The organism is Klebsiella sp. H-Nf2 (assembly GCF_002806645.1).
In the GTDB taxonomy this organism is placed as follows: Bacteria; Pseudomonadota; Gammaproteobacteria; order Enterobacterales; family Enterobacteriaceae; genus Klebsiella; species Klebsiella variicola.
On the sequence record NZ_PIBL01000009.1, the window covers coordinates 1 to 57,671 of the forward strand.

Genomic DNA, 57,671 nt, shown 5'->3' on the forward strand with positions numbered 1-57,671 from the left:
TAAACTTCGTAATGAATTACGCATGTTCACTCAGAGACTTGGTATTCATTTTTCGTCCGAGGACGTTAAGAATCCATGTCACTTTGAGTGCCCACACAGATTGTCTGATAAATTGTTAAAGAGCAGTTGCGACGCGCTTTAGCGCTCTGTCGCGAGGTGGCGTATATTACACTTTCCTCTTTCAGAGTCAACCCTGAATTTCAGGATTTTTCTCTTCAACCGAACCGGCTGTTTGCGTGAAGTGATTCACATCTGCCGTGTCGATGGAGGCGCATTATAGGGAGCTCTCCGTGAATGACAAGCGGAAAAATACAATTTTATTTCAACCGCTCATCTTTTAAACGCAACGCTTATTTTTGCTGCTTTTTAATCGCCGCGGGCAGCTCTGCCAGGCTATTTAGCACCCAGTCAGCCGCTTTTTCCGCCTCTTCAGTAAGGGGCTTACCGGTACGCACCAGCACTTTAGTACCGATATCTGCGGCGGCAGCGGCCTGCATATCTTCCAGTTTGTCCCCTACCATATAGGAAGCGGCCATATCGATATGCAGAAAATCACGTGCAGAGATCAGCATCCCCGGATGTGGTTTACGGCAATCACAGGTCTGGCGGTACTCCTCCACCGTACCCTGCGGATGATGCGGGCAATAGTAGATACCATCCAGGTCGACACCACGGTCCGCCAGAGACCAGTCCATCCATTCGGTCAGCGTTTCAAACTGAGCTTCGGTAAATTTTCCGCGAGCAATACCGGACTGGTTAGTGACCAGCACCAGCGCGTAGCCCATCTCTTTTAGTTCGCGCATCGCGTCAATGACGCCATCGATAAATTCAAAATTGTCGATTTCGTGGACGTAACCATGATCGATATTAATCGTGCCGTCACGGTCGAGAAAAATTGCGGGTACTGACTTTGCCACCGGTTTGCTCCTGAAAAAGGCTAATGCCGTTAGTATCGCATGTTTCGGCATGCAAGAAAGTGCTCATTATAAAGAGTCAGATTGATTTAGACGTCTGGATGCCTTAACATCCATTTCATTGACAGGCATCGCCTGGATACGGCAGAAGAAAATGCCACGGCAAACGGCTAAACGATAATAAATAACTGATGATTAAACTTTCCAATATCACCAAAGTGTTCCAGCAAGGGAATCGCAGCATTCAGGCGCTGAATGACGTCAGCTTGCATGTCCCTGCCGGACAAATTTATGGCGTTATCGGTGCCTCCGGCGCCGGTAAAAGTACGCTGATTCGCTGCGTCAACCTGCTGGAGCGCCCGACCGAGGGCAGCGTACAAGTTGACGGTCAGGAATTGACTGCTCTGTCGGAAAAAGAGCTAACCCGCGCGCGCCGTCAGATTGGCATGATTTTCCAGCATTTTAACCTGCTGGCTTCCCGGACCGTTTTCGGCAACGTGGCGTTGCCCCTGGAACTGGATAACACCCCGCAGGCTGAAATCAAACGTCGTGTCACCGAGCTGCTGGATCTCGTCGGCCTGGGTGATAAGCACGACAGCTACCCGGCTAATCTCTCTGGTGGCCAGAAACAGCGCGTCGCCATTGCCCGCGCACTGGCCAGCAACCCGAAGGTATTGCTGTGCGATGAAGCCACCAGCGCCCTCGACCCGGCCACCACCCGTTCCATTCTCGAACTGCTGAAAGATATTAACCGTCGTCTGGGGCTGACCATTCTGCTGATCACCCATGAAATGGATGTGGTGAAGCGCATCTGCGACTGCGTGGCGGTGATTAGCAACGGCCAGCTTATTGAGCAGGACACGGTGAGCGAAGTCTTCTCCCATCCGAAGACGCCGCTGGCCCAGCAGTTCATTCAGTCGACTCTGCACCTGGATATTCCGGATGACTACCAGGCACGCCTGAAACCTACCGCCGCAGCGGACAGTGTACCGATGCTGCGCATGGAATTTACCGGCCACTCCGTCGATGCGCCGCTGCTCTCTGAAACCGCGCGTCGCTTCAATGTGAATAACAACATTATTAGTGCGCAGATGGATTACGCCGGTGGCGTGAAGTTCGGCATCATGCTGACCGAAATGCACGGTACACAGGAAGACACTCAGGCGGCCATCGCCTGGCTGCAGGAACACCATGTAAAAGTAGAGGTATTGGGATATGTCTGAGCCAATGATGTGGCTGCTGTTGCGCGGCGTATGGGAAACGCTGGCAATGACCTTTGTCTCCGGCTTCTTCGGTTTTGTCCTTGGTCTGCCGGTGGGCGTGCTGCTGTATGTCACGCGCCCTGGGCAAATTGCCGCTAATGCCAAACTGTATCGTACCTTGTCGGCGGTGGTGAATATTTTCCGTTCCATCCCGTTCATTATCCTGCTGGTCTGGATGATCCCGTTTACCCGCGTAATCGTCGGCACCTCGATCGGCCTGCAAGCGGCGATCGTGCCGTTAACAGTCGGCGCCGCGCCGTTTATCGCCCGCATGGTGGAGAACGCCCTACTGGAGATCCCGACCGGGCTTATCGAAGCTTCCCGCGCGATGGGCGCCACACCGCTGCAGATTGTCCGCAAGGTCCTGCTGCCTGAGGCGCTGCCGGGTCTGGTCAACGCCGCCACCATCACCCTCATTACTCTCGTGGGCTATTCCGCCATGGGCGGTGCGGTGGGCGCCGGTGGTCTGGGGCAGATTGGTTATCAGTACGGTTATATCGGCTACAACGCCACCGTGATGAATACCGTACTGGTATTACTGGTTATTCTGGTTTATCTAATTCAATTCTCTGGCGATCGTATCGTCCGGGCTGTGACTCATAAATAACGTTATTGGCAGACAACACTCATTCTTACAGGAAGGAAATAACATGGCCTTTAATTTCAAAACCTTTGCGGCAGTTGGCGCGTTAATCGGTTCTCTGGCGCTGGTGGGTTGTGGTCAGGATGAAAAAGATCCGAATCATATTAAAGTCGGCGTTATCGTCGGGGCGGAACAGCAGGTCGCTGAAGTTGCGCAGAAAGTGGCAAAAGAGAAGTATGGCCTCGACGTTGAGCTGGTCACCTTTAACGATTATGTGCTGCCAAACGAAGCGCTGAGCAAAGGCGATATCGACGTGAACGCCTTCCAGCATAAACCGTATCTCGACCAGCAGATTAAAGACCGTGGCTATAAGCTGGTCTCCGTTGGCAACACCTTCGTCTATCCGATCGCGGGTTACTCGAAGAAAATCAAATCGCTGGACGAACTGCAGCCGGGCTCGCAGATCGCCGTCCCTAACGATCCGACCAACCTCGGCCGTTCCCTGCTGCTGCTGCAGCAAGTGGGTCTGATTAAACTGAAAGAAGGTGTAGGCCTGCTGCCAACCTCTCTGGATGTGGTAGAGAACCCGAAAAACCTGAAGATTGTTGAGCTGGAAGCGCCGCAGCTGCCGCGTTCTCTGGACGATGCACAGATTGCGCTGGCCGTCATCAACACCACTTACGCCAGCCAGATTGGCCTGACCCCGGCGAAAGACGGTATCTTTGTTGAAGGCAAAGAGTCTCCTTACGTGAACCTGATTGTGGCGCGCGAAGACAATAAAGATGCTGAGAATGTGAAGAAATTCGTTCAGGCTTACCAGAGCGATGAAGTTTACGAAGCGGCGAACAAGATCTTTAACGGTGGCGCAGTGAAAGGCTGGTAATCTTTTCTCACCGTAATATCATTCAGGACGGGCTTCACGCCCGTCTTGTCATTTATGCAAGCACCTGATTCAATAACGCCCTGTTTTTTATTCATTGAGGAAATACTATGCGTGCTTTACCGGTCTGTTTGTTAGCACTCATGTTAAGCGGTTGTTCCATGCTAAGCAGATCCCCTGTTGAACCTGTTCAAAGCACTGCAACCCCCCCGGTTAAATCTGAGCCGAGCAAACCACGCGTAACCCGTCCGGCGCCGGTACGTATTTATACCGATGCGTCAGAGCTGGTGGGAAAACCGTTCCGTGATCTGGGTGAAGTGACCGGTGAGTCATGCCAGGCCTCAAATCAGGATTCCCCACCGAACATCCCAACCGCCCGCAAGCGTCTGCAGGTGAATGCGGCACGCATGAAAGCCAATGCCGTCCTGCTTCACCGCTGCGAAGTGACCAGCGGCACGCCAGGCTGCTACCGTCAGGCGGTTTGTCTGGGCTCGGCGCTTAACGTTTCGGCACAATGAGTGCATTCCAGTTTGCGCAGATAGGCGTTATCCGCTCGCCGTATAAAGAGAAATTTGCCGTTCCTCGCCAGCCTGGGCTGGTTAAGCACGGCGGCGGAGAACTGCATCTGGTCGCGCCCTACAACCAGGCCGACGCCGTGCGGGGCCTGGAAAACTTCAGCCATCTGTGGGTCCTGTTTGTGTTTCATCAGACCATGGAAGGCGGCTGGCGTCCGACGGTGCGCCCTCCCCGACTGGGAGGCAATGCACGGATGGGCGTCTTTGCCACCCGTTCGACGTTTCGCCCTAACCCCATCGGCATGTCGCTGGTTGAGCTGAAAGGCATTCGTTGTCAGAAGGACCAGGTGATCCTGGAACTCGGTAGCCTCGATCTCGTTGACGGGACGCCGGTGGTTGATATCAAACCGTATCTTCCTTTCGCCGAAGCCCTGCCGGATGCCAGCGCCAGCTATGCGCAACAGGCGCCGCTGGCGGGTATGAACGTCAGTTTTACACCGGAAACAGAAGCACAGTTACTGACCCTGGAAAAACGCTACCCGCATATCAAAGCGTTTATCCGCGAAGTATTGGCGCAGGATCCGCGCCCGGCCTACCGTAAAGAGGAAGAAGCAGGAAAAAATTATGCCGTCTGGTTGCTGGATTTCAACGTCCGCTGGCGGGTGATTGCCTCTGGTTTTGAAGTCTTTGCCCTCGAAGCGCGCTAATTTTATTTTTCCTCTCTTTTGGCATCTTTGCCACACTGGTAAACTAAACCACTTTTTTGTTTCAGGCTGGGCAACCAGCCTGTTCCGCTCGTTTAACTGGAACCGTTACAACATGCGTACTAGCCAATATCTGCTCTCCACTCTGAAGGAGACACCTGCCGACGCCGAGGTAATCAGCCACCAGCTGATGCTGCGCGCCGGGATGATCCGCAAGCTGGCCTCCGGGTTATACACCTGGCTGCCGACCGGCGTGCGCGTCCTGAAAAAAGTCGAAAACATCGTGCGTGAAGAGATGAACAACGCCGGTGCGATCGAGGTGTTAATGCCGGTCGTTCAGCCTTCTGAACTGTGGCAGGAGAGCGGTCGCTGGGAGCAGTACGGCCCGGAACTACTGCGCATTGCCGATCGCGGCGATCGCCCGTTCGTCCTCGGGCCAACCCACGAAGAGGTCATTACCGATCTGATTCGCAACGAGCTGAATTCTTATAAGCAGCTGCCACTGAACTTCTATCAGATTCAGACCAAGTTCCGCGACGAAGTGCGCCCGCGTTTCGGCGTGATGCGCTCCCGTGAATTCCTGATGAAAGATGCTTACTCTTTCCATACCTCTCAGGAATCGCTGCAGGAAACCTACGACGCGATGTATACCGCTTACAGCAAAATCTTCAGTCGTATGGGGCTGGATTTCCGTGCGGTACAGGCTGACACCGGTTCTATCGGCGGCAGCGCCTCTCATGAATTCCAGGTGCTGGCGCAGAGCGGCGAAGACGACGTGATCTTCTCCGACAGCTCCGACTACGCGGCAAACATCGAGTTTGCGGAAGCCGTTGCGCCAAAAGAGCCGCGCGCAGCCGCCACCCAGGAGATGACCCTGGTTGATACGCCGAACGCCAAAACCATCGCCGAACTCGTTGAGCAGTTCAACCTGCCGATCGAAAAAACCGTGAAGACCCTGCTGGTGAAAGCGGTTGAAGGTAGCGCCTTCCCGCTGGTTGCCCTGCTGGTGCGCGGCGATCACGAGCTGAACGAAGTGAAAGCAGAAAAACTGCCGCAGGTCGCCAGCCCGCTGACCTTCGCCACCGAAGAGGAGATCCGCGCTCTGGTGAAAGCCGGTCCGGGCTCCCTGGGTCCGGTGAACCTGCCGATCCCGGTGGTTATCGACCGTACTGTTGCGGTGATGAGCGATTTCGCCGCTGGCGCCAACATCGATGGCAAACACTACTTCGGCATCAACTGGGATCGCGACGTTGCCACTCCGGAAGTCGCCGATATTCGTAACGTCGTCGCTGGCGATCCGAGCCCGGACGGCAAAGGTACCCTGCTTATCAAGCGCGGTATCGAAGTGGGTCACATCTTCCAGCTGGGTACTAAGTACTCTCAGGCGATGAATGCCGCAGTTCAGGGCGAAGATGGCCGTAACCAGATCCTGACCATGGGCTGCTACGGTATTGGGGTGACCCGCGTGGTGGCCGCCGCTATCGAGCAGAACTTCGACGATCGCGGGATTATCTGGCCAGACGCCATCGCGCCGTTCCAGGTGGCGATTCTGCCGATGAATATGCACAAGTCCTATCGCGTGCAGGAGCTGGCCGAGAAGCTGTACGCCGAGTTGCGTGCGCATGGCATCGATGTGTTGATGGACGACCGTAAAGAGCGTCCTGGCGTGATGTTCGCTGATATGGAGCTGATCGGTATCCCGCACACTATCGTGCTGGGCGATCGGAACCTCGATAACGATGATATTGAATACAAGTATCGTCGCAACGGTGAGAAGCAGCTGATTAAAACCGGTGATATCGTGGAATATCTGGTTAAAGCGATAAAAGGCTAAGCACCACCTCAGGGCCCTGAACGGATGTCAGGGCCTTTTTTTTACAAGGAAAGTACCCATGACTGCACCTATCCTCAGCAGCGGACTGCTTACTTCCGCCCTGCTGCTGCTTACCGCCTGCACCGTAGACGTCGGCCGCAGCGCCCCTTCCGCATCCGCTACCGAGGGCCGCTCCCCGCCATGGGCTGTCACCCTCCAGCGTCAAAGCTCGATTGCCGGCAGCGGGCTCCACGAAATTGACGAAAGCGACCTCCGTTCCGGCGACCTGCTCTTCTCGTCCAGCCTGGGTATCACTTCGCTTGGGATCCGCGCCTTCAGCGCCTCTTCCGTTAGCCACGTCGCACTGTATCTTGGCGAGGGTCAGATCGCGGAAGCCACCGGCGCTGGCGTACAGGTGATTTCTGTTCAGCAGGCGCTGGCGCACAGCGATAAACTCTTTGCCCTCAGGGTGCCCGACCTGACGCCGGACCAGGCAACGGCGATGAAAAATTTTGCCTGGCAGGTCAAAGACAGCGGGTATAACTATCGCGGCATTATTCAGTTTATCCCTTATATGGTCACCAAACCGCTCTGCTCGCTCAACCCTTTCTCGCGTAACTTTCGTCAGCAGTGCGTGAGCGGCCTGGCCAAAGCGCAACTGGGCGATGCGGCAAGCGCCGACAAGAAAGCGTGGTTTTGCTCGGAGTTTGTCAGCGAGGCCTTCGTCAGAGCCGGGCATCCGCTGACCCTGGCGCAGGCGGCGTGGATAAGTCCTTCCGATCTGCTGCACATGCGGGAAGGAGACGTCGCCACGTTTAAACCCGAAACGCAGCTACAGTATGTCGGGCATCTGAAACTGGGCGTTTATCTTCAGGCCGGGAAGCTGGTGGGGCTGAATAAACCGAAGGACGATGCGGAGTAAAGAAAAGATTTGCGCTTTTCCGCCAGCCAGACCCACGCTCACTCTGTATATGACAGGGCGAATAGCAGGAGCAAGTAGGGGGACTGTGTGGGATCATCCCCTGCCCGTTTCCCGGGCAGGGGCCTGACAATCAATGGCTACAGTCTTTACCGGGAATAAATTTGCCGGCCTGGTCCGTCATCAGCGTCTTCATCATTTCGCCGGTGTCCGGGTTCGCCTCGAGGGTAAAGTGCCCCTCCACCACCAGCAGCACCGGTCGTGAATCATTGCCGCGGGCAGCGGCATAATCCCGCTCAAGCTGGGCATTGTTCGCCACCGCGACGCGTTTACCGGTCGCGCAATCGGTAAAGGTTGCCGCATCGGCCATATAGAAATACATGCCGCGCATCGCCATCGGGGTGGTCGGCAGGCTGGCCTTCACCGGCTCCAGGGTATAATTGAGAGGAGACTGAACGGGGCTCCCGTTGCGGTCAAGCATCTCCAGCTTGTCGCCCTTCGCGCGAAAATATGATTTCTCGCCTTTGCTGTCGGTCAGCACCAGTTTATCCGCTGTGCGAGCCCAGGTGCCATAAGAGGCAAAAGATGACGGTTCACGACGAGCGCCCTGGTAGTGCTCGTTCATCACCCAGGTACCGTCTTTTTCCAGGAACAGCGAGGTGTCGATACCTTCACAATCCGCACAAGGCAGCACCCCACGCCAGCTTTGCTGCATCGGCTTGAGCTCTTCCATCGCCGCTGGCTGTACGGTGTCAGTCTCGGCGCGATGGTTACAACCAAACAGCGCGAACAGCGAACAGGCCGCTATCACGGAGAATACGATTTTTTTCACTTTGCTTTCCTTATCATCCATTCCACCCGTTCACCATCGCCTTCACTGGCGAACTTTCCCACGCAGCGCTTTAACTGAGGACTTTTGTGCCTTGGAAGCAAGGCGTCGCTCTTTGGATGCCCGAGTCGGTCGCGTCTCCCGGCGACTTTTTTGCACTGCGGTTAATTCTTTTATGAGGGCCACCAGCCGGGCAATCGCCGCTTCGCGGTTCATCTCCTGGCTGCGATATTCCTGAGCCTTAATGATAACCACACCGTCAGCAGAAATTAAGTGGTGGCTGGCGGCGAGCAGGCGCTCCTTGTCATGCTCTGGCAAGCTCGAGGCTTTGATATCGAAGCGCAGATGGATCGCCGTCGACGCTTTATTCACATGCTGGCCCCCGGCCCCCTGGGCACGAATACCTTCCAGCGTGACTTCATCATCGGCAATGGTCACGCTGCGGCTAATGGTAATCATGCTGATGCTTGCCAGGCCGTTAAATGAATTTCCAGATTATTCCGAGCATCGGATAACCAGATACCGCCGTCCTGCAGAGTGGCCTGCAGCGTCATGGTGCGATCGGCAAAGGCGCTAAGCTGCGTCAGTTGCGCATCATCAAGATACCAGATGGTCAGCTTCGGGTACGCCGCAAGCTTGTTCTGATTCTGCTGCCACCAGATTTCAGCGGCCCGGCTATTATAGGCAAACAGCGCCACCGCCTGCGCCCGGGAGCAGGCTTTCTTGAGACGTTTCTCGTCCGGCAGCCCCAGTTCAATCCACAGATCGATGCCCAAATGGTCGTTTAGCTGCCACAGTTCCGGTTCATCATCCGAGGATAACCCCCGGGTAAACTGTAGCCGCTCATCGGCATATTTGATCCACGCCAGCAGGCGCAACATCATGCGCTCCTGGGTTTCCGAGGGGTGCTGCGCCAGCGTCAGGTTAGCATCCAGAAACTGGTTGCGATCCAGATCGGCTACATTTACCGCGGCTTTATATATCGTCGCTTTCAGCGCCATGAATAAACTCCTGAAAAGAATGGCGGACATTGTAGCGAAACTGGCAGCAAAAGGCTGTCGTCAATCGCAGCAACCTGTTTCATCCTGCTGAAATTGCTTAAATGACTATGATATAGTTCCCTTGCTAAACAGAGTTTATCTTCGTAGGCTTAAACTTGCATCCCACGGTTGAGTCAGAACGCTGACAGGAGGGCATGTGGACCACTATTGTGAGTTAATACGCAAGCGGTATGCGGAAATAGCCAGCGGAGACTTAGGGTATATCCCGGATGCGCTGGGTTGCGTGTTGAAAGTATTGAATGAGATTGCGGCGGATGAGGCCCTTTCGGAGTCAGTCAGGGAAAAGGCCGCTTATGCGGCAGCAAACTTACTGGTGAGCGATTATGTCAATGAATGATACTTATCAACCCATTAACTGCGACGATTACGACAACCTGGAACTGGCTTGCCAGCATCACCTGGTGCTGACGCTGGCGCTGAAGGATGGTGAACAGCTGCAGGCGAAGGCCAGCGATCTAATCTCGCGTAAAAATATCGAGTATCTGGTGGTCGAACTCGCCGGCAACGTCCGCGAGCTACGCCTGGATAAAATCGCCAGCTTCAGTCACCCGGAAATCGGCACCGTGGTGGTGAGCGAATCCTGAATCAAAACGGGCTTAACCGCCCGTTTTCCTCCATGCCAGCCTGACCCCTTCCCCTTCCATGACGGTACCTTCTTTGGCCACAAACAGATCGTCCGCTGCGGCAATCAGCATTTCGCCGTAAAACAGCAGCGGCGTGGTGTCTCGTCGCCACGGAGCAACGCCCAGCTCCTGCCAGATCTTCTTCAGCTTACGTCCGCCGTGGCGCCCGACGATATGCAGGTGGCCGCTGGCGCGAAAGCGGATAGTGACCGGCTCATCCGCAGACGGCGGGCGCAACGTCCCGCCGGGCTGTAGCATCAGCTCGCCGAGACCGTCAGCCAGCCGCAGCGGCTGGCGCCAGTTGGGCCAGTGCTGGACACTTTCCGTCTGGCCGGGAAGATACTTCACCCAGTACAAACGCTGTTGAAAACGACGGACGGTAAATTCCCCCAGCCGCAGACAAGGGCTGGCATCTTCCCGCGCCAGCGCCACCTCATGCCAGAGGCGCTCTGGCACCTCGCGGGCCGGCATCGGCGCCTGATGCCCGGCGAGCCAGCGACGTAACAACGCCGCGCGACGGGGTGGGCTCATCGACGTCAGCGGCGTGATAGCCAGCGAGCCATCTTCAGCCACCAGCGACGCCAGCTCCGCCGCCAGCATCTCGTCCAGCAGTTGTTCCTGCTCGGCGCACAGGCTGGCGCTGCGGGCGACGGCCTCGCTAAAGTGCGGCCAGCGCTCGCGCAGGACCGGGATCACCCGCAGGCGCAGAAAGTTGCGGTCATAGGTATCGTCCTGATTACTCTCATCTTCAATCCACGAGAGCTGATGGGCGAGCGCCCACTGGCGTAGCGATTCGCGGGTTTCATTGAGGAGAGGACGCAGTAGTCGGCTGCCGGCAAAGGCAGAGGATGCCGCCATCGCCGACAGACCGGTAGGACCGCTGCCGCGTTTTAACGCCAGCAGCAGCGTTTCGCACTGGTCATCCTGGTGCTGGGCGGTCACTAACACCTCGCCGGCGTTGAGCGTATCCTGAAAGGCCTGATAGCGCGCCGCACGGGCATGAGCCTCCACGCCCAGACCGCCCCGGGCTAACGTCACGTGATGCACCACCAGCGGTACCTGCCACTGCTGGCAAATCTGCCGACAATGCGCCACCCAGTCGTCTGCGTGGGCGCTCAGGCCGTGGTGAACATGCACTGCCCGCAGCGTCAGCGAGGGATCCTGTTCCCGCAGCAGCACCAGCTGGTGCAGGAGAACCGTCGAATCCAGACCGCCGCTGAAGGCCACCAGCAGCTGGCTATGGGGATGAAGCGTATGCGCAATATCAGCCGTCATATCCACGAACATACCGAGAAGTGATGGCCCGGCACGTTACCGGGCCAGGGTCGCGCTGGCAAGGTTTACTGCTGATATATTTCCAGCGGCAGGTCGTCCGGATCGCTAAAGAAGGTAAAGCGTTTGCCGGTAAAGGGATCGACGCGAATCGCTTCACACTCGACGCCATGGGCTGTCAGATGCGCCACCGCAGCGTCGATATCATCCACGCTAAAGGCCAGATGACGCAACCCACAGGCTTCGGGGCGACTGGGTCGGGCCGGCGGAAACGGGAACGAGAACAGCTCAATCACGTACTCGCCATTGAGCGCCAGATCGCCCTTCCAGGAGTCGCGCTCGGCGCGATAAAACTCACTTTGCAGCGTAAACCCCAGAATATCGCAATAGAACGCTTTACTGCGGGCGTAGTCCGTCGCGATGATGGCAATATGGTGAACCCGTTTCAAACCCAGCATGGTCAAACTCCTTCTGTTAAGCCAGCCACGTTACTCGTGCGCGCCGTTAACGCGCAAGCCTTTCGTCATTTTTTAAGACTCGTACCCGATACACGCCGTCCTCATCGCGCTTCGCACCGTGAATATCAGTCTCAAAGCCCGGGTAATGACGGCCGATGGAGCAGAGCATCAGCAGGAAATCGAGCACTGCCCGGCTTTCCTCCGTGATCATCTCTCCCGGCATCAGCAGCGGTACGCCGGGTGGATAAGGGAGGATCATGTTGGCCGAAATCCGGCCCACCAGGTTCTCCAGTTCAATGGTTTCCACCTCACCCTTGATCTGGCGCTGCCAGGCGTGATGCGGCGTCATTTTCATTTCCGGCAGGACGTCAAAGGCGCTGAGCATCAGCTGCGGCAACTGGTGCTGACGGATCAAGCGGTGGATCCCCTGCGCCAGGTCCTGGATCCGCATGTTGCGGTAGAAGTCGGGATCTTCCGCGTACAGATCCGGCAACATATTTTTCACCCGCAGATTGAGATCGTAGGCGCGTTTGAACTCTGTCAGACCGCGCAGCAGCCCCATCGCCCGGGTTTTATCAATACCGATGCTGAACAGAAACAGCAGGTTATAGGGGCCCGTTTTTTCCACCACCACGCCCCGCTCGTCGAGGAACTTCGCCACCAGCGCCGCCGGGATCCCCTCTTCATCCATATTCCCCTGCTCGTCCATGCCCGGCGTCAGAATGGTGACCTTCACCGGATCGAGATACATATGATCCGCATCGGCATCTTTGAAACCGTGCCAGTCTTCGCCAGGCGCCACCGGCCAGCACTCGGCTTTATCCACGGCTTCCGGCTGCCAGATATCAAAGAACCAGCCGTCCGACTCCTCGCGCAGTCGCTGCACCTCTTTGCGGAAGTCCAGCGCTCGCTCAATGGAGCGCTGGATCAGACGCTTACCGGAGTTACCTCGCAGCATCGCCGCTGCGGTCTCAATTGACGCGACGATGGGATAGCTCGGCGACGTAGAGGTATGCATCATAAAGGCTTCATTAAAGGTCTCTTCATCATAGTTGCCCTTAATGTGGATCAGCGAGGCCTGCGACAGCGCGGCCAGCATCTTATGCGTGGACTGCGTCTCGAAGATGACTTTCCCGGGGATCCGCTCACCGCTCATGCCGCTTTTCCCCTGATATATCGGATGGAAATGGGTATACGGCACCCAGGCGGAATCGAAATGGATCGACGGGACGTCGAGCGTCTCCTTAAGCCAGGTGGTGTTATAGAGCAGGCCATCGTAGGTGGAGTTAGTGATCACCGCATGCACGGGCCACTGCGCCCCGCCCGTGTCGCGCACTTTCTGGTGAATGCTGTCGCGGGTAAATTCGCGCCGGGGGATACCGCCGAGGATCCCCAGCGCGTTGCGGGTCGGCTTCAGCCACAGGGGAACCACATCGCTCATCATCAGCAGATGGGCCAGTGATTTGTGACAGTTACGGTCAATCAGCAGCGTGCTGCCGGCGGGCGCCGAGTACATACCGACAATTTTATTGGATGTCGAGGTGCCGTTGGTCACCATGTAGCTCTGTTCAGCGCCAAAGGCGCGGGCAATATACTCCTCCGCCTCCAGATGCGGGCCGGTATGATCCAGCAGCGACCCCAGCTCGGTTACCGAAATCGAAACATCCGCCTTTAACGTATTCCCGCCAAAGAAATCATAGAACAGGCAGCCCACCGGGCTTTTCTGATAGGCGCTACCGCCCATATGGCCCGGTGTACAAAAGGTATACTTCCCCTCCTGCACATAGTTGAACAGGGCGCGGGTAAACGGCGGGGTGATATTGTCCAGGTACTCGCGCGTGTACTGCCCGATGCGGGTGGCGATCTCTTCGGAGAGTCCCAGCGCATATTCGAAGAACCACAGCGTCATGCGCAGATCCTGACTGCTGACGTCCATCGTCGAGTGGGCGTTAATAAAGGCGTACAGGGGCAGATATTCATTGAGCTGATTAATGTCGCTGCACAGATCGACACTGTATTCATCCCAGTCGAAAATCACCCCACAGATGCGCGGGTTGTGCTCAATAAACTGCAGCAGGTCGGCGCTGTTTTGCGGCCAGATGGTCTGAAAGCCCTGGCGTTGCAGCGCCGCTTCCAGTTCTTTGATCGGTTCGTCTTTGTGATAGACGCCGTGAGGCCCCATGATGGCGATGATATTCACGCTTTCCTCCTGGTATTCACCTAAGTCAAGCATCATAGCAATCCCCTCGGCGCATCGCACATAAAAAAAGGGCCGGAAAATCCGGCCCTTAGTGTTTTGCGCTCGCGAAAAACTTAGGCGTAACCGTAGCTCATCAGGCGCTGATAGCGGCGGTTCAGCAGCTCTTCTTCGCTGAGCAGATCGAGATCGGCCAGGTCTGCCAGCAGCTGCGCTTTCAGGCTCGCTGCCATCACTTCCGGATTGCGGTGCGCGCCACCCAGCGGTTCCGGAACGATAGAGTCAATCAGCTTCAGCTCTTTCAGACGCGGCGCGACAATACCCATCGCTTCCGCGGCCAGCGGTGCTTTATCCGCGCTTTTCCACAGAATGGACGCGCAGCCTTCCGGCGAAATGACCGAATAGGTGCTGTACTGCAGCATGTTAACCTTGTCGCCCACGCCAATCGCCAGCGCGCCGCCGGAGCCGCCTTCACCGATCACGGTGCAGATAACCGGCACGCTCAGACGCGACATTTCACGCAGGTTGCGAGCAATCGCTTCAGACTGGCCACGCTCTTCCGCACCAACACCCGGGTAGGCGCCAGGGGTGTCGATGAAGGTGATGATCGGCATTTTAAACCGCTCAGCCATCTCCATCAGGCGCAGCGCTTTGCGGTAGCCTTCCGGGGCCGGCATACCAAAGTTGCGACGGATCTTCTCTTTGGTTTCGCGACCTTTCTGGTGGCCGATGATCATCACCGGACGACCATCAAGACGCGCAATACCGCCGACAATCGCTTTATCGTCAGCGTAGGCGCGGTCACCGGCCAGTTCGTCAAACTCGTCGAACGCCAGGCGGACATAATCCAGGGTATAGGGACGACGTGGATGGCGCGCCAGCTGGGCTACCTGCCATGCACCAAGATCGGCGAAGATTTTGCGCGTCAGCTCTACGCTTTTCTCGCGCAGACGATGCACTTCTTCGTCGATGTTAATATCCAGTTTCTCATCCTGACGGCTTACCGCAGTCAGGGAATCGATTTTCGCTTCCAGCTCTGCAATCGGCTGTTCAAAATCTAGGAAATTCAGACTCATAGTATTCCTGTATTAGTCAAACTCCAGTTCCACCTGCTCCGAGCCGATAAGGCCACGCAGATCGTTAAGCAAACGATCGCTCGGAGAGACGCGCCATGTTGCGCCGAAACGCAACCGCGCGCGTGCATCCGCCCTCTGATAGTAGAGGTGCACTGGAATGGTTCCCGAACGGTGGGGTTCCAGAGACTGACGGAGTCGGTTTAAAAGCTGGTCATCAATTTGCCTGTCCGTCAGCGAGATAGCAAGCCCGCGAGCATATTTTTCCCGGGCTTCGTCAATGTCCATGACTTCGCGGGCGGTCATTTTAAGCCCCCCGCTAAAGTCATCAAAGCTGACCTGTCCGCTGACGATAAGTATGCGGTCTTTTTCCAGCAACTGCTGATATTTATCCAGCGCGTCGGTGAACAACATCACCTCCAGACGCCCGGAACGGTCATCCAGCGTACAGATGCCGATACGATTGCCGCGCTTGGTGACCATTACCCGCGCCGCAATCACCAGCCCCGCCGCCGTAGTCACTTTACCACGATCGGTCGGATGCATGTCTTTGAGCCGCACGCCACCGACGTAGCGCTCGATCTCTTTCAGGTACTGGTTAATCGGGTGCCCGGTCAGATACAGCCCCAGGGTTTCCCTTTCACCATCCAGCACCACCTGCTCAGGCCACGGCTGGCAGCTGGCGTAGGACTGTTCAATTTGCTCAGGCTCTTCCGCCAGCACGCCGAACATATCGGCCTGGCCAATGGCCTCCGCTTTCGCGTGCTGGTCGGCGGCTTTCAACGCATCGCCCAGCGAGTTCATCAGCGCCGCGCGATGCGGACCGAGACGATCGAACGCCCCGGACATAATCAGTTTTTCCAGCACCCGGCGGTTGAGCTTTTTAATATCGGTCCGCGCGCAGAGGTCAAACAGCTCGCGGAAATAACCGCCATTGTTGCGCGCCTCAATGATCGCTTCGATCGGCCCTTCGCCAACGCCTTTGATGGCGCCGATGCCGTAGACGATCTCACCGTCATCATTGACGTGGAAATGGTACAGGCCGGAGTTAATATCCGGGGGCAAAATTTTCAGCCCCATGCGCCAGCACTCATCCACCAGGCCAACCACCTTCTCAGTGTTGTCCATATCGGCGGTCATTACCGCCGCCATAAACTCAGCCGGATAGTGCGCCTTAAGCCATAGCGTCTGGTAAGAGACCAGCGCGTAGGCAGCGGAGTGCGATTTGTTAAACCCGTAACCGGCGAATTTCTCCACCAGGTCGAAGATTTTTATCGCCAGTTCACCATCAACACCGTTTTTCCTCGCCCCTTCTTCGAAAGTGCCACGCTGCTTGGCCATCTCCTCCGGTTTTTTCTTACCCATCGCACGGCGCAGCATATCCGCGCCGCCGAGGGTATAACCGGAAAGCACCTGGGCAATCTGCATGACCTGTTCCTGATACAGGATAATGCCGTAGGTCGGCTCCAGCACCGGTTTCAGGCTCTCATGCTGCCACTGTACGTCCGGGTAGGAAATCTCTTCGCGGCCGTGCTTACGGTCGATAAAGTTATCTACCATCCCCGACTGCAGCGGGCCCGGACGGAACAGAGCCACCAGCGCGATCATATCTTCGAAGCAGTCAGGCTGCAGACGCTTAATCAGATCTTTCATGCCGCGTGATTCAAGCTGGAAGACCGCGGTGGTTTCCGAGCGCTGCAGCATGTCGAAGCTTTTCTTGTCATCCAGCGGGATAGCGGCAATATCCAACGGCCCTTCGCCGTTCTTCGCCCGCCGCTTGTTGATCATCTCCAGCGCCCAGTTAATGATAGTGAGCGTACGCAGACCGAGGAAGTCGAATTTTACCAGCCCGGCGTATTCGACGTCGTTCTTGTCAAACTGGGTAACCGGATGCAGCCCCTGCTCATCGCAATACAGCGGCGCAAAGTCGGTGATTTTAGTGGGAGCGATAACCACCCCACCGGCGTGTTTACCGGCGTTTCGCGTCACCCCTTCCAGCTTACGCGCCATGTCGATCAGCGCTTTAACTTCTTCGTCCGCCTCGTAGATTTCCGGCAGCTGCGGTTCGGCTTCAAACGCTTTCGCCAGCGTCATGCCCGGATCGGGCGGCACCAGCTTGGAGATACGGTCGACAAAGCCGTACGGGTGACCCAGCACACGGCCCACGTCGCGGATAACCGCTTTCGCCGCCATGGTACCGAAGGTGATGATCTGCGATACCGCATCGCGGCCATACATGTCCGCCACGTGCTCAATAACCTGGTCGCGTTTCTCCATGCAGAAATCGACGTCGAAGTCGGGCATCGAGACACGCTCCGGGTTAAGGAAACGTTCGAACAGCAGATCAAATTCCAGCGGATCAAGATCGGTGATTTTCAGCGCGTAGGCCACCAGTGAACCGGCGCCGGAACCACGGCCCGGGCCAACCGGTACGCCGTTATCCTTCGACCACTGGATAAACTCCATGACGATCAGGAAGTAGCCCGGGAACCCCATCTGGTTGATGACCTGGAGTTCAATATCCAGACGCTCGTCATACGCCGGGCGCTTTTCAGCACGTACGGCAGGATCCGGGAAGAGGAATTCCAGACGCTCCTCCAGACCCTCTTTCGATTTCATGACCAGGAAATCTTCGGTGGTCATATCGCCCGTCGGGAACTGCGGCAGGAAATATTCACCAAGCCGCACGGTGACATTGCAGCGTTTGGCGATCTCAACGCTGTTTTCCAGCGCTTCCGGGATATCGGCGAACAGCTCGCACATCTCCTCCTCACTGCGCATATATTGCTGCGGCGAGTAGTTGCGCGGCCGTTTCGGGTCGTCGAGCGTGAAGCCGTCGTGGATCGCGACGCGGATTTCATGGGCGTCGAAATCGCTGGTGTCGAGGAAGCGGACATCGTTGGTCGCCACCACCGGCAGGCCACGCGCTTCCGCCAGCGCCACCGCGGCGTGGAGATAGGACTCTTCATCCTGACGACCGGTGCGGATCAGCTCAAGAAAATAACGGTCCGGGAAATGCTCTTCATAGAACGCGACGCACTGTTCCACTAACGGCATATTGCCGCGGATCAGGCTAACACCAACGTCGCCTTTACGGCCGCCGGAGAGCAGAATCAACCCTTCCTGATGTTCTACCAGCCAGTCGCGGTCAATCCACGGCCCCAGCGCGCCGTAGCCGCGCTGGTAGGCACGGGAAATGAGCAGCGTCAGATTCTGATAACCCGCATTATTCGCCGCCAGTACAGTCAGCTCGGTAAACTCGTCGCCGAGCAGGTCGCACTGCACGTGAAAGTCGGCGCCGACAATCGGCTTAATGCCCGCGCCGTGTCCCGTCCCGTAGAACTTCACCAGCCCACACAGGTTGGTGAAATCGGTGATCGCCAGCGCAGGCATGCCAAGCGAGGCCGCCTTTTTCACCAGCGGCCCGGTCTTTGCCAGCCCATCGATCATGGAATAGTCGCTGTGCACCCGCAGGTGTACGAAACGTGGTTCAGCCATCTTTAGATCCCGGTGACTTAGTTGGACGCCAGGCCCAGGGCACGCTTCACCGGGCCAAAACTGCGCCGGTGATGCTCTGTTGCGCCGTGTTCCTGCAGCTTCTGCAGGTGAACAGCGGTGGGATAGCCTTTGTGCTGGGCAAAACCGTAGTGGGGAAATGCGAGATCCAGCGTGGCCATTTCGGCGTCACGAGTGACTTTTGCCAGAATAGACGCTGCGCTGATTTCTGCCACCCGGCTGTCGCCTTTCACCACCGCCAGGGAGGGCATCGGCAGCGACGGACAGCGGTTGCCATCGATCAGGACAAACTCAGGAACAATGCTCAGGCCGGCGACGGCGCGCTGCATCGCCAGCATAGTGGCATGCAGAATATTCAGCTCGTCGATTTCGTGCGGCTCGGCGCGCCCCAGGCTCCAGCACAGCGCTTTCTCTTTAATCTCATCGCACAGCGCCAGACGACGCTTCTCGCTGAGTTTTTTGGAATCATTCAGACCCACAATCGGCTTCGCCGGATCGAGGATCACCGCCGCGGTCACTACCGCGCCAACCAGTGGCCCGCGGCCAACTTCATCAACGCCGGCAACCAGATGGGTATGCGGATAGACGAACTCCATCATTGTTTTGCTAACTCCAGTACGGCGTCCGCGGCCTGCTCATCGGCGTTGCAGCGGATCTGCTGATGCAGCGCGCGGAACGTCTCATGCATCTCGTGGCTGGTTTTGCCATCGGCCAGCAGCGGCTTCAGGGCGGCGGCCAGCGCCTGCGGCTCGCACTCATCCTGCAGCAGCTCTTTGACCAGCTCGCGCCCGGCCAGCAGATTCGGCAAGGAGACGTAGTCGGTTTTCACCAGACGCTTTGCCAGCCAGAAGGTGAACGGCTTCATGCGGTAGCCAACCACCATCGGGCACTTCGCCAGCATGCACTCCAGCGCCGCCGTCCCGGAAGCCAGCAGCGCGGCGTCGCTGGCGATCATCGCATCGCGCGCCTGACCATCCAGCATATGCACGATCATATCCGGCGCCGTCTCCGCTTTGATTCGCTCAAACTGCTCCCGCCGTTTGGCATTGACCAGCGGCACCACCACCTGCAGATCGGGATAGGTGACGCGTAACAACTGTGCGGTTTTCAGAAAGTCCGCGCTGAGCATTTCGACTTCCGCGCCGCGGCTGCCGGGCAGCAGCGCCAGACAGCGCACATTGTGCGGGATCCCTAACCGGTCACGCGCAGCGTTCTTGTCGGGATCCAGCGGCATCGCATCCGCCATGGTATGGCCGATAAAGCGGCAAGGGACGTTAAATTTGTCATAAAACGCTTTTTCGAAAGGCAGAAATGCCAGCACCAGATCGGTCGATCTGCCGATTTTGAAAACGCGTTTTTGTCGCCAGGCCCAGACCGACGGGCTGACGTAGTGAATCGTTTTGATGCCCTGCTTTTTCAGATTCCCTTCAAGGGTAATATTGAAGTCAGGGGCGTCGATGCCGACGAAGACATCGGGGCGCAGCTCGCCAAAACGGCGGGTTAAATCGGCGCGAATATGCAGTAAGCGGCGTAAGCGACCTAGCACTTCAACAATGCCCATCACCGCCAGCTCTTCCATTTCGTACCAGGCTTCGCACCCTTCCGCCTGCATCAGCGGCCCCGCCACGCCGACAAAGCGTGCATCAGGGATGCGCGCTTTGAGAGCCCGGATGAGGCCTGCACCAAGAATATCGCCGGAGGTTTCTCCGGCGACCAGGGCAATCGTCAGGGGACGCGGTTCAGCCATTAACGAATCAAGCCGCGAGTGGAACGGGCAAAGAAATCGACAAACGGCTGAACTTCAGGATACTGAGTCGCCAGTTCGGCGATTTCCGGTTTGGCTTCGTCCAGCGTTTTGCCGCTGCGGTACAGCAGTTTATACGCGTTACGAATCGCGGTAATCGCCTCACGGCTAAAGCCGCGGCGTTTCAGCCCTTCGATGTTCACGCCAAACGGGGTGGCGTGGTTACCCTGGGCAATCACGAACGGCGGAACGTCCTGCGCCACGCCGGAGCAACCGCCAACCATGACGTGTGCGCCGATGATGCAGAACTGGTGTACTGCAGTCATGCCGCCGATGATGACGAAATCATCCAGAGATACGTGACCAGCCAAGGTTGCGTTATTGGCCAGAATGCAGCGATCGCCAAGCGTACAATCGTGCGCCACGTGGGCGTTGATCATCAGCAGGTTATCGTTGCCCACCTTTGTTAATCCACCGCCCTGTACTGTACCGCGATGAATGGTGACGCTTTCGCGGATGCGGTTGCGATCGCCAATTTCCACTCGGGTCGGTTCGCCAGCATATTTCAGATCCTGGTTAACTTCGCCGATGGAAGCGAACTGATAGATCTCATTGTCACGGCCGATTTTGGTATGGCCGTTAACGACGACATGAGACTTCAGTACGGTGCCTTCGCCAATTTCGACGTTAGCGCCAACAATACAAAACGGACCAATGTGAACGTTAGCACCAATGACGGCGCCTTCTTCTACAATGGCGGTAGGATGAACAAAAGCGGTTTTATCAATCACGTATCAGGCCTCCCGGCTACGCGCACACATCATCGTCGCTTCGCAAACCACTTTACCGTCAACCATCGCGACGCCCTTAAAGCGGGTCAGGCCACGACGGGTTTTCTCGAAAGTGACTTCCATAATCATCTGATCGCCTGGTACTACCGGACGTTTGAAGCGCGCTTCGTCGATGCCCGCGAAATAGTACAGCTCGCCTGGCTCCAGTTTCCCGACGCTTTTAAATGCCAGAATCCCGGTGGCCTGCGCCATCGCTTCCAGAATCAGCACGCCCGGCAAAATCGGCTTACCAGGGAAGTGCCCCTGGAAAAAAGGCTCGTTTACAGAAACATTTTTTACTGCGCGCAGAAAACGACCTTCTTCAAAATCCAGCACGCGGTCTACCAGCAGGAACGGGTAACGGTGAGGCAGAAGTTCCAGAATCTCTTCAATGTGCAGAGTATGAGTGTCAGTAGTCAAAATACTCTTCCTGTCTAAATGTACTAAAAGGCAATAATAACACGGCCTGCGGCAATCTTTTAGCGAATGCAACAGGCCGGAAATGTCATGTGACCAAATGATGAATTAGTCTTGTTGATTAACCTTGCGCTCAATCGCTTTCAGGCGCTTGCTCATCTCGTCAATATTCATCACCAGCGCCGCAGTTTTACGCCACGCCTTGTTCGGCTGCAGCGGAATACCGGAGGAGTATACGCCAGGTTCAGAAATAGGACGCATAACCATCCCCATCCCCGTGACGGTGACTTTATCGCAGATTTCCATATGGCCATTAATCACGCTGGCGCCGCCAATCATGCAGTAGCGGCCAATTTTCAGGCTTCCGGCCATGATCACACCGCCGGCAACCGCGGTATTGTCGCCAATCACCACGTTATGCGCAATCTGACACTGATTATCGATAATGACGCCATTACCGATAAGGGTGTCATCCAGCGCGCCGCGATCGATAGTGGTACAGGCGCCGATCTCCACGCGATCGCCAATAATAACGCGACCAAGCTGCGGGATCTTTACCCAGTTGCCACGATCGTTAGCGTAGCCGAAGCCATCAGCGCCGATCACCGTGCTGGACTGGATCAGGCAATTCTCGCCGATCTCAATCTCATGGTAAATGGTCACATTGGCCCACAAACGCGAGCCGGCACCAATTTTCGTATTTTTCCCAACGAAGCAGCCTGCGCCGATCACCACGTTATCGCCCAGCACAACACCGGATTCGATAACGGCGTTAGCACCGATCGCCACGTTGTTACCCAGCTTCGCCGACGGATCGATAACCGCGCTCGGCGCGATATCCTGTGCCGGCTGCGGCGTGGTATCAAGAATTTGAGCCATGCGCGCGTAGGTCAGGTAGGGATTACGCACAACCAGCGCGGCGCTATGGGCAAAAGGCAAATCATCCTGCGTCATGACAACGGCAGAAGCCTGACAAGCGGCCAGGTGTTCACGGTACTTAGGGTTGACCATGAAAGTGATTTGGCCCGTTTTCGCGCTCTGCATGGACGCAACGCCGGTGATGACGATATCGCCATCACCGTGTAATTCTGCATCCAACTGCTGCGCGAGATCAGCCAGTCGAATTGAAGGCATTACTTATTTAACCTGTTTCAGCACATCAGCGGTGATGTCTTTTACATCGCTGCTGTTGTATGCAACGGCATTTGCGTCAACCACCAGATCGATGCTCTGATCTTTCGCTACGCTCTGTACAGCAGTCTGGATGCGGGTAACCAGTTTGCCACGCTCTTCGTTAGAACGACGTGCGCGATCTTGCTCAAATGCCTGCGCTTTCTGGGAGAAGCTCTGGCGCTGAGCCATCACGTCTTTTTCCAGTTTGGTACGATCGGCGCCCGGCTTCATGGACTGCAGACGCTGCATTTTAGACTGCAGGTCGCCTTCCATACGCTGCAGTTCGCTAGCGCGGCCTTTGAACTCGTTTTCCAGCGTGTTGGAAACGCCAGTTTTCTGGGCAACCTGTTGGAACAGGCTGTTCATGTTCACCAGGGCAATTTTATCTGCCGCCTGAGCGGAAGTAACCATTGCCAAACCCAGACCTGCAGCTAATAACCACTTTTTCACAATAAACTCCTTACCATCCCATGAGTACCCAGGGGTACCGTTATTTGCGTGGCGAGGCGATAAACGCGTTATCGCCTACAGTCAGCGCTATACTGCACTTGCATTCCGTTGCCACCTACAATTACCAGGTTTTACCAATGTTAAACTGGAACTGTTCGGCTTTGTCTCCATCGTACTTTTTGAACGGTTGGGCGTAGGAGAAGACCAACGGCCCCAACGGCGACATCCACTGCACGGCAATACCCGCAGACATACGGATGTTGCTCGGATCACTGTAATCCGGATAGCCGCCATAGGCGTTCGAATCCCAGTGAGTATCCCATACGGTACCCATATCCCAGAAGAAGGAAGTACGGACCGAGTTCGCATATTTGTCACTAATAAACGGTGTCGGGGTAATCAGCTCCAGGCTGGCCACCGCCATCGCGTTACCGCCCACCGCATCATCAGATTTACACGGTGCGGATTCGGTGCTCTTACAGTCATTGGTATAACCGCTATCGCCATCATGACGGCTGCTCGACGGGAAGTATACCGCCTTCGGACCAATGGTGTTCGACTGGAAACCACGCACGGTGCTGGAACCACCGGCATAGAAGTTCTCATAGAACGGCATCTCTTTGCCGCCGATACCATCGCCATAGCCAAAGCGGGTACGCCCCAGCACTACCCACTGGTGATCGTTGTCGATCGGCACGTAGGTCGCCGTATCCAGCGTCGCTTTGTAGTATTCGTTGTCTGAGCCCGGAATGGTCACCTTACCGTTCAGGTTGACGCGCGAACCTTCCGTTGGGAAGAAGCCGCGGTCAAGCTTGTTATAGGTCCAACCGTAGTTGAAGGTGAAGTCATTCGCACTGAACGAGTTCCGGTCGTTGGTGTTGTCCGGATACTGGCCCATCGAGTTCAGGTAACGCCACATCGCCACCTGCGGCTGCATATTGGACAGGGAGTTATGGACATAACCGACACCGGCGCGCAGCGTATTGTATTCGTTGACCGGGAAGCCCAGCGTGACGTCTGTACCATAGCTTTTGTTGGTATAGTCAGACAGATCCGCATCGTTCGCATCAAAGTCATTATAGAAGATACGACCGCCGAGGCTCACACCGTCTACGGTGAAGTACGGGTTGGTCACCGACAGTTCGGTATAGGTCTGGTAGTCGTTTTTGGTGCCGTTGATCCCGACAGCATAACCCGTACCTAACCAGTTATCCTGCTGGACGCCCGCCTGGAAGCTGACGCCGCTTTCGGTACCGTAGCCGATACCGAAGTTGAAGCTACCGGTATTACGCTCTTTCACCTTGTAGACAACGTCGACCTGGTCCGGGCTGCCCGGCACGCGTTGGGTATCGGTATCCACCGTTTCGAAGAAGCCTAAACGGTTGAGACGGTCTTTACCCTGATCGACGAGATCGCTCCCCAGCCATGCGCCTTCCATCTGGCGCATTTCGCGGCGCAGTACGGCATCTTTGGAGGTGTCGTTGCCTTCGAAGCGAATTTTACGCACGTAATAGCGGTTACCCGCATCGACGTTGACGTGCAGTTTGACGGTCTTATCGCTGTCGTTGATTTCCGGCTGCGACTGAACGCGCGGGTAGGCGTAACCATAACGACCCAACAGTTTCTTGATGTCGTTTTCCATCTTGGTTACTTTCGCGCCGTTGTACAGTTCGCCCGGCTCGACTTTGGTCAGCGCTTCGATTTCGGCCGAATGGCCCGCGAGATCGCCCGTTACCTGCACCCCGGAAAGCTTGTACTGATCGCCTTCGGTGATGTTGACGGTAATGTAGATCCCTTTCTTGTCCGGCGTCAGGCTAACCTGAGTAGAATCGATGTTGAAACGGGCATAGCCGCGATCCAGATAGTAGCTGCGCAGGGTTTCAAGGTCGCCCGCAAGCTTCTGCTTCTGGTATTTACGGTCGCCGACCACGTTCCACCACGGTACCTCATCGCGCAGCTGGAAGTGGGAGATCAGTTCATCGGTCGAAAACGCATGGTTGCCGACGATATTGATCTGCTGAATTTTTGCGGAGACGCCTTCCTGGAAGACCAGCTTCAGATCGACACGGTTACGCGGCAGCGGCGTAACGACCGCTTTGACGCTGGCGCTGTATTTACCGACGCTGTAGTAGAAATCCTCAAGACCCTTCTCGATATCCGCGATGGTCGTGCGGTCAAGCGACTCGCCCACCCGAACACCAGAAGCCTCAAGGTTCTGCTTGAGCATGTCATCTTTCACCGACTTGTTGCCGGAGAAGGTGATGCTGGCGATCGTCGGACGCTCTTTCACCTGCACCAGCAGGGTATCACCGTCGCGCAGGACGCGAACGTCCTCGAAGTTGCCAGTGGCAAACAGCGCGCGAATAGTGTTACTGATATCATCGTCGGTCACCGTATCGCCAGGACGCACTGGCATACTGAGGAGGGCCGCACCAACAGCGACACGCTGCAAGCCTTCGAAATGAATGTCCTTCACCACGAACCCTTCAGCACCGTATACAGTCGCGCTGCTAAACAGCAGCGACGCTATGAGCAACTTTTTCATCGCCATCGTTATTATGCGTTCTTCCTAACAAACTCTCTTATAACCGAGAGAAATCATTGAAAAGTGCAAGCCCCATTAACAGCACCAGCAATATTGAGCCAATGCGATAACTAAAGTCTTGAACTCGCTCGGATACCGGCCCGCCCTTCAGCTTTTCAATCGCCAAAAACAGCAGATGTCCCCCATCCAGTACGGGCAGTGGGAACAGGTTGATGATTCCGAGGTTCACGCTAATCAGCGCAAGGAACATCAGATAATAAATCAACCCAAACTCCGCTGACATTCCAGCCCCCTGAGCGATAGAGATCGGCCCACTGAGGTTGTTCAGTTTGACATCACCGGTTATCAATTTACCCAGCATCCTGACCGTCAGTGACATCAGCTGCCAGGTTTTATCCGTGGCTTCAGCGATGGCGGCAAACGGTCCGTACTGACGTACTGTCTTGTATTCCTCAGGTAGCGGGATGACCTTTGGCACCACCCCTGCGAACCCTTCTGCCTTACCTTTTACCGTTTTCGCATCCGGCGTCAGGGTTAACGGCAGCGCACTCCCCTGCCGTTCAATCTCCAGCGCCAGCGCTTTGCCCGGATTATCTCGCACCAGATTAACAAACGTCATCCACTGCGTTAACGGTTGACCATCGACTTTAACGATCCGGTCGCCCGCTTGCAAACCCGCTTTCTGGGCCGCCGAGCCCGCCTGGACTTCCGCCAGCACCGTATCTATCTGCGCGCTGCGCGGCTGGATCCCCAGCGAGGTCACGGGATCTTGCTTATCTGGCTCAAACGCCCAGTGCCGCAGATCGACGATTTTATCCTGGCGCTGATTGGTCCCGAAAGGGGCGACGGTAAGTATTGTTTGCGAGTTGCCGATTTTGGCCACCAGCTGCATACGCACCGCATCCCAATCAGGCGTTTCGATACCATCTATCGCTTTAAGTTCCGTTCCTTTTGCAATTTGTGCTTGCGCGGCAACCGAATTGGGCGTTATTTCACCCACCACCGGCCGCACGCCGGGAACGCCGATGATAAAGACCAGCCAGTAGGCAAAGATTGCGAAAAGGAAGTTAGCGATGGGGCCTGCGGCAATCACCGCCGCACGCTGGCCGACGGTTTTATTGTTGAAAGCGTAGTGGCGCATCTCCGGCGCTACCGCCTCGACGCGCTCGTCCAGCATCTTGACGTAGCCGCCCAGCGGGATCAAAGCAATGACGAACTCCGTGCCCTGCTTATCCATCCGCCGCCACAGCGCTTTGCCAAAGCCAATAGAAAAACGCTCAACCCGGATGCCGCAGCGGCGCGCCACCCAAAAATGGCCAAACTCATGCACCGTAATCAGTACGCCAAGCGCAATGATAAAAGCTGCCAGATTCCAGAGCACGCTCAGCATATAACCTTCCGTCAAATCGTCCTGAAGACCAACAGTAGCAGACAGGCGAAGACCGGTACCGCCGCCGTCAGGCTGTCGATACGATCGAGAATACCGCCGTGTCCGGGAATCAAGTGCCCGCTATCCTTAATGCCGGCCTCGCGCTTAAACATACTTTCCGTCAGGTCGCCCAGCACGGAAGCCAGGGCCGCCACCACGGAACAGACCAGTAGCACCGTCGGCGTGACGTCAAGATGCGCCCACACCCCGTAAGCCCAGGAGATCACGGCCGCCGTCAGCAAACCGCCAAAAAAACCCTGCCAGGTTTTTCCCGGTGAAACCTTCGGCGCCAGCTTATGCTTACCGAACATTTTACCAAACATGTAGGCGCCCGAGTCGGCACCCCAGACCAGGATCATGACGTACAGCAGCCACACCGCACCGCTGTAGTGGTTATCGGTATAGTGCCAGGCGCGCAGCGCCAGCATGCCCCAGAAAAACGGGACGATGGTCAATATGCCGAAGATAAGGCGCAGCACTTTGGAATGGCGCCAGAATGCCGCCGACGCTGGGTACGATAACACCAGCAACAGGGCGACGATCCACCAGGCGAACGAGGCCCATAGTGAACCTTCAACCATCGGTTGATGAACGTCATAATGGTATTCAGGCAGCAGAAAAAGCATGGCAGCCAACAGAAGGCCGCACAGCACCGCCAGCCAGACCCGCTGCGACGTTGAGTTGAAACCGCTCAGTTGCCCCCACTCCCACGCGGCGAGCATACAGACCACGAGGGTCACGATAGCAAACCCCATCGGCGGCAATAAGAACAGCGCCGCAATGACGACGGGAATTAAGACGAAAGCAGATATCAGGCGATACTTCAGCAAAAGTGACCCCCATCAGGCATGACTGCCACCCGGCTCAGTGCCGCCGAAACGACGCTCTCGATTAACAAAGGCATGGAGTGCACCTTCAAAGTCCTGTTCAGCAAAATCGGGCCAAAGAACATCCGTAAAGTAAAGTTCGGCATAGGCAATTTGCCAAATCAAAAAGTTACTTATTCGGTGCTCTCCCCCGGTCCTAATAACTAAATCAACGGGAGCCAGTTCATGCATGCAGACCTGCTGACTCAGCATCTCTTCCGTGATCTCTTCAGGCAGCAGCGTCCCGTCCTGCACTTGTTTGGCCAGCAGACGAACGCCCTGGGTAATATCCCAGCGACCACCGTAATTTGCCGCAATGTTCAGCGTTAAGCCGGTATTGTTTGCGGTCAACGCTTCCGCTTTGCGGATGCGTTCCTGCAGGCGTGCATTGAAGCGCGTGGTGTCGCCAATCACCCGCAAACGCACATTGTGTCGGTGCAGACTTTTGACTTCGCTATCCAGCGCCCAGACGAACAGTTCCATCAGCGCGCTGACTTCCTGAGCCGGACGGTTCCAGTTTTCGCTGCTGAACGCGTATAACGTTAACGCCTCAATTCCATTATTCGCCGCAAAGGAGACCGCACGACGCACGGATTTCGCACCGGCCTTGTGCCCGAAAGCGCGAATTTTACCTTGCCGTTTCGCCCAACGGCCGTTGCCATCCATAATAATGGCGACATGACGGCAGCCATGTGTTGGCGATATTTCGCTGACAGTTTGATTAGCAGACAACATCACGCGTTTTAAGTCCATAATAAGGATTAACTAGCCACCAAACAGAGGCCACCGGGCCGCGCTGGATACGCATTTTTATCCGATGCCGGGGCTGCAGCCAATCGCAGAGAACAACCAAAAGCTTTACGCAAAAAAGCCGTGTTTTGCCACGGCCACCGTAATCTTTAACAACAAAATGCAACGATCGGGTGGCGCAGACTATATCACCGAAGCCTTTCGCCCACAAATACCACCGCGTTACGCCTGCGCGCCCAAACGCTTCAGCTGCTGGTGAGCTACCGCACGAGCGTCAGCGTCGATAACCAGAACGTCATCAATGCTTTGCGGCTCCTGCAGGTTCATCTTATCCAGCACCGCCAGATTCACCGCCGCAATATCGGTAAAGCGGATATCGCCATGCAGAAACGCGGCAACCGACTCTTCATTGGCCGCATTCAGCGCCGTAGTGGCCGCCTGGCCGACATCAAACGCATCCATCGCCAGCTTCAGGCAAGGATACCGAGTGTAGTCCGGCGCGGAGAAGCTCAGGTTGCTCAGCTGGCAGAAGTCCAGCGGTTTGGCCCCGGAGGTCAGGCGCTGCGGCCAGCCCATGGTATGGGCAATCGGCGTGCGCATATCCGGCTCCCCAAGCTGGGCCAGCACGCTGCCGTCCTGATAGCGAACCATCGAGTGGATCACCGACTGCGGGTGGATCAGCACTTCCATCTGCTGCGCCGAGGCATTGAACAGCCAGCGCGCTTCAATATACTCCAGACCTTTGTTCATCATCGTGGCTGAGTCGACGGAGATCTTACGTCCCATTGACCAGTTTGGATGGCGGCAGGCCTGATCCGGGGTCATCGCCGACAGTTCAGCCACGTCCGTCTCGCGGAAAGGGCCTCCTGAACCGGTCAACAGAATCGACGAAACGCCATTCTGGGTGAGGTCAGCGTATCCCAGATGCTGTTGAATTGTCTCCGGCATACTCTGAAAAATAGCGTTATGTTCGCTATCGACCGGCAGTAATCGCGCCCCCGACCGCTGAACGGCCTCCATGAACAAGCGACCGCAGGTCACCAGCGATTCTTTATTCGCCAACAACACCGTTTTCCCGGCGCGGATCGCCGCCAGCGTCGGCACCAGTCCCGCCGCGCCGACGATAGCCGCCATCACCTGATCGACCTCATCCAGCGCCGCGACCTCAGCTGCCGCCTGCTGGCCGCTCAACACCTCGGTACGGCAGCCATGCTCATGCAGACGGGTGCGCAACTGCTCAGCGCTTTGCGCATCATCCATCACCGCGAAGCGAGGGGTAAATTCCAGGCATTGTTCAACCATGCGGTCAACGTTTTTCCCCGCGACCAGCGCGGCGACGTAAAAGCAACCAGGGTTATGGCGTACCACGTCCAGCGTGCTACAGCCAATGGATCCGGTCGAACCGAGAATGGTTAATTGCTTCATGAGACGTCCAGAAGAAAGGAAACAGAATAAAAAGCAAAACGCCGCCAGCAAGCCCCTACGCGACAACTATCGGGGATAAGACGGCGGCATCAGGCCTTCAACTTAGCGCTAAAGGCTACAAGGCCAGCCGTCTCAACGCAATCCCGAGAATTGAGCGTACAGTCTTCTGTACGGCGTTTCAGATTTTACTCAGGCCAGGAAGTGTCGGCCCGAGCAACAGCAGAGCATCAGAACTGCATCAGTTCCGCTTCTTTATCTGCCAGCGCCGCGTCAACTTTCTTGATGGCGGCGTCAGTCATTTTCTGCACGTCGTCCTGAGAACGGCGATCGTCATCTTCGCTGATCTCTTTCTCTTTGAGCAGAGCTTTAACTTTGTCGTTCGCATCACGGCGAACGTTACGCACGGCGACACGCGCCTGCTCCGCTTCGCCACGCACGATCTTGGTCAGATCTTTACGACGTTCTTCGGTCAGCGGCGGCAGCGGAACACGAATATCGCTGCCGGCAGAGCTTGGGTTCAAACCAAGGTCGGACGCCATGATTGCTTTTTCAACGGCCGGGCTCATGGAGCGGTCAAAGACGTTGATTTTCAGCGTACGGGAGTCTTCTACCGTAACGCTGGCCAGCTGGCGCAGCGGGGTCGGGGTACCGTAGTATTCAACAATAATCCCGTCCAGCAGGCTTGGAGAAGCACGACCCGTGCGAATTTTGCTGATTTGGTTTTTGAATGCTTCAACGCATTTTTCCATGCGGATTTCAGCATCTTTTCTGATATCGCTAATCACGTTACGAATCCTTGAAAACTTGTCTCAGTCAGACCAGACGGGGCACCCGTCGGAAAATGAGCTAAGTATAGTCAGATTTAATGAAAATCACCGGGCAATATCCCCGCGAAAGTAAAGCGGAATATTACCCGGATTTGGCGCTGACGGGAATTATTCCGTGATCAATGTGCCTTCTTTTTCGCCCATCACCACGCGACGCAGGGCGCCGGGTTTGTTCATGTTGAAGACGCGAATCGGCAATTTGTGGTCACGCGCCAGGGTGAAGGCCGCCAGATCCATCACTTTCAGCTCTTTATCCAGCACTTCGCTGTAGGTCAGCTGATCGTACATGGTGGCAGAAGGATCTTTTGCCGGATCCGCGGTAAACACACCGTCAACCTTGGTCGCTTTCAGCACCACGTCGGCTTCAATTTCAATACCACGCAGGCAGGCTGCGGAGTCGGTGGTAAAGAACGGGTTGCCGGTACCCGCGGAGAGGATCACCACGCGGTTGTTGCGCAGCAGGCTGATCGCCTCTGCCCAGCTGTAGTTGTCGCACACGCCGTTCAGCGGGATGGCGGACATCAGACGAGCGTTCACATAGGCGCGGTGGAGCGCATCACGCATTGCGAGGCCGTTCATGACCGTTGCCAGCATGCCCATGTGGTCGCCCACAACGCGGTTCATACCCGCTTTCGCCAGACCAGCACCACGGAACAGGTTACCGCCACCAATTACTACGCCAACCTGAATACCCAGCTCAACCAGCTCTTTGATCTCCTGAGCCATGCGGTCAAGTATGCTTGCATCAATACCGAAGCCTTCTGAGCCCTGCAGCGCTTCGCCACTTAATTTCAGCAGAATACGTTTGTAGACGGGTTTTGCATTGGTAGCCATGTTTCTTTCCTGAGACTGTCAACGAGTGAGATATGAGAATTCTGGCGACATTGTATGTCGCATTTCAGCGCGGTCACTATACGCAGTTGGCTGAATTTACAAAATGGGCGCAAAAAGAAGCCGCCCTCAGGCGGCTCCTTGTAAAAATTAAGACTGCTTGGACATCGCAGCAACTTCTGCTGCAAAGTCAGTCTCAACTTTCTCGATGCCTTCGCCCACTTCAAAGCGGATGAAGCCAGTCACGTCAGCATTATGCTCTTTCAGCAGCTGACCAACAGATTTGCTCGGCTCCATAACGAAAGGCTGACCCGTCAGAGAAACTTCGCCGGTGAATTTCTTCATGCGGCCTTCAACCATTTTCTCTGCGATTTCTTTCGGCTTACCAGACTGCATCGCGATGTCCAGCTGAACCTGGTACTCTTTTTCTACGACTTCAGCAGACACGTCTTCCGGCTTAACGAATTCCGGCTTGCTTGCTGCAACGTGCATTGCCAGCTGCTTAACCAGCTCTTCGTCAGCGCCTTTAGCGGCAACCAGAACGCCGATGCGCGCACCGTGCTGGTAGCTACCCAGAACGTCGCCTTCCAGAACAGCGATACGACGAATGTTGATGTTCTCACCGATTTTAGCAACCAGCGCAACACGTTCTTCTTCGAACTGCGCTTTCAGAACTTCAACGTCGGAGATTTTACCAGCAACAGCTGCGTCCAGTACTTTGTCAGCAAATGCCTGGAAACCACCATCTTTAGCAACGAAGTCAGTCTGGCAGTTAACTTCCAGAATGTAACCGTAGTTGCCTTCGATTTTGGTTTTGATCACGCCGTCAGCAGCCACGTTGCCTGCTTTCTTCGCCGCTTTGATCGCGCCGGATTTACGCATGTTTTCGATTGCCAGCTCGATGTCGCCATTCGCTTCAGTCAGCGCTTTTTTGCAATCCATCATGCCTGCGCCAGTACGTTCGCGCAGCTCTTTTACCAGGGAAGCGGTAATTTCAGCCATTCTAAAATCCTCGGGAGATGTGGATACTGCCCGGCCAGCGGCCAAACAGCGTAAATTGAAAAAAGGGGCCTGTAATGGGCCCCTATTCATACACGGTACTAATAAGGGCTTAAACCTTATTATTCAGCTTCTACGAAGCTTTCTTCCGCCTGAGAAGCCAGGTCCTGAGAGCGGCCTTCACGAACGGTAGCAGCAACAGCGCCCAGGTACAGGGTCACTGCGCGGATTGCATCGTCGTTACCCGGGATAACGAAGTCTACGCCGTCCGGATCAGAGTTGGTATCAACGATAGCAAATACCGGGATACCCAGGTTGTTTGCTTCTTTGATAGCGATGTGCTCGTGGTCAGCGTCGATAACGAACAGTGCGTCCGGCAGGCCGCCCATGTCTTTGATACCGCCCAGGCTGTTTTCCAGCTTGTCCAGCTCACGAGTGCGCATCAGCGCTTCTTTCTTGGTCAGCTTCTCGAAAGTACCGTCCTGGGACTGAGTTTCCAGGTCTTTCAGACGTTTGATGGACTGACGAACGGTTTTCCAGTTAGTCAGCATACCGCCCAACCAGCGATGGTTCACGAAGAACTGGTCGCAGCTGTTAGCAGCTTCTTTTACCGCTTCGCTTGCAGCGCGCTTAGTACCAACAAACAGGATCTTGCCTTTACGGGCAGAGATTTTGTTCAGCTCAGCCAGAGCTTCGTTGAACATCGGTACCGTTTTCTCAAGGTTGATGATGTGAACTTTGTTACGCGCGCCGAAGATGAACGGCTTCATTTTCGGGTTCCAGTAACGGGTCTGGTGACCAAAGTGAACACCAGCCTTGAGCATGTCGCGCATGGAAACAGTTGCCATGTTTAAAACCTCTATAGATTAAATTGGGGTTATGCCTCCACGTATCCCATATTACCGACCCCGAAGGGCACCCCGGAATATGTGCCGATACGTGTGTGTTATTTACACAATATGAGTATGTCGCTTACGTCCATCCTTGTGTATCTGAGATGGAACGGAAGTCCGGCGCGCTTTATACCACAAAATCAATCCAGACACCAACTCTTGTTGACGTCACGTGCTGTTAATGATTCTCAATTTGGCACCAGCCTGCCCGGACTGTTACCATTGGCAGGACTTACTCTATTATTGTCGAAAATATCGACACTGCTGGACATACTCCATGGCTATCTCTATCAAGACATCTGAAGACATTGAAAAAATGCGCGTTGCCGGCCGCCTGGCCGCTGAAGTGCTGGAAATGATCGAACCTTGGGTTAAACCGGGCGTCAGCACCGGCGAACTGGACCGCATCTGTAACGACTATATCGTTAACGAGCAGAAGGCCATTTCCGCCTGCCTCGGCTATCACGGCTATCCGAAATCCGTCTGCATTTCGGTCAACGAAGTGGTTTGCCACGGTATCCCTGACGACGGCAAGCTGCTGAAAGATGGCGATATCGTTAACATCGACGTGACGGTCATTAAAGATGATTTCCATGGCGATACCTCCAAAATGTTTATCGTTGGTAAACCGACGATTCTCGGCGAGCGCCTGTGCCGTATCACCCAGGAAAGCCTGTATCTGGCACTGAAAATGGTGAAGCCGGGGATCAACCTGCGCACCATCGGCGCTGCTATCCAGAAATACGTTGAAGCCGAAGGTTTTTCCGTGGTGCGCGAATACTGTGGTCACGGTATTGGCCGCGGCTTCCATGAAGAGCCGCAGGTGCTGCACTACGACTCACCGGAGACCAACGTTGTACTCAAACCCGGCATGACCTTCACCATCGAGCCGATGGTCAACGCCGGTAAAAAAGAGATCCGCAGTATGAAAGACGGCTGGACGGTGAAAACTAAAGACCGGAGCTTGTCTGCGCAGTACGAGCATACTATTGTGGTGACAGACAACGGCTGCGAAATTCTGACGCTACGCAAGGATGACACCATCCCGGCGATAATCTCGCACGATGAATGATGAAAAGCCGGCGCCCGCCGGCTTTTTTATTAGATAGTTTTTTCTTATGGTGACGCGATGAGCAACTCATTACCTGACACAGCCTCCCCTCTTCTGCCCGTCCCGCCGGAACATCCGGTGAGCTGGCCGCAGAGCGATCTGAACTGTGCTGCAATTAAGGCGCACATCGATACCTTCCAGCACTGGCTGGGTGAGGCGTTTGACTCCGGCATCGCTGCGGAGCAGCTCATTGCCGCGCGCACCGAATTTATCGACCAGCTGCTGCAGCGGTTGTGGATCGCCTACGGTTTTGAATCCGTCTGCGATCTGGCGCTGGTGGCCGTCGGTGGTTATGGCCGCGGCGAGCTGCACCCGCTCTCCGACGTCGACCTGCTGATCCTCAGCCGCAAAAAGCTGCCGGACGACCAGGCGCAAAAGGTCGGCGAACTGCTGACGCTGCTGTGGGACGTCAAGCTGGAGGTGGGCCACAGCGTGCGCACCCTCGAAGAGTGTCTGCTCGAAGGACTTTCGGATCTCACCGTCGCCACTAACTTGATTGAATCGCGCCTGCTGATCGGCGACGTCGCGCTGTTCCTTGAACTGCAAAAACATATTTTTAGCGACGGCTTCTGGCCATCAGAAAAGTTCTTCGCCGCCAAGGTGGAAGAGCAGAACGTCCGTCATCAACGCTATCACGGCACCAGCTATAACCTGGAGCCGGACGTGAAAAGCAGCCCCGGCGGCCTGCGGGATATCCATACGCTACAGTGGGTGGCTCGCCGTCATTTTGGCGCCACCTCGATGGATGAGATGGTCGGCTTCGGCTTTCTGACCGAAGCCGAGCGCAATGAGCTCAACGAGTGTCTGCATCAGCTGTGGCGCATCCGTTTCGCACTGCATCTCGAGCTCACGCGCTATGACAACCGTCTGCTTTTCGACCGTCAGCTCAGCGTCGCCCGCCGGCTCGGCTATGAAGGCGACGGCAACCAGCCGATTGAGCATATGATGAAGGACTTCTTCCGCGTCACCCGCCGGGTGAGCGAGCTGAACCAGATGCTGCTTCAACTGTTTGAAGAGGCTATTCTCGCCCTGACCGAGGATGAAAAACCGCGCCCGATAGACGATGACTTCCAGCTGCGCGGCACCCTTATTGATCTGCGTGACGACACGCTGTTTATTCGCGAACCGCAGGCCATTCTGCGCATGTTTTATATGATGGTACGCAACAGCACCATCACCGGCATCTACTCCACGACGTTGCGCCATCTGCGCCATGCCCGGCGCCATTTGACCCAGCCGCTGTGCTATATCCCGGAGGCGCGTACGCTCTTTCTCAGCATGCTGCGCCATCAGGGGGCGGTAAGCCGCGGACTGCTGCCGATGCATCGCCACAGCGTGCTGTGGGCCTATATGCCGCAGTGGTCACATATCGTCGGCCAGATGCAGTTCGACCTGTTTCACGCCTACACCGTCGATGAACACACCATCCGCGTGATGCTGAAGCTGGAGAGCTTTGCCAAAGAAGAGACCCGCAGCCGCCACCCGCTGTGCGTGGAGCTATGGCCGCGCTTAACGCACCCGGAGCTGATTTTAATCGCCGCCCTGTTCCACGACATCGCAAAAGGGCGCGGCGGCGACCACTCGATCCTCGGCGCGCAGGATGTGCTGAAGTTTGCCGAGCTACATGGGCTGAACTCCCGCGAAACGCAGCTGGTCGCCTGGCTGGTGCGTCACCATCTGCTGATGTCGGTCACCGCCCAACGGCGCGACATTCAGGATCCGGAGGTGATTAAGCAGTTCGCCGAGGAAGTGCAAACGGAAAATCGCCTGCGCTATCTGGTGTGCCTGACCGTCGCCGATATCTGCGCCACCAACGAAACGCTGTGGAACAGCTGGAAGCAGAGCCTGCTGCGCGAACTCTATTTCGCTACCGAGAAGCAGCTGCGTCGCGGCATGCAAAGCACCCCGGATATGCGCGAACGGGTGCGTCATCATCAGCTGCAGGCGCTGGCCCTGCTGCGGATGGACAATATTAATGAAGAGGCGCTGCATCAGATCTGGAACCGCTGCCGCGCCAACTATTTCGTGCGGCATACGCCGACGCAGCTCGCCTGGCACGCCCGCAACCTGCTGCGCCACGATCTGAATAAGCCGATGATCCTGCTGAGCTCGCAGGCCACCCGCGGCGGTACGGAGATTTTCATCTGGAGCCCTGATCGCCCTTATCTGTTTGCCGCGGTGTGCGGCGAGCTGGACCGCCGCAACCTCAGCGTCCACGACGCGCAGATCTTCACCACCCGCGACGGCATGGCGATGGATACCTTTATTGTCCTCGAACCCGACGGCAGCCCGCTTTCCGCTGATCGCCACGACGCGATTCGCCACGGTCTTGAACAGACGATAACTCAGCGCAGCTGGGAGCCCCCGGCCCCGCGTCGTCAGGCGGCAAAACTGCGTCACTTCTCTGTGCCGACCGAGGTGAATTTCCTGCCAACACACACCGACCGAAAATCGTTTCTGGAGCTGGTTGCGCTCGATCAGCCCGGGCTGCTCGCCCGCGTCGGACAGGTGTTCGCCGACCTCGGTATTTCGCTTCACGGGGCGCGAATTACGACAATCGGTGAGCGAGTAGAAGATTTATTTATAATCGCCACCGCCGACCGGCGTGGCCTTAATAATGAGCTACAACAAGAAGTGCAACAACGGTTGACAGAGGCCCTCAATCCAAACGATAAAGGGTGACGTATTTTTTTTAGTGAATGGAAAGAAACAATGCAGCAGTTACAGAACGTTATTGAGTCCGCCTTCGAGCGTCGCGCCGACATCACGCCGGCCAATGTGGATACCGTGACCCGCGAAGCGGTAAACCAGGTTATCGCCCTTCTGGATTCCGGCGCGCTGCGCGTCGCTGAGAAGATCGATGGTCAGTGGGTGACGCATCAATGGCTGAAGAAAGCGGTACTGCTCTCTTTCCGTATTAACGATAACCAGGTTATCGATGGTGCGGAAAGCCGCTACTTCGATAAAGTACCGATGAAATTCGCTGACTACGACGAAGCGCGTTTCCAGAAAGAAGGTTTCCGTGTGGTGCCGCCGGCAGCGGTGCGCCAGGGCGCATTCATCGCCCGCAACACCGTGCTGATGCCGTCCTACGTTAACATCGGCGCCTACGTTGACGAAGGCACCATGGTTGATACCTGGGCTACCGTCGGCTCCTGCGCGCAGATCGGTAAAAACGTTCACCTGTCCGGCGGTGTCGGCATCGGTGGCGTACTGGAGCCGCTGCAGGCGAACCCGACTATCATCGAAGACAACTGCTTTATCGGCGCGCGCTCTGAAGTGGTTGAAGGGGTGATTGTTGAAGAAGGCTCCGTGATCTCCATGGGCGTCTACCTGGGTCAGAGCACCAAAATCTACGATCGCGAAACCGGTGAAGTCTTCTACGGCCGCGTACCGGCTGGCTCGGTGGTCGTGTCAGGCAACCTGCCGTCGAAAGATGGTAAATACAGCCTGTACTGCGCGGTAATCGTTAAGAAAGTCGATGCCAAAACCCGCGGCAAAGTCGGCATTAACGAACTGCTGCGCACCATCGACTAAAGCAAATAAAAAGCGGGAGATATCCCGCTTTTTTTATATTTGATGCTGGCGAAAATGGATTTTTTCGTTAATTATTCAATGGTTATGATGCTATCAAAGGTACCGTTATGTACGATAATCTGAAAAGTCTTGGCATTACCAACCCTGATGAAATCGATCGCTATAGCCTGCGGCAGGAAGCTAACAACGACATCCTGAAAATCTATTTTCAGAAAGACAAAGGCGAATTCTTCGCCAAGAGCGTGAAGTTCAAATACCCGCGTCAGCGCAAAACCGTCGTCGCCGACGGCGTCGGCCAGGGCTACAAAGAGGTCCAGGAGATCAGTCCGAACCTGCGCTACGTCATCGATGAACTGGATCAGATCTGTCAGCGCGATCGCACTGAAATCGATCTCAAGCGTAAAATCCTCGACGACTTACGCCATCTGGAAAGTGTGGTCACCAACAAGATCAGCGAAATCGAAGCCGATCTGGAAAAGCTCACCCGTAAGTGACAGCGTTCCCGGCGGCGCACCGCCTGACCGGGCAAACGATATAATCTGCCGCTTACGCCATGCATCCTCCAGGCCGGGTAAGGCGAAACCGCCTCCCGGCATTTTTATCTCGACTCCCTATCGTTGCTCATCCAGCTGCAGGGCTATATAGAGCAGCAGCCGATCGTCAAAGCTGCCGAGATCCAGACCGGTCAGCTCCGAGATACGGTTCAACCGATACTCCAGGGTATTGCGATGAATAAACAGCGCCTTTGATGTCGCCAGCGGCTGCACGTTATGGCGAAACCACGCCTGCAGCGTACGCCGCAGCAAACCGTTGTTATCCATAGCCTTCAGACGCGCCAGCGGACGGGCCAGTTCATTGGCCTGCCAGCCGCCGCGCAGGCTGTCGAGCAGCACCGGCAGCATCAGATCCTGATAGAAATAGCTGCGGCTCTCCGGCATTCGTTGCTTACCCACCATCATGGTCGTCCGTGCGGTACGGTAAGAGCGGGCGATACTCCCGGGACCGGTGAAGAAGTTGCCCAGCGCCACGCGAAAGCGAAGCTGACCATTCTCTTTCATCCTGGCGATAAGTTGCTCGACGCGGCGGACATGATCGTCGGCATCCCAGCGACCAAAGCTGTTCAGCGCCGGTTTTAGCACCACCATTTCCGTGAGTGACACAATGGCCACCAGGTTATTGCGATCGGGGGTGGTCAGCGCGTTCTGCAGCTGCTGCAATTCAGCCATCGCACTGTCCACACCGAGCTGGCCGCTGTCCACCTCAATCATCGCCACCACCCGCGGCTGATTGAGATCGATACCTAACCGCTGAGCCCATTCGTTCAGCGCCGGGGTATGCTCTTCCGCCTGAATCAGGTTCATCACCAGCTCTTCGCGCAGTCGGCTGTCCTGCGCCAGGAGATGCATCAGTCGCGACTGCTCCAGCATCATCTCTGCCGTCATGCACACCAGCTCGCCATATTTTCGTAACGATTCAGGCTCGCCCGTCAGGCCGATCACCCCGACGATTTCACCTTCGAGACGCAGCGGCAGGTTGATCCCCTGGCGCACTCCGTGCAGATGGCGAGCGACCGCGTCGTCGATATCCACTACCCGCCCCTGGGAGAGCACCAGCAGCGCGCCTTCGTGCAATTCACCAATCCTTTCGCGATCGCCGCTGCCGATAATCCGCCCGCGGGCATCCATCACGTTGATGTTGGTATCGATGATGCGCATCGTCCGCGCCACAATATCCTGCGCCATTTTGGTATCAAGATGCCAGCCAGCCATGTAATCCTCCCCTATGCAGGGGACCAGCATAAAAGAGTCATCGCCCTGCTGCATTGTGCATATGCCCGAAGGCGGGGCGAGATATGTGGAGTTGTGGAAGCGGTCACAGAACGAAAAAAAGCCCCTGCCCTCGACGAGGGAAGGGGCTATGGTGCTCGCGCTGACGATTACTGCAACAGCAGGTAGATAGAGGCGTCGCCGCGCTGAATGTTCAGCGCCAGTACTGACGGTTTGGCGTCGAAGATTTTCCGCAGATCGGCGATGTTTTTCACCGGCTGCTGATTCGCCCCGACAATGATGTCGCCTTTCTTGAGGCCAATCTGCGCCGCCGGAGTACCGGCTTTCACATTATTGACCACCACGCCCTTGTCCTGACCCTTGTTGCTCATTTCCGCCCCTTCAATCCCGTTGAAGATGGTGCTGGAATCAACCTGGGTCTGGTTGCTCTGCTGCAGTTCGACGGTAACGGTGACCGGTTTGCCGTCGCGCAGCAGGCCAAGCTCAACTTTGCTACCGATAGGCATAGTGCCGACCTGAGCACGCAGCGCGGCGAAGCTGCTGATCGCCTTGCCGTTGAGGGTAGTGATCACGTCGCCGGCTTTAATGCCCGCTTTCGCCGCTGCCGAACCTGGCATCACCTGGCTGACGAAGGCGCCGCGCTGGGCGTCGACTTTCATCGCTTTCGCCAGTTCAGAGTTCAGTTCGGTACCCATGATGCCGAGCTCACCGCGTTTCACCTGGCCATATTTCACCATCTGCTCGGTCAGGTTTTTCACCATGTTGCTCGGGATAGCAAAACCGATACCGATGTTGCCGCCGTCCGGCGCCAGGATGGCGGTGTTAATGCCGATCAGCTCACCGTTGAGGTTCACCAGCGCACCGCCGGAGTTCCCGCGGTTAATCGCCGCATCGGTCTGGATAAAGTTTTCGTAGTTTTCCACGTTCAGGCCGCTACGGCCCAGCGCGGAGACAATCCCGGAGGTCACGGTTTCGCCCAGACCGAACGGGTTACCGATAGCCACGGTGTAGTCGCCGACGCGCAGCGCGTCAGAATCAGCCAGCTTAATCGCCGTGAGGTTTTTCGGATCCTGAATCTGAATCAGCGCGATATCGGAGCGCGGATCTTTGCCCACAACTTTGGCATCAAACTTACGGCCATCGCTCAGTTGAACCTTAATCGTGGTGGCGTTGTCCACAACGTGGTTGTTGGTCACCACATACCCTTTGGCTGCATCAATGATGACGCCGGAGCCCAGCGCCATAAATTTCTGCTGCTGGCCGCCGTCAGGCTGACCGCCCTGCCCACCGCCCTGGCAAAACGGTGAACTTTGGAAAGGAGAACCATCCTGGCAGAACGGCGAGTTATCGCCAAAGAACTGCTGGAAGTTACGCGGCATCCGTGGGGTATTAACGGTGGTGCTACCTTCAACGTTAATGCTCACCACCGATGGCATCACCTTCTCCAGCATCGGGGCCAGGCTTGGCATCTGCTGCGCATTAGTCGCCGAAGATGCCGTTTCTGCCGCGCTCGCAGAGAGCGGGGACAACGCCAGACCTAAACTCAGAGCCAGTGCACTCATTGCTAACGTGGTTTTTTTCATCAGTTTCAATCTCAATATCAGATAACGAAAGTTGCTGTGTACGTGACTATCAGAGTCATTTTATAGCGCTAAGTTCCGGAATTAAGTTTCTGGAAAAAGTAAAAATTTATTGTCCATCTTTACAAAACTCCAGCCTATTCCACCGCCATCAATCGCCGATATTCATCCCACGCATACAAATCCGTCATTCCGCTGATATAATCCTGGATCAGACGGCAGCGATAATAGTATTCCATCAGCGCAAATTCGGGCGCCGTGCGCACCAGCTTATTTACTGCTTCAACATAGGCCAGCCGGTGACGGGTTGAAAGTTTCTGATACAGCCGGGAGGCAATGGGTAACCGCCGTACCCGCTCCTGTGCCACTAATTCGCTGAAATCCTCCAATGATAATTTCAGCAGCGGCTGATAGATATCCAGCAGGCCGCTAATCACCCGGTAGCCCTGCAATTCCAGCTGCTCGACATCCGGATGGCTAAAGACCTGTTTCATCGCTACATTTTTATAGAGTTCCAACAGCTGACTGCAATCGCTATCGTCCTCAAGCAGCGCATGATTAAAGTCGCCAGTGAAGATGGCCGGCAGGTTATCAATAAATCGGCGCGCCGCGTAGGGCACCAGCTTATTCAGCGTGTTTACCCGCAAATACATAAAGAACTGATCTTCCGCGCTCTGTCGCAGGTAATTAGCTCGCGATTTTTCCCAGGCATTTTCCACCACCTGAGAGAATAACGATCCTTTTTCATGGTTGCCCCAGGCATCGTAAAGATGCTGATAAAGCTGCTCGGCGCTGAAAATACGTTTTTCAACCGCGTCCTCGAGATCCGCGACGCAATATGAGATGTCATCCGCGGCCTCCATAATCCAGGTTAATGGGAATCGATTGTAAGGTGCCAGATCCAGTTCTTTACGCAGGCGCGCGACATACTCTTCTTCGGCTAAATAATAGCCAGGCTTCTTCATTAAATAACTGTGACTGGCTGGCGTCGCTTCGAACCACCACGCCGGTCGGGTATATTTCAGGATACAGCCCACCTGCGCCCAGGTCAGATTCATCCGCATCAGCGTGTGGACCAGACGAATCCCCTGCGCGTTGCCCTCAAAGCTGCAGAGATCCTGGCGCACTTTGCGCCGCAGCGCATTCAGCGCCGTTTCCCCTTCATGCAGGCGTAACGCCTGCACCTCGCAGCGATCGTCGGTCAACGGCTGGCCGAGCGCATCGCCGGGGGCAAGGCGCTGGCGAAACCAGTCGTTAATCGCTGCCTCGCCAAAGTGGCCAAACGGCGGGTTGCCAATGTCGTGCATCAGGCAGGCCATCTCTACCACGCTCTCGAATGGCCCGGTCAGCTCTTCGAGACCATACTCTTCCAGCAGCTTCTGCTCTTTCAGCCGGCTCAGCACCTCTTTGGCGATATAGCGCCCCACCTGCTGCACCTCCAGCGAGTGGGTCAGGCGGGTACGCACCGCTGCATTGCGCTCCAGCGGGAAGACCTGAGTTTTTTGCTGTAAGCGGCGGATGGCCGGCGAGTTGACGATCCGTCCCCGATCGCTTTCGAAGATCCGCAGGATGTCACGCTCCGTCTCCACCCGCGGCGGCGAACGGAAGCGTCGATGCCAGTTTATCTTGTTGCGAAAATCAATCTTTGCCATAGCCTCTCCCGCGCGAGCAATACGCTTCCCCTTAAGCGCATGATAGACTATGCAACTAAACCTGACACATCGCGAGTAAATCTATGAAAATTGGCATTATTGGCGCTATGGAAGAGGAAGTTACCCTCCTGCGCGACAAAATCGAAAACCGCCAGACCATCACCATTGGCGGCAGCGAAATCTATACCGGCCAACTTCACGGCGTTGACGTCGCTCTGCTGAAGTCTGGTATCGGGAAAGTGGCGGCGGCGACGGGCGCGACCCTGCTGCTGGAGCGCTGCCAGCCAGACGTGATCATTAATACCGGTTCTGCCGGCGGCCTCGCGCCGACGCTGAAGGTCGGCGATATCGTCGTCTCCGATGAAGCGCGCTACCACGATGCCGACGTCACCGCCTTCGGTTATGAGTATGGCCAGCTGCCTGGCTGCCCGGCGGGCTTTAAAGCGGACGATAAGCTGGTGGCCGCCGCCGAAGACTGCATTAAAGCGTTAGATCTCAATGCCGTTCGCGGCCTGATCGTCAGCGGCGATGCCTTCATTAACGGCTCCGTCGCACTGGCGAAGATCCGCCATAATTTCCCGCAGGCAATCGCCGTGGAAATGGAAGCGACCGCCATCGCTCACGTCTGCCATAACTTCAAGGTTCCCTTCGTGGTGGTTCGCGCCATCTCCGACGTGGCCGACCAGCAGTCCCACCTCAGTTTTGAGGAGTTCCTTGCGGTCGCCGCCAGACAGTCCACCCTGATGGTGGAGAATCTGGTACAGAACCTGGCACGTGGCTAAGTCGCTATCCTTCGCGCTTGCCGCGCTGCTGTTACTCGCCCCGGCGTGGCTACTGGCCGCGCCGCGGGTGGTCACCCTCTCCCCCGCCAATACCGAACTGGCCTTTGCCGCCGGGATCACGCCGGTCGGCGTCAGCAGCTATTCCGATTATCCTCTGCAGGCCAAAACCATAGAACAGGTTGCCAGCTGGCAGGGGATGAACCTGGAGCGCATCGTGGCGCTAAAGCCAGACGTGGTGCTGGCCTGGCGCGGGGGCAATGCCGAACGCCAGGTTAACCAGCTGCAGTCGCTGGGTATTCACGTCCTCTGGGTGCAGACCTCGACGATAGAAGAGATCATCGCCACCCTGCGTCAACTGGCGCAGTGGAGCCCGCAGCCGGAAAAAGCGCAGCAGGCGGCACAGGCGATGCAGCAGGAATACGATGCGCTGAAAGCGCGCTATGCCAATGCGCCGAAGAAACGCGTCTTCCTGCAGTTCGGATCCACGCCGCTGTTCACCAGTGGTCCCGGTTCGATTCAGGATCAGGTGCTGAGGCTGTGCGGCGGCGAGAATATCTTTGCCACCAGCCGTGTTCCCTGGCCGCAAGTGAGCCGCGAACAGGTGCTGGCCCGCCAGCCGCAGGCGATCGTGGTGACCGGCGACGCCAGCCGCATTGCCGAAGCGCAGCGCTTTTGGCAACATCAGCTCACCATTTCGTTGATTGCGTTACACAGCGACTGGTTTGAACGCGCAAGCCCACGTATTATCCTCGCCGCCAAACAACTTTGTGCGGCGCTTGACCAGGTAAAATAATCATCCGGCACACCGGATGTTCAGTGGGAATCAACGATGCTTGTCTATTGGCTGGATATTATTGGCACGGCTGTCTTCGCGATCTCCGGCGTTCTGCTGGCGGGAAAATTACGCATGGACCCGTTCGGCGTGCTGGTGTTAGGCGTGGTGACGGCGGTGGGCGGCGGGACCATCCGCGACATGGCGCTGGCGAATGGCCCGGTATTCTGGGTCAAAGATCCCACCGATCTGGTGGTGGCGATGGTCACCAGCATGCTGACCATCCTGCTGGTCCGCCAGCCGCGTCGGCTGCCGAAATGGATACTGCCCGTTCTTGATGCCGTCGGTCTGGCGGTGTTTGTCGGCATCGGCGTCAATAAAGCCTTTCTCGCCGGCAGCGGTCCGCTGGTGGCGGTCTGCATGGGGGTAGTCACCGGTGTCGGCGGCGGGATTATTCGTGACGTGCTGGCGCGCGAAATTCCCATGATTCTGCGCACCGAGATCTACGCCACCGCCTGTATTGTCGGCGGCATTGTCCACGCTACAGCGCACGACACCTTTCATCTCCCGCTGGAGAATTCGGCGATGATGGGCATGGTGGTGACGCTGGTGATCCGTCTGGCGGCGATCCGCTGGCACCTGAAGCTGCCGACGTTTGCCCTGGACGATAACGGAAGGTAATAAAAGCAAAACGGTAACCGTAAGGTTACCGTTTTTCGCGTAGACTCCCTCTCTCTGTGGGAGAAGGCAATCGGCCGTACTCTCGTTAAACGCTGAACGAGGACCCGCAGCCGCAGGTGCTTTTCGCGTTCGGGTTGGTCACGATGAAACGCGAACCTTCCAGCCCTTCGGTATAATCGACGGCGCCGCCAACCAGATACTGCAGGCTCATTGGGTCGACCACCAGGCCGACGCCCTGTTTCTCGATGGTCATATCGCCTTCGTTGATCTGATCATCAAAGGTGAAGCCATACTGGAAACCGCTGCAACCGCCGCCGGTGATATACACGCGCAGTTTCAGGTTCGGATTATCTTCATCCGCAATCAGGTGTTTTACTTTGTTGGCTGCGGCTTCGGTAAACTCCAGCGGCAACGCTACGTCATCACTCATTTTTTGCTCCCATTGATACTTCCGGCCGGTTAAAGAATAACCGGACCTTTTGAGCCATTATCTAATACCCTGGTAAATCGTTCAAGTATTCTCCCGGGGTGGCTGCTGCGCTTTTGCCGCCTGCTCGGCCTCCTGCTTCGCCAGAGTACGTTGCAGAATGGTCGAATACAAAGGCTTACCGCCGAGGAATTGCGCCAGTAGTGTTGCGCCAAGGCAGGTAATAATCATTGGCAAAATGAGCTGATAGTTATCCGTCATCTCCAGCACCAGCACAATTCCGGTCAGCGGCGCACGTACCGAGGCGGCCAGCAGTGCCCCCATCCCGGCGATGGCGAAGGTGCCGGCATCGAGATGGTAGGCCGGAAACAGCGGAATAGCCGCCATGCCGAACGCCGTGCCCAGCAAGGTGCCCAGCGCCAGCATCGGCGCGAAGATGCCCCCCGGCGCGCCGGAAGAGAAGCAGATCAGCGTGGTCACCACGCGGGCGACAAAGATAAACAGCAGCAGACCGACGGAGAAGTTACCGGCGGCAGCGATAGGGATCAGGTTAAAGCCACCACCCACCGCGGAAGGCTGCATCAGCCCCAGCAGGCCGCAGATCCCGCCGATTACCCCGCCCATCAACACCCATTTTTTGATATTGCCGCCGTGGATGCGCTGGAACAGATCCTGGGTGCGCAGCACCAGAAAATTAAACAGTGGGCCAAAGCAGCCAAAAAGCATGCCCAGCACCAGATACAGCCACAGAGTATTCACCGGGGCGTTGCTCAGCTTGCCCACCTCAATGATCGCCGCTTCGCCGTTGAAAATACGAAACACAATGCTCGACATGATCACGCCGGTAAATACCGCTTTAATGGAGATCAGGTTGTAGCGAAACTGCGGGCGCATCTCTTCGATGATAAACAGAATACCGGCCAGCGGCGCATTAAAGGCCGCCGAAAGCCCCGACGCCGCACCGGTCGCCAGCAGCGTGTGCCGCGCTTCCGCACTGCGCATGCGGAAGATATCCAGCACCATGCGTCCAATGTTGCCGCCAAGCTGCACCATCGGCCCTTCACGTCCCAGCACCATTCCGGCGCCCAGGGTCCCCATGCCGCCGATGAATTTCACCGGCAGCACGCGCCACCAGCGCACCGGCCGCAGCTCCTCCAGCGCCCCTTCGATTTCCGGGATCCCGGAGCCGCCCGCCTCCGGCGCAAAGCGGCGCACGAGGAAATAACCGACCATTGCCAGCAGCGCCGACAAGATAAACGCCAGCGGCCAGACCAGATACCAGTGGTCGGCCACCTGCGCCAGCGCGCCGATCCGCTGGTTCTGCACCCAGTTCACGCTCTTTTCAAACGCCACGCCCACCAGACCGGCCAGCGTGCCGACCACCGCCGCCATAAACAGGACCGCCAGCGGCGTTTTATCGCGCTGAATCAAACGGCGCACCGCATCGCCGCGACGCACCCGCACGAACTGATGTGCTTCAAAAGAGGGAGTATCTGCTTTCATGCCATTATCAATTATTGGTAATACAAATGAAGAGAGAGGCATTTTAGCCGCCCCGGCGCGCTGCGTCGTCAAAAAAATGCCCTTGCGGCACATTGTTTCAATTGGGCAAAACTTTCATAACCATCCTGGAATAACTTAGAATAGCCGATAAAACATTTTTCACGAACCAGGACCCTGGCCATGAGCAAATCTGAAAATCTATACCATGCTGCGCGCGAACTGATCCCCGGCGGCGTTAACTCGCCGGTGCGCGCCTTCACCGGCGTCGGCGGCACGCCGCTGTTTATCGAACGCGCTGATGGCGCCTATCTTTATGACGTGGATGGGAAGGCCTATATCGATTATGTCGGCTCCTGGGGTCCGATGGTGCTGGGCCACAACCACCCGGCTATCCGCAATGCGGTGATCGAAGCGGCGTCCCGCGGCCTGAGCTTTGGCGCGCCGACCGAAATGGAAGTGAAAATGGCGGAGCTGGTGACCGAGCTGGTCCCGACCATGGATATGGTGCGGATGGTGAACTCCGGCACCGAAGCGACCATGAGCGCCATTCGCCTGGCCCGCGGCTTCACCGGCCGCGATAAGATCATTAAGTTCGAAGGTTGCTATCACGGCCATGCCGACTGTCTGCTGGTGAAAGCAGGTTCCGGCGCGCTGACCCTCGGCCAGCCAAACTCGCCGGGCGTGCCAGCCGATTTCGCTAAACATACCCTGACCTGCACCTATAACGACCTCGCCTCGGTACGCGCGGCGTTCGAGCAGTATCCGCAGGATATCGCCTGTATCATCGTCGAACCGGTGGCCGGCAACATGAACTGCATTCCGCCGCAGCCGGAGTTCCTGCCGGGCCTGCGCGCGCTGTGCGATGAGTTCGGCGCGCTGCTGATTATCGACGAAGTGATGACCGGCTTCCGCGTGGCGCTGGCGGGCGCCCAGGCTTATTACGGCGTAGAGCCGGATCTGACCTGCCTCGGGAAAATTATCGGCGGCGGGATGCCGGTGGGCGCCTTCGGCGGCCGCCGCGAAGTGATGGACGCGCTGGCGCCGACCGGCCCGGTGTACCAGGCTGGCACGCTCTCCGGTAACCCGATCGCCATGGCCGCTGGCTTCGCCTGCTTAAGTGAAGTGGCGCAGCCGGGTGTGCATGAAACCCTGACCGATCTGACCAACCAGCTGGCGGATGGCCTGCTGAACGCGGCGCGCGAAACCGGGATCCCGCTGGTGGTCAATAACGTTGGCGGCATGTTCGGCATCTTCTTTACCGATGCCGAAACCGTCACCTGTTATCAGGACGTGGTGAAGTGCGATGTCGAACGCTTCAAGCGCTTCTTCCACCTGATGCTGGAGGAAGGCGTGTACCTGGCGCCGTCGGCGTTTGAAGCCGGCTTTATGTCCATCGCCCATAGCGAAGAGGACATTAATAACACCATCGACGCCGCCCGTCGGGTGTTTGCCAAACTGTAAGGTGCTTGAATGCCTGGCGGCGCAGGGATTTTCCCGGATGCGGCGCATTGCGCCTTATCCGGGCTACCAAATCACACAGCGCTGTAGCCCCGGTAAGCGATAGCGCCACCGGGGAGTTTCCCGGAGGCGGCGCATTGCGCCTTATCCGGGCTACCAAATCGCACAACGCTGTAGCCCCGGTAAGCGGTAGCGCCACCGGGGATATTGAAACCATCCAGGATCGTTAACGGCTCTGCTTTCTCAGCAAATAGATAAAGTACGGCGCGCCGATAAAGGTCGACAACAGCCCTGCCGGGATCTGGTAGGGGAACATAATCATTCGCCCGCACCAGTCGGCAAAGACCAGCAGCATCCCGCCCGTCAGCCCGGAAATCACCATATGCGGCATCGTCCGGCGGAATCCCAGCATCCTCGCAATGTGCGGCGCCATCAGGCCAACGAAACTTAACGGCCCTATGGTGAGCGTCGCCGTCGCCGTCAGGCTCGCCGCCAGCAGCAGCAACCCGATACGCGATGGCGTCAGCGCCATCCCCACCGCCCGCGCCGCCTCGCCGCCCAGCGGCAGGATGGTCAGCCAGCGGCGGCAGAGCGGCGCCAGCGCCAGCAGCGCCAGCATCACCACACCGCTACGCAGCACCATCTCCGGCGTCGCGCTATAGGTCGAACCGGACATCCACGTCAGGATCTGCGCCATGCGCGGATCGCCGCTGGCCTGCAACATCATCAATAGCATGGTGAAGGCGGTACTCAGCGCCATCCCCGCCAGCAGCATCCGGTGCGGCGAGAAACCGCCGCGCCCGGCGGCGATCAGAATAACCAGCAGCGTCGCCGCCGCGCCAAGGCTGCCGGCAGGCAGCAGCCAGACAAAGGCGTTGCCCGGCACGAAGAACAGCATCAATACCACGCCGAACGCCGCGCCAGAGCTGATGCCCAGTACTTCCGGGCTAGCCATCGGGTTGCCGGTCAGGCGTTGAATGATGCAGCCCGCGACCGCCAGCATCACCCCGGCAAACAGCGCCGAGAGCACTCGTGGCCAGCGCCAGGGCATCAGTTGCGCCAGCAGATCGCCGCTGGCCCATTGCCAGCTATGGGCATCGCGGCCAAAGGTCAGCGCGGCGGTTATCGCCAACAGCAGCAGCGCTAAGCCGCCCAGCGCGAACCACGGCACGTGGCGGCGCTCGATCAGCGCTTTATCGCCGCCGTTCATCACCGGGGCGCTGATGCTGCGCAGCCGCGGCAGCAGCCACAGTAATAAAGGCGCGCCAATCAGCGCAGTGACTGACCCGGTCGAGACTTCCCGCCAGACCCGGCTGAGCCAGAGAATAATTTGGTCGGAAAGCCACAGGATCAGCGCCCCGATCAGCGCCGCCAGCAGCAGCCGCGGCAGCAGGCGGCGGGCGCCGAGCATTTTCGCCAACAGCGGCGCGAACAGACCGATAAAGCCGATAATGCCGACCGCGTTAACCAGCAGCGCGCTGATGACAATCGCCAGCGTCAGCACGCCAAGCCGCGCCAGAGACAGCGCCAGCCCAAGGTTACGCGCCACGCCATCATCGAGCCCCATCAGGGTTAACGGGCGTAGCAACAACAGCGTCAACATCGCGCCGCCGAGCAGCTGCGGCCACAGACGCTGCACCACACTCCAGTCGGTCTGCGTCAGGGTGCCGGTACTCCACAGGAACATGCTTTGCAGCTGGTCATGATGGAAAATCACCATCAGCTGATTGACCGCGCCGCAATAGAGACTCACTACCAGGCCGGCCAGGATCAGCGTCACCGGCGACAGACGTTTGCCCCACGAGACGCCGAACACCAGCGCCCCCACCAGACAAGCCCCAGCCAGCGCGGCAAACTGCGACGCCAGCACGCCGGGGATCGCCCATAATGTGGTGACCGTCATTCCCAACTGCGCGCCGGTGGCGACGCCAAGCGTGGTCGGCTCCGCCAGCGGGTTACGCAGCACCTGCTGGAACAGCACGCCGACGAGGCCCAGCCCGGCGCCGACCAGCAGCGATATCGCCAGCCTCGGCAGCAGGCTGTAATGGAACAGCATCTGGGCGATATTATCGATATCCGGCTGCCACAGCGCCTGACGCCATTGCGCGTAAGGTAAAGCGACATTGAGGTTGACGATGCTCAGCGCGAAAGCGGCAACCAGCAGCCCGGTCAGCAGGAGAATGGCTAACGGCGAGAGACGTGCGCTCATACCGCCCTCCCCTGCGCATCGGCCAGCACGCGGGCGAAATGCATCGCCGACAGCGTCGCGCCATAGAACCACACCGCCGGAACCCGCTGGAAACGCCCCGCGCGCACGAACGGCATCGCCTGCCACAGCGGAGTCGCCAACAGCTGGGCCATCTCCCGATCGTTGCCATGATCGAAACAGATCACATCGGCCTCGTTAAATGCCGCCAGCCGGTCAATACCGACGGTGATGCTGCCCCAGAACGCCGCTTCGCCGCGCCAGGCGTTTTTAATGCCAAAGCGATCGAGCACTTCCTGGAACAGGCAGTTCTCACCGAATACCAGTACGTGGCGGGCATCGAGCAGCGAAATCATCAGCAGTGGGCGATCAGCACGCCCGGCAAAACGCGGACGCAGGTTCTCCATCAGCGCGTCGAACTCCGCCAGGTGGTGCTTCGCCTGCTGTTGTTTACCCAGCAGGTCGGCCATTTCCAGCAGCGAACGCTGGGCCATCGCCAGCGGCCGTTTGCCGTCGCTGAAGGTGAAGCCGCGGCCGGGCGCGATGCGCGCCAGCTTTTCCGGTGATGGGCCGTAACCCGCCGACCAGACGATAAACGACGGTTTCATCTGCGTCAGCAGCTCAAGATTGGGTTCGGTGCGCAGGCCGATATCGATCACCGACGCGGGCAGCGCGGGTTCGTTCACCCACAGGCGATAGTTGGGAATGTCGGCCACGCCGTAGGGCGTGACGCCAAGCGCCAGCAGCAGTTCGGCCGGCAGCCACTCCAGCGCGACGACGCGCTGCGGATCAATGTTCGCCGCCTGCGCGCCGCGCATCTGCCACAGCAGCGGCGAGAGCGCCATCGCCGTCAGCAGGCGGCGTCGGGTTATCAGAGTTCGGTTCTTCATCAATAGACAAAGCTTACCGGCGCCGCGCCCGCCGGGTGCGGCAGGATCCCCATCGGGATGCCGTAGATTTGTTCCAGCGTTTCGCTGCGCATCAGTTCTGCTGGCGTCCCCTGGGCGATCATTTCCCCACCGCGCAGCGCGACCAGATAATCGCAGTAGCGGGCAGCCATATTGATATCATGCAGGACCGCGATCACCGTCAGGCCACGCTGCTGGCTGAGACGATGCACCAGCGCCAGAACATCGACCTGATGGGCGATATCCAGTGCCGAGGTCGGTTCATCGAGCAGCAGACAACGGCTATCCTGCGCCACCAGCATGGCGATCCACGCCCGCTGGCGTTCGCCGCCGGAGAGGCTGTCCACCAGCCGCTGCGCCAAAGGCTTCAACCCCACCAGCGCGATCGCCTCTTCCACCTTTTCGCGATCCGCCGCACCGAAGCGCCCCAGCGCGCCGTGCCACGGGTAGCGACCTATCGCCACCAGCTCGCGAACTGTCATCCCTTCCGCCGCTGGCAGCTGCTGCGGCAGATAGGCCACTTTGCGGGCAAACGCCTTGCTGCTCCAGCTCTCCAGCGGCTGGCCGTCCAGCAGCACATCGCCTGCGGAAGGCGGCTGATGGCGGCCGAGCATTTTCAGTAAGGTGGATTTGCCGGAACCATTATGGCCTATCAGGCCAGTCACTTTTCCTGCCGGGAAGGTTAACGAAAGGGGGTGAAGCAGCGTGCGACCTGGTACGCGAAAGGTCACGCCATTTAACGCAAAGGTGGTCTCAGAGTGCGGAGTCTGTTCCTGCATAGCAACAACCTGATGTTGGGCGCGGCGAACCGCGCCCGTGAGTAGTTAGAAGCGGAAGGTTGCGGTCGCGACAACCTGACGTCCCGCACCCCAGTAGCAGGCGTATTCGCTATAGCAGCTGGAGACATATTCGCGGTCAAACAGGTTGTTGACGTTGACGCCGACCGAAGAGCCCGGCAGGCCAAAGCGCGCCAGATCGTATTTCACCGTCGCATCCATCAGCGCATAACCGGCCACATTGAAGGCATCATTTTTGTTACCGGTGCTGGTGTCGTTTTTGTAGTAACTGACCGTTGAACCGATATAGCGTGCCCCGGCGCCGACCGTCAGACCGCTGAGCGCGGTTTCGTGGAAGGTGTAATCCGCCCACAGCGACGCCATGTTACGCGGCACTTCCGCCGGACGCTTGCCGTTGAACACCGTATCGTGAGTGTATTCCGCATCGGTGTAACTGTAGGCCGCGGTGACGTTGATATTGGCGTTCACCGCCGCTTTCGCCTCCAGCTCAAGGCCGCGGGAGCGGATCTCGCCGGTCTGGATGCTGAACGCCTGGTTAGCCGGATCCGCCGTCAGGTTCTTATCTTTGGTTAGCTGATAGACCGCGGCGGTGACCACCACCGGCATGTCTTTCGGCACATATTTCACACCAGCTTCATACTGCTTGCCACGCGACGGATCGAACGGCTGGCCGTTAAGCCCGGAACCCGATACCGGCTCGAAGGATTCGCTGTAGCTGAAGTACGGAGAGATGCCGTTATCAAACAGGTAATTGATACCGCCGCGCCAGGTGAACTGCTGGTCGTGATTCTCCGCCAGGCTGTTACTGGAGCGAGTTAATGTTGAGGTGGTGGCGTAATCGTAACGGCCGCCCAGGGTCATGACCCACTTATCCCACTCCATCTGATCCTGCGCGTACAGGCCCGTCTGCTCCATTCGGTTGAGGACCGCGTACGGGAAAGTGACCTGAATATTCGGGTTGCCGTATTGCGGGTTGCTCATGCTGATAGGATCCGCCGTCCCGTAGTCGGCATCCACATCGTTGCGCATCCGCGAGTAATCCACGCCGGTCAGCAGCGTATGGCTGACCGCGCCGGTGGCGAAAGCAGACTGCAGCTGGGTATCGACGGTAAAGGTGTTCAGGTGCTCATCAGAACGCACATAGGCGCGATTCATGTAGCCCGGGGCGACATAGCCATTCCCGTACACCGAGCGATACAAGGTATCGACTTCGGCATAGCGCAGGTTCTGCCGCACGGTAAAGGTGTCATCAAACTGATGGGAGAAGCTATAACCCACCATCTTCTGGCGGCGCGAGATCTTATTATCCGCCTCGCCTTCATTGAAATCGGTCGGCAGCTTGTGCGCCTTCCCGTTGGCGTCGTAATACGGCACCACGGTGCCTTCGCGCGGCAGCCAGCCGTAGTAGCCCGCATCCGGGTCATTCTGGAAGTTGCTCAGGAAGGTGAAGTCGGTTTTATCGTCCGGGCGCCAGCTAAAGGACGGCGCCACCGCATAGCGGGTAGACTTCGCCATCTGCTGCTGGGTATCCTGGCTGCGGCCCAGGCCGGTCAGGCGATAGGACCAGACGCCAGCATCATCAATGGCGTCGCTGAAGTCAAACCCGGTCTGCCACAGGTTGTCGGTGCCCATCTTGAACTGCACTTCTTTCAGCGGCTCAGTGGTCGGGCGTTTGCTGACCATGCTGACGATACCGCCCGGGTTGCTGTTGCCATACAGCACCGAGGTTGGCCCGCGCATCACTTCCACGCGCTCGAGGAAATACGGGTCCATGGAGACTTCAGAGTAGTTATTCCCCTGCAGCTTCATGCCGTCCAGATACTGGTTGGTATTGACGGTCGTCGAGGTAGTGAAACCGCGGATGGTGACCACATCATAGGTGGTCGAGCTACCGCGGGTGGAGAAGACGCTCGGCGTATAGGAGAGCGCCTCTTTTACCGTGGTCGGCTGACGCATCTCCATCTCCTGGCGCGTGACCACCGAGACAGACTGCGGCGTTTTTTCAATCGGGGTATCGGTTTTCGTCGCCGTGGCAGAGCGTTTTGCCGCGATGGTCGGCGCCGGTCCCCAGGCGCTTTCCTGGGCGGCCGGTGCCGCAACGACGGTGATAGTCTCTTCTTGTTTCGGTTGTTCCGCAGCCTGTGCATAGACAGACATGCCGCTAACCGCCGTGGCTACTACAACTGCGATTTTACGCAGCGAGTGATTTGGCTGAGCAGTTTTTGGACGCGCCATGGGTATATCTCTGATGAAAGTGAATGATAACGTAAACGATAATTATTATTATGACGGGCGATATAATAGGCGAAACGCCGAAGGCAAGGCAAGCGATATGCCCGCCTGGAGAAACCGAAGGCCGAATTAATAACCAGATAGTTATTATGGAGTTAAAGAGGCGTTAACTTTTTTACAGGTATAAAAAAACCCCTTAATACTTTCGTACTAAGGGGTCGGGTCATGCGGTCGCAATCAGTTACTGCCGAACATATCCTTGATCCAGCCCGCGACGCCGTCGCTCTTTTCCTGCTGCTTCGGCGGCTGTTGCTGCTGTTGTTGCTGCGGCTGCGGCTGCTGTTGCCCGGACTGATTAAACGGGTTGTTCGCTTCCTGCTGCTGCAACTGCTGCTGCTGCATCATCTCGCCCTGGCGGCACAGCGCATCCGGCTGCGTCGTCCAGACCGGCAGCGAACGCACGCCACCGCTGCAGACGAGGTTGCCGTTGCTGTCCACGCCCATGTCGACCACGTCTTCAGGCGCCGTCAACGCCAGCGGCGTTGGCGTCTGGTTCGCCAGATAGCGCTGGTAAATCGACATCGCGCCGCTGGCGCCGTACAGTTTGGTCGGCTGGTTGTTGTCGCGGCCCACCCAGGTAATGGTCACCTGGCTACCGTCGATGCCGGCGAACCAGGTATCGACGTTATTGTTGGTGGTCCCGGTTTTCCCCGCCAGATGCAGGCCCGGATACTTCGCGCCCAGCTGACGCCCCGTCCCGCGCTGCACCACCTGCTGCATGGTCCACAGCGTCATGTAGGCCGCCTGGGCAGGCACAGCGCGTTCCGCCTGCGGGTAACTCTGATACAGCACCGTGCCATCTTCCGCAATCACCGAACGCAGCGCCGACAGCGTCGCGCGGTTACCGCCGCTGGCGATGGTCTGGAAGGCCTGCGCCACTTCAATCGGCGTCAGGTTCAGCGCGCCAAGCAGCATCGCCGGTACGGCGTTGAGCTGATCTTTCGGCGCGCCCAGCTTCGTCCAGGTATCGACCACCGCCGGCAAGCCCAGCGCCATCCCAAGGTTAACCGTCGGGACGTTCATCGAGCGGGTCAGGGCATCCACCAGCATCACCTGACCGCTGAAGCGACGATCGTCGTTCTGCGGGGACCACGTCTGGCCGTTGGACAGGCGAATGGTCACCGGCGCATCGGCGATCCAGGTGTTCAGGCGATACTGATTCGGCTGGCTCAGCGCGGTCAGATAGGTCGCCGGCTTGGCCAGAGAACCAATTGACCGGCGGGCCTGCATCGCGCGGTTGTACCCCGCGAACTGCGGCTCCGCGCCGCCGACCATTGCCCGCACTTCGCCGGTGAAGCGGTCAACCACTACCATGGCGGTTTCCAGGTCTGCCAGCTTGCGCTGTTTCTTCAGTACCGGGATCCCTTCCGAGGCCGCTTTTTCCGCCGCATCCTGGGCTACCGAGTCGAAGGTAGTGAAGATCTTCACGCCGGAGAGATCTTTCATTTTATCGCCCAGCTTCGCCTGCAGCTCCTGACGAACCATCTGCATAAACGCCGGCTGCGGTGAAATCACCCCACCGCGCGGCTGTACGCCCAGCGGACGCGCGCTCAGCATGTCGTACAGCTCCTGGTCGATGACCTGCTGCTGCTGCAGCAGACGCAGTACCAGATTGCGTCGCTCAAGGGCCAGTTTCGGGTTGCGCCACGGGTTATATACCGACGCCCCTTTCACCATCCCCACCAGCAGCGCCTGCTGATCGAGGCTCAGCTCTTCCACCGGACGGCCGAAGTAGTACAGGCTCGCCAGCGGGAAGCCGCGAATTTCGTTATCGCCGCTCTGGCCGAGGTACACCTCGTTCATATACAGCTCAAGAATGCGATCCTTGCTGTAGCGGGCGTCGACGATCAGCGCCATATACGCTTCGTTGGCTTTACGCCAGTAGGAGCGCTCGCTGGAGAGGAACAGGTTTTTCACCAGCTGCTGGGTCAGGGTACTCGCCCCCTGCACCGTACGACCTGCCGTCAGGTTCGCCAGCACGGCGCGGCCGATGGAATACAGGCTGATACCATCGTGCTCGTAGAAGTGGCGGTCTTCGGTCGCCAGCAGCGTATCCACCAGCAGATCCGGGAAGCCACTGCGCTTCACGAAAAGACGCTGCTCACCGTTCGGCGACTGCAGCATGGTGATAAGCCGCGGATCGAGGCGGAAGAAACCGAACTGGCGGTTATTATCCATATTCTCGATGGTATCCAGATGATCGCCATCGAAGGTCAGACGCGCACGCACCTGCCCTTCTTTACTGTCCGGGAAATCGAACGGACGACGGATCATCTCGATGCTGTTGGCCTGCACGGTGTATTCGCCCGGGCGCGTCATCGCGCTGACCTGACGATACTGGGTGGCATTCAGCAGACGCACCATCTCGTTTTTGCTGATC

The 57,671-nt window shown here is 57.2% G+C and carries 51 protein-coding genes (1 of these 51 running past the window's edge); 17 read left to right on the forward strand and 34 right to left on the reverse strand.

Annotated elements, in window-relative coordinates; all coding sequences use genetic code 11:
- Nucleotides 1-350: 350 nt before the first annotated feature.
- Entirely contained in the window at nucleotides 351-917 is a 567-nt protein-coding gene (gmhB, locus tag CWM58_RS19450; protein WP_061155682.1) for a D-glycero-beta-D-manno-heptose 1,7-bisphosphate 7-phosphatase, read from the reverse strand.
- A gap of 188 nt (nucleotides 918-1,105) precedes the next feature.
- Here gmhB and metN point away from each other — a divergent pair, with 188 nt between their 5' ends.
- From metN to CWM58_RS19485, 7 genes are all read left to right on the forward strand, one after another.
- Nucleotides 1,106-2,137, forward strand: coding sequence for a methionine ABC transporter ATP-binding protein MetN (gene metN / locus CWM58_RS19455; protein ID WP_061155683.1), 1,032 nt, complete (start codon nucleotides 1,106-1,108; stop codon nucleotides 2,135-2,137).
- Nucleotides 2,130-2,783, forward strand: coding sequence for a methionine ABC transporter permease MetI (locus CWM58_RS19460; RefSeq protein WP_100681577.1), 654 nt, complete (start codon nucleotides 2,130-2,132; stop codon nucleotides 2,781-2,783). The genes metN and CWM58_RS19460 overlap by 8 nt, the downstream gene beginning before the upstream one ends.
- Nucleotides 2,784-2,826: 43 nt before the next feature.
- The gene (metQ, locus tag CWM58_RS19465) at nucleotides 2,827-3,642 is read left to right on the forward strand and encodes a methionine ABC transporter substrate-binding lipoprotein MetQ (RefSeq protein ID WP_074386822.1); all 816 of its coding nucleotides are present in this window, start codon (nucleotides 2,827-2,829) and stop codon (nucleotides 3,640-3,642) included.
- Nucleotides 3,643-3,749: 107 nt separating this feature from the next.
- Entirely contained in the window at nucleotides 3,750-4,157 is a 408-nt protein-coding gene (gene rcsF, locus CWM58_RS19470; RefSeq protein WP_061155686.1) for an Rcs stress response system protein RcsF, read from the forward strand.
- Nucleotides 4,154-4,861 (forward strand): tRNA (N6-threonylcarbamoyladenosine(37)-N6)-methyltransferase TrmO, encoded by a 708-nt coding sequence (tsaA, locus tag CWM58_RS19475; RefSeq protein WP_100631599.1) that lies wholly within the window; start codon nucleotides 4,154-4,156, stop codon nucleotides 4,859-4,861. The genes rcsF and tsaA overlap by 4 nt, the downstream gene beginning before the upstream one ends.
- A 112-nt stretch (nucleotides 4,862-4,973) precedes the next feature.
- On the forward strand, nucleotides 4,974-6,692 hold the full coding sequence (proS, locus tag CWM58_RS19480) for a proline--tRNA ligase (RefSeq protein WP_061155688.1): 1,719 nt from the start codon (nucleotides 4,974-4,976) through the stop codon (nucleotides 6,690-6,692).
- A 58-nt stretch (nucleotides 6,693-6,750) separates the two neighbouring features.
- Nucleotides 6,751-7,593: a YaeF family permuted papain-like enzyme gene (locus CWM58_RS19485; protein WP_100681578.1), complete on the forward strand. Its 843-nt coding sequence runs from the start codon at nucleotides 6,751-6,753 to the stop codon at nucleotides 7,591-7,593.
- A gap of 130 nt (nucleotides 7,594-7,723) precedes the next feature.
- Here CWM58_RS19485 and nlpE read toward each other — a convergent pair whose 3' ends face one another.
- Genes nlpE through CWM58_RS19500 form a run of 3 tightly spaced genes read right to left on the reverse strand, consistent with a single transcriptional unit; the run spans nucleotide 7,724 to nucleotide 9,420 of the window.
- A complete protein-coding gene (nlpE, locus tag CWM58_RS19490) occupies nucleotides 7,724-8,422 on the reverse strand; it encodes an envelope stress response activation lipoprotein NlpE (RefSeq protein ID WP_012542804.1) in 699 nt (232 codons plus the stop codon).
- Between the two features lie 42 nt (nucleotides 8,423-8,464).
- The gene (gene arfB, locus CWM58_RS19495) at nucleotides 8,465-8,878 is read right to left on the reverse strand and encodes an alternative ribosome rescue aminoacyl-tRNA hydrolase ArfB (RefSeq protein ID WP_061155691.1); all 414 of its coding nucleotides are present in this window, start codon (nucleotides 8,876-8,878) and stop codon (nucleotides 8,465-8,467) included.
- Nucleotides 8,875-9,420 (reverse strand): YaeQ family protein, encoded by a 546-nt coding sequence (locus CWM58_RS19500; RefSeq protein ID WP_100681579.1) that lies wholly within the window; start codon nucleotides 9,418-9,420, stop codon nucleotides 8,875-8,877. Before CWM58_RS19500 ends, arfB begins: the two co-directional genes overlap by 4 nt.
- A 196-nt stretch (nucleotides 9,421-9,616) precedes the next feature.
- Here CWM58_RS19500 and CWM58_RS19505 point away from each other — a divergent pair, with 196 nt between their 5' ends.
- Both CWM58_RS19505 and rof read left to right on the forward strand, forming a co-directional pair.
- Complete coding sequence (locus CWM58_RS19505; RefSeq protein ID WP_002889429.1) at nucleotides 9,617-9,817, forward strand: YaeP family protein; 201 nt, start codon at nucleotides 9,617-9,619, stop codon at nucleotides 9,815-9,817.
- On the forward strand, nucleotides 9,804-10,064 hold the full coding sequence (gene rof / locus CWM58_RS19510; protein ID WP_002889424.1) for a Rho-binding antiterminator: 261 nt from the start codon (nucleotides 9,804-9,806) through the stop codon (nucleotides 10,062-10,064). Before CWM58_RS19505 ends, rof begins: the two co-directional genes overlap by 14 nt.
- 12 nt (nucleotides 10,065-10,076) lie before the next feature.
- On the opposite strand, the gene tilS is transcribed toward rof, so the two are convergent.
- The 20 genes from tilS to rpsB all read right to left on the reverse strand — a co-directional run bounded on the left by tilS (nucleotide 10,077) and on the right by rpsB (nucleotide 33,753).
- The gene (gene tilS, locus CWM58_RS19515; protein WP_165785827.1) at nucleotides 10,077-11,390 is read right to left on the reverse strand and encodes a tRNA lysidine(34) synthetase TilS; all 1,314 of its coding nucleotides are present in this window, start codon (nucleotides 11,388-11,390) and stop codon (nucleotides 10,077-10,079) included.
- 53 nt (nucleotides 11,391-11,443) lie between these two features.
- Nucleotides 11,444-11,833 (reverse strand): VOC family protein, encoded by a 390-nt coding sequence (locus tag CWM58_RS19520; protein ID WP_002889387.1) that lies wholly within the window; start codon nucleotides 11,831-11,833, stop codon nucleotides 11,444-11,446.
- Nucleotides 11,834-11,879: 46 nt separating this feature from the next.
- Nucleotides 11,880-14,033: a lysine decarboxylase LdcC gene (locus CWM58_RS19525; RefSeq protein WP_061156413.1), complete on the reverse strand. Its 2,154-nt coding sequence runs from the start codon at nucleotides 14,031-14,033 to the stop codon at nucleotides 11,880-11,882.
- Nucleotides 14,034-14,146: 113 nt separating this feature from the next.
- Nucleotides 14,147-15,106 (reverse strand): acetyl-CoA carboxylase carboxyl transferase subunit alpha, encoded by a 960-nt coding sequence (gene accA / locus CWM58_RS19530; protein ID WP_061155694.1) that lies wholly within the window; start codon nucleotides 15,104-15,106, stop codon nucleotides 14,147-14,149.
- A gap of 12 nt (nucleotides 15,107-15,118) precedes the next feature.
- Nucleotides 15,119-18,601 carry a DNA polymerase III subunit alpha gene (dnaE, locus tag CWM58_RS19535; protein WP_061155695.1) on the reverse strand — a complete coding sequence of 1,161 codons (3,483 nt, stop codon included), beginning with the start codon at nucleotides 18,599-18,601 and terminating at the stop codon, nucleotides 15,119-15,121.
- A gap of 17 nt (nucleotides 18,602-18,618) precedes the next feature.
- Nucleotides 18,619-19,218 (reverse strand): ribonuclease HII, encoded by a 600-nt coding sequence (rnhB, locus tag CWM58_RS19540; protein ID WP_012542806.1) that lies wholly within the window; start codon nucleotides 19,216-19,218, stop codon nucleotides 18,619-18,621.
- A complete protein-coding gene (lpxB, locus tag CWM58_RS19545; protein WP_074386828.1) occupies nucleotides 19,215-20,366 on the reverse strand; it encodes a lipid-A-disaccharide synthase in 1,152 nt (383 codons plus the stop codon). The genes rnhB and lpxB overlap by 4 nt, the downstream gene beginning before the upstream one ends.
- On the reverse strand, nucleotides 20,366-21,154 hold the full coding sequence (gene lpxA, locus CWM58_RS19550; RefSeq protein ID WP_061155697.1) for an acyl-ACP--UDP-N-acetylglucosamine O-acyltransferase: 789 nt from the start codon (nucleotides 21,152-21,154) through the stop codon (nucleotides 20,366-20,368). The genes lpxB and lpxA overlap by 1 nt, the downstream gene beginning before the upstream one ends.
- 3 nt (nucleotides 21,155-21,157) lie before the next feature.
- The gene (gene fabZ, locus CWM58_RS19555) at nucleotides 21,158-21,613 is read right to left on the reverse strand and encodes a 3-hydroxyacyl-ACP dehydratase FabZ (protein ID WP_061155698.1); all 456 of its coding nucleotides are present in this window, start codon (nucleotides 21,611-21,613) and stop codon (nucleotides 21,158-21,160) included.
- 105 nt (nucleotides 21,614-21,718) lie between these two features.
- The gene (gene lpxD, locus CWM58_RS19560) at nucleotides 21,719-22,744 is read right to left on the reverse strand and encodes a UDP-3-O-(3-hydroxymyristoyl)glucosamine N-acyltransferase (protein WP_008807350.1); all 1,026 of its coding nucleotides are present in this window, start codon (nucleotides 22,742-22,744) and stop codon (nucleotides 21,719-21,721) included.
- Nucleotides 22,745-22,747: 3 nt separating this feature from the next.
- Complete coding sequence (skp, locus tag CWM58_RS19565) at nucleotides 22,748-23,233, reverse strand: molecular chaperone Skp (RefSeq protein WP_100681580.1); 486 nt, start codon at nucleotides 23,231-23,233, stop codon at nucleotides 22,748-22,750.
- Between the two features lie 121 nt (nucleotides 23,234-23,354).
- On the reverse strand, nucleotides 23,355-25,784 hold the full coding sequence (gene bamA / locus CWM58_RS19570) for an outer membrane protein assembly factor BamA (protein WP_061155700.1): 2,430 nt from the start codon (nucleotides 25,782-25,784) through the stop codon (nucleotides 23,355-23,357).
- Between the two features lie 31 nt (nucleotides 25,785-25,815).
- Nucleotides 25,816-27,168: a sigma E protease regulator RseP gene (gene rseP, locus CWM58_RS19575; protein ID WP_061155701.1), complete on the reverse strand. Its 1,353-nt coding sequence runs from the start codon at nucleotides 27,166-27,168 to the stop codon at nucleotides 25,816-25,818.
- Nucleotides 27,169-27,179: 11 nt separating this feature from the next.
- The gene (gene cdsA / locus CWM58_RS19580; RefSeq protein ID WP_061155702.1) at nucleotides 27,180-28,037 is read right to left on the reverse strand and encodes a phosphatidate cytidylyltransferase; all 858 of its coding nucleotides are present in this window, start codon (nucleotides 28,035-28,037) and stop codon (nucleotides 27,180-27,182) included.
- Between the two features lie 12 nt (nucleotides 28,038-28,049).
- Nucleotides 28,050-28,808 carry a (2E,6E)-farnesyl-diphosphate-specific ditrans,polycis-undecaprenyl-diphosphate synthase gene (gene ispU, locus CWM58_RS19585; RefSeq protein WP_012968905.1) on the reverse strand — a complete coding sequence of 253 codons (759 nt, stop codon included), beginning with the start codon at nucleotides 28,806-28,808 and terminating at the stop codon, nucleotides 28,050-28,052.
- Between the two features lie 237 nt (nucleotides 28,809-29,045).
- Nucleotides 29,046-30,248 carry a 1-deoxy-D-xylulose-5-phosphate reductoisomerase gene (ispC, locus tag CWM58_RS19595; RefSeq protein ID WP_100681581.1) on the reverse strand — a complete coding sequence of 401 codons (1,203 nt, stop codon included), beginning with the start codon at nucleotides 30,246-30,248 and terminating at the stop codon, nucleotides 29,046-29,048.
- A gap of 227 nt (nucleotides 30,249-30,475) precedes the next feature.
- Complete coding sequence (gene frr / locus CWM58_RS19600) at nucleotides 30,476-31,033, reverse strand: ribosome recycling factor (RefSeq protein WP_061155704.1); 558 nt, start codon at nucleotides 31,031-31,033, stop codon at nucleotides 30,476-30,478.
- 150 nt (nucleotides 31,034-31,183) lie between these two features.
- Nucleotides 31,184-31,909: a UMP kinase gene (gene pyrH, locus CWM58_RS19605; protein WP_004098747.1), complete on the reverse strand. Its 726-nt coding sequence runs from the start codon at nucleotides 31,907-31,909 to the stop codon at nucleotides 31,184-31,186.
- Nucleotides 31,910-32,056: 147 nt separating this feature from the next.
- Entirely contained in the window at nucleotides 32,057-32,908 is an 852-nt protein-coding gene (gene tsf / locus CWM58_RS19610) for a translation elongation factor Ts (protein WP_004151930.1), read from the reverse strand.
- Nucleotides 32,909-33,027: 119 nt separating this feature from the next.
- The gene (gene rpsB, locus CWM58_RS19615; RefSeq protein WP_061155705.1) at nucleotides 33,028-33,753 is read right to left on the reverse strand and encodes a 30S ribosomal protein S2; all 726 of its coding nucleotides are present in this window, start codon (nucleotides 33,751-33,753) and stop codon (nucleotides 33,028-33,030) included.
- Between the two features lie 322 nt (nucleotides 33,754-34,075).
- On the opposite strand from rpsB, the gene map reads away from it, so the two are divergent.
- From map to CWM58_RS19635, 4 genes are all read left to right on the forward strand, one after another.
- On the forward strand, nucleotides 34,076-34,870 hold the full coding sequence (map, locus tag CWM58_RS19620) for a type I methionyl aminopeptidase (protein ID WP_004204446.1): 795 nt from the start codon (nucleotides 34,076-34,078) through the stop codon (nucleotides 34,868-34,870).
- A 57-nt stretch (nucleotides 34,871-34,927) separates the two neighbouring features.
- Nucleotides 34,928-37,591: a bifunctional uridylyltransferase/uridylyl-removing protein GlnD gene (gene glnD / locus CWM58_RS19625; protein ID WP_100681582.1), complete on the forward strand. Its 2,664-nt coding sequence runs from the start codon at nucleotides 34,928-34,930 to the stop codon at nucleotides 37,589-37,591.
- Nucleotides 37,592-37,621: 30 nt separating this feature from the next.
- Complete coding sequence (dapD, locus tag CWM58_RS19630; protein ID WP_002889295.1) at nucleotides 37,622-38,446, forward strand: 2,3,4,5-tetrahydropyridine-2,6-dicarboxylate N-succinyltransferase; 825 nt, start codon at nucleotides 37,622-37,624, stop codon at nucleotides 38,444-38,446.
- 107 nt (nucleotides 38,447-38,553) lie between these two features.
- A complete protein-coding gene (locus CWM58_RS19635; protein ID WP_002889292.1) occupies nucleotides 38,554-38,940 on the forward strand; it encodes a DUF3461 family protein in 387 nt (128 codons plus the stop codon).
- 117 nt (nucleotides 38,941-39,057) lie between these two features.
- Here the strand turns inward: CWM58_RS19635 and cdaR are convergent, their stop codons facing one another.
- From cdaR to dgt, 3 genes are all read right to left on the reverse strand, one after another.
- A complete protein-coding gene (cdaR, locus tag CWM58_RS19640) occupies nucleotides 39,058-40,215 on the reverse strand; it encodes a DNA-binding transcriptional regulator CdaR (protein ID WP_002889289.1) in 1,158 nt (385 codons plus the stop codon).
- Nucleotides 40,216-40,382: 167 nt separating this feature from the next.
- On the reverse strand, nucleotides 40,383-41,816 hold the full coding sequence (gene degP / locus CWM58_RS19645) for a serine endoprotease DegP (protein WP_008807359.1): 1,434 nt from the start codon (nucleotides 41,814-41,816) through the stop codon (nucleotides 40,383-40,385).
- 134 nt (nucleotides 41,817-41,950) lie between these two features.
- Nucleotides 41,951-43,465, reverse strand: a complete 1,515-nt coding sequence (gene dgt, locus CWM58_RS19650; RefSeq protein ID WP_061155708.1) for a dGTPase — start codon at nucleotides 43,463-43,465, stop codon at nucleotides 41,951-41,953.
- A gap of 83 nt (nucleotides 43,466-43,548) precedes the next feature.
- On the opposite strand from dgt, the gene mtnN reads away from it, so the two are divergent.
- Genes mtnN through CWM58_RS19665 form a run of 3 tightly spaced genes read left to right on the forward strand, consistent with a single transcriptional unit; the run spans nucleotide 43,549 to nucleotide 45,700 of the window.
- Nucleotides 43,549-44,247, forward strand: coding sequence for a 5'-methylthioadenosine/S-adenosylhomocysteine nucleosidase (gene mtnN / locus CWM58_RS19655; protein WP_008807361.1), 699 nt, complete (start codon nucleotides 43,549-43,551; stop codon nucleotides 44,245-44,247).
- Nucleotides 44,240-45,040: a vitamin B12 ABC transporter substrate-binding protein BtuF gene (gene btuF / locus CWM58_RS19660; protein WP_100681583.1), complete on the forward strand. Its 801-nt coding sequence runs from the start codon at nucleotides 44,240-44,242 to the stop codon at nucleotides 45,038-45,040. The genes mtnN and btuF overlap by 8 nt, the downstream gene beginning before the upstream one ends.
- Before the next feature lie 36 nt (nucleotides 45,041-45,076).
- Entirely contained in the window at nucleotides 45,077-45,700 is a 624-nt protein-coding gene (locus CWM58_RS19665; RefSeq protein WP_002889277.1) for a TRIC cation channel family protein, read from the forward strand.
- 85 nt (nucleotides 45,701-45,785) lie between these two features.
- On the opposite strand, the gene erpA is transcribed toward CWM58_RS19665, so the two are convergent.
- Nucleotides 45,786-46,130 carry an iron-sulfur cluster insertion protein ErpA gene (erpA, locus tag CWM58_RS19670; protein ID WP_015368181.1) on the reverse strand — a complete coding sequence of 115 codons (345 nt, stop codon included), beginning with the start codon at nucleotides 46,128-46,130 and terminating at the stop codon, nucleotides 45,786-45,788.
- Between the two features lie 81 nt (nucleotides 46,131-46,211).
- A complete protein-coding gene (clcA, locus tag CWM58_RS19675; protein ID WP_100681584.1) occupies nucleotides 46,212-47,630 on the reverse strand; it encodes a H(+)/Cl(-) exchange transporter ClcA in 1,419 nt (472 codons plus the stop codon).
- A 180-nt stretch (nucleotides 47,631-47,810) separates the two neighbouring features.
- Here clcA and hemL point away from each other — a divergent pair, with 180 nt between their 5' ends.
- Nucleotides 47,811-49,091 carry a glutamate-1-semialdehyde 2,1-aminomutase gene (gene hemL, locus CWM58_RS19680; RefSeq protein WP_022065539.1) on the forward strand — a complete coding sequence of 427 codons (1,281 nt, stop codon included), beginning with the start codon at nucleotides 47,811-47,813 and terminating at the stop codon, nucleotides 49,089-49,091.
- 223 nt (nucleotides 49,092-49,314) lie between these two features.
- On the opposite strand, the gene fhuB is transcribed toward hemL, so the two are convergent.
- The 5 genes from fhuB to mrcB all read right to left on the reverse strand — a co-directional run.
- On the reverse strand, nucleotides 49,315-51,297 hold the full coding sequence (fhuB, locus tag CWM58_RS19685) for a Fe(3+)-hydroxamate ABC transporter permease FhuB (protein ID WP_100681585.1): 1,983 nt from the start codon (nucleotides 51,295-51,297) through the stop codon (nucleotides 49,315-49,317).
- Nucleotides 51,294-52,184: a Fe(3+)-hydroxamate ABC transporter substrate-binding protein FhuD gene (fhuD, locus tag CWM58_RS19690; protein ID WP_100681586.1), complete on the reverse strand. Its 891-nt coding sequence runs from the start codon at nucleotides 52,182-52,184 to the stop codon at nucleotides 51,294-51,296. The genes fhuB and fhuD overlap by 4 nt, the downstream gene beginning before the upstream one ends.
- Nucleotides 52,184-52,981 carry a Fe3+-hydroxamate ABC transporter ATP-binding protein FhuC gene (gene fhuC / locus CWM58_RS19695; protein WP_061155713.1) on the reverse strand — a complete coding sequence of 266 codons (798 nt, stop codon included), beginning with the start codon at nucleotides 52,979-52,981 and terminating at the stop codon, nucleotides 52,184-52,186. The genes fhuD and fhuC overlap by 1 nt, the downstream gene beginning before the upstream one ends.
- A gap of 45 nt (nucleotides 52,982-53,026) precedes the next feature.
- Nucleotides 53,027-55,234: a ferrichrome porin FhuA gene (gene fhuA, locus CWM58_RS19700; RefSeq protein ID WP_061155714.1), complete on the reverse strand. Its 2,208-nt coding sequence runs from the start codon at nucleotides 55,232-55,234 to the stop codon at nucleotides 53,027-53,029.
- Nucleotides 55,235-55,468: 234 nt separating this feature from the next.
- On the reverse strand, nucleotides 55,469-57,671 hold the 3' portion of the coding sequence (gene mrcB / locus CWM58_RS19705; protein ID WP_100681587.1) for a bifunctional glycosyl transferase/transpeptidase. Its footprint extends 353 nt past the window's final position; only the last 2,203 of its 2,556 coding nucleotides appear in the window; the start codon falls outside the window, past its right edge; it ends in the stop codon at nucleotides 55,469-55,471.

Bases quoted from the DNA above. Each gene is read 5' to 3' on its own strand.
- metN (WP_061155683.1), top strand. From the start codon at position 1,106: ATGATTAAACTTTCCAATATCACCAAAGTGTTCCAGCAAGGGAATCGC.
- CWM58_RS19460 (WP_100681577.1), top strand. From the start codon at position 2,130: ATGTCTGAGCCAATGATGTGGCTGCTGTTGCGCGGCGTATGGGAAACG.
- metQ (WP_074386822.1), top strand. From the start codon at position 2,827: ATGGCCTTTAATTTCAAAACCTTTGCGGCAGTTGGCGCGTTAATCGGT.
- rcsF (WP_061155686.1), top strand. From the start codon at position 3,750: ATGCGTGCTTTACCGGTCTGTTTGTTAGCACTCATGTTAAGCGGTTGT.
- tsaA (WP_100631599.1), top strand. From the start codon at position 4,154: ATGAGTGCATTCCAGTTTGCGCAGATAGGCGTTATCCGCTCGCCGTAT.
- proS (WP_061155688.1), top strand. From the start codon at position 4,974: ATGCGTACTAGCCAATATCTGCTCTCCACTCTGAAGGAGACACCTGCC.
- CWM58_RS19485 (WP_100681578.1), top strand. From the start codon at position 6,751: ATGACTGCACCTATCCTCAGCAGCGGACTGCTTACTTCCGCCCTGCTG.
- arfB (WP_061155691.1), bottom strand. From the start codon at position 8,878: ATGATTACCATTAGCCGCAGCGTGACCATTGCCGATGATGAAGTCACG.
- CWM58_RS19500 (WP_100681579.1), bottom strand. From the start codon at position 9,420: ATGGCGCTGAAAGCGACGATATATAAAGCCGCGGTAAATGTAGCCGAT.
- rof (WP_002889424.1), top strand. From the start codon at position 9,804: ATGTCAATGAATGATACTTATCAACCCATTAACTGCGACGATTACGAC.
- tilS (WP_165785827.1), bottom strand. From the start codon at position 11,390: ATGTTCGTGGATATGACGGCTGATATTGCGCATACGCTTCATCCCCAT.
- CWM58_RS19520 (WP_002889387.1), bottom strand. From the start codon at position 11,833: ATGCTGGGTTTGAAACGGGTTCACCATATTGCCATCATCGCGACGGAC.
- accA (WP_061155694.1), bottom strand. From the start codon at position 15,106: ATGAGTCTGAATTTCCTAGATTTTGAACAGCCGATTGCAGAGCTGGAA.
- dnaE (WP_061155695.1), bottom strand. From the start codon at position 18,601: ATGGCTGAACCACGTTTCGTACACCTGCGGGTGCACAGCGACTATTCC.
- rnhB (WP_012542806.1), bottom strand. From the start codon at position 19,218: ATGATGGAGTTCGTCTATCCGCATACCCATCTGGTTGCCGGCGTTGAT.
- lpxB (WP_074386828.1), bottom strand. From the start codon at position 20,366: ATGGCTGAACCGCGTCCCCTGACGATTGCCCTGGTCGCCGGAGAAACC.
- lpxD (WP_008807350.1), bottom strand. From the start codon at position 22,744: ATGCCTTCAATTCGACTGGCTGATCTCGCGCAGCAGTTGGATGCAGAA.
- bamA (WP_061155700.1), bottom strand. From the start codon at position 25,784: ATGGCGATGAAAAAGTTGCTCATAGCGTCGCTGCTGTTTAGCAGCGCG.
- rseP (WP_061155701.1), bottom strand. From the start codon at position 27,168: ATGCTGAGCGTGCTCTGGAATCTGGCAGCTTTTATCATTGCGCTTGGC.
- ispU (WP_012968905.1), bottom strand. From the start codon at position 28,808: ATGTTGTCTGCTAATCAAACTGTCAGCGAAATATCGCCAACACATGGC.
- ispC (WP_100681581.1), bottom strand. From the start codon at position 30,248: ATGAAGCAATTAACCATTCTCGGTTCGACCGGATCCATTGGCTGTAGC.
- pyrH (WP_004098747.1), bottom strand. From the start codon at position 31,909: ATGGCTACCAATGCAAAACCCGTCTACAAACGTATTCTGCTGAAATTA.
- tsf (WP_004151930.1), bottom strand. From the start codon at position 32,908: ATGGCTGAAATTACCGCTTCCCTGGTAAAAGAGCTGCGCGAACGTACT.
- rpsB (WP_061155705.1), bottom strand. From the start codon at position 33,753: ATGGCAACTGTTTCCATGCGCGACATGCTCAAGGCTGGTGTTCACTTT.
- map (WP_004204446.1), top strand. From the start codon at position 34,076: ATGGCTATCTCTATCAAGACATCTGAAGACATTGAAAAAATGCGCGTT.
- glnD (WP_100681582.1), top strand. From the start codon at position 34,928: ATGAGCAACTCATTACCTGACACAGCCTCCCCTCTTCTGCCCGTCCCG.
- dapD (WP_002889295.1), top strand. From the start codon at position 37,622: ATGCAGCAGTTACAGAACGTTATTGAGTCCGCCTTCGAGCGTCGCGCC.
- CWM58_RS19635 (WP_002889292.1), top strand. From the start codon at position 38,554: ATGTACGATAATCTGAAAAGTCTTGGCATTACCAACCCTGATGAAATC.
- cdaR (WP_002889289.1), bottom strand. From the start codon at position 40,215: ATGGCTGGCTGGCATCTTGATACCAAAATGGCGCAGGATATTGTGGCG.
- degP (WP_008807359.1), bottom strand. From the start codon at position 41,816: ATGAAAAAAACCACGTTAGCAATGAGTGCACTGGCTCTGAGTTTAGGT.
- dgt (WP_061155708.1), bottom strand. From the start codon at position 43,465: ATGGCAAAGATTGATTTTCGCAACAAGATAAACTGGCATCGACGCTTC.
- mtnN (WP_008807361.1), top strand. From the start codon at position 43,549: ATGAAAATTGGCATTATTGGCGCTATGGAAGAGGAAGTTACCCTCCTG.
- CWM58_RS19665 (WP_002889277.1), top strand. From the start codon at position 45,077: ATGCTTGTCTATTGGCTGGATATTATTGGCACGGCTGTCTTCGCGATC.
- erpA (WP_015368181.1), bottom strand. From the start codon at position 46,130: ATGAGTGATGACGTAGCGTTGCCGCTGGAGTTTACCGAAGCCGCAGCC.
- clcA (WP_100681584.1), bottom strand. From the start codon at position 47,630: ATGAAAGCAGATACTCCCTCTTTTGAAGCACATCAGTTCGTGCGGGTG.
- hemL (WP_022065539.1), top strand. From the start codon at position 47,811: ATGAGCAAATCTGAAAATCTATACCATGCTGCGCGCGAACTGATCCCC.
- fhuB (WP_100681585.1), bottom strand. From the start codon at position 51,297: ATGAGCGCACGTCTCTCGCCGTTAGCCATTCTCCTGCTGACCGGGCTG.
- fhuD (WP_100681586.1), bottom strand. From the start codon at position 52,184: ATGAAGAACCGAACTCTGATAACCCGACGCCGCCTGCTGACGGCGATG.
- fhuC (WP_061155713.1), bottom strand. From the start codon at position 52,981: ATGCAGGAACAGACTCCGCACTCTGAGACCACCTTTGCGTTAAATGGC.
- fhuA (WP_061155714.1), bottom strand. From the start codon at position 55,234: ATGGCGCGTCCAAAAACTGCTCAGCCAAATCACTCGCTGCGTAAAATC.